The sequence below is a fragment of the Pseudomonas sp. FSL W5-0203 genome (assembly GCF_001896155.1).
In the GTDB taxonomy this organism is placed as follows: domain Bacteria; phylum Pseudomonadota; class Gammaproteobacteria; order Pseudomonadales; family Pseudomonadaceae; genus Aquipseudomonas; species Aquipseudomonas paracarnis.
In genome coordinates this window covers 1-45,519 of the sequence record NZ_MPOR01000043.1, presented here as the reverse complement: position 1 = coordinate 45,519, position 45,519 = coordinate 1, and the positions used below count along the sequence as shown (strand labels likewise).

General features: G+C 60.8%; 41 protein-coding genes. 15 read left to right on the top strand and 26 right to left on the bottom strand.

Features of this window, described 5'->3' with window-relative positions:
- Positions 1 to 204: 204 nt before the first annotated feature.
- The 4 genes from BOP96_RS25285 to BOP96_RS25270 form a co-directional block, all read right to left on the bottom strand.
- Complete coding sequence (locus tag BOP96_RS25285) at positions 205 to 1,656, bottom strand: efflux transporter outer membrane subunit (RefSeq protein WP_032901662.1); 1,452 nt, start codon at positions 1,654 to 1,656, stop codon at positions 205 to 207.
- Positions 1,653 to 4,829 (bottom strand): efflux RND transporter permease subunit, encoded by a 3,177-nt coding sequence (locus BOP96_RS25280; protein WP_073454314.1) that lies wholly within the window; start codon positions 4,827 to 4,829, stop codon positions 1,653 to 1,655. Before BOP96_RS25280 ends, BOP96_RS25285 begins: the two co-directional genes overlap by 4 nt.
- Complete coding sequence (locus tag BOP96_RS25275; RefSeq protein ID WP_014718755.1) at positions 4,826 to 5,992, bottom strand: efflux RND transporter periplasmic adaptor subunit; 1,167 nt, start codon at positions 5,990 to 5,992, stop codon at positions 4,826 to 4,828. The genes BOP96_RS25280 and BOP96_RS25275 overlap by 4 nt, the downstream gene beginning before the upstream one ends.
- Positions 5,993 to 6,306: 314 nt before the next feature.
- Positions 6,307 to 6,744: a DUF3995 domain-containing protein gene (locus BOP96_RS25270; RefSeq protein ID WP_014718756.1), complete on the bottom strand. Its 438-nt coding sequence runs from the start codon at positions 6,742 to 6,744 to the stop codon at positions 6,307 to 6,309.
- Positions 6,745 to 6,837: 93 nt separating this feature from the next.
- On the opposite strand from BOP96_RS25270, the gene BOP96_RS25265 reads away from it, so the two are divergent.
- On the top strand, positions 6,838 to 7,227 hold the full coding sequence (locus BOP96_RS25265) for a DUF2946 domain-containing protein (RefSeq protein WP_014718757.1): 390 nt from the start codon (positions 6,838 to 6,840) through the stop codon (positions 7,225 to 7,227).
- Between the two features lie 92 nt (positions 7,228 to 7,319).
- Complete coding sequence (locus BOP96_RS25260; RefSeq protein WP_073454312.1) at positions 7,320 to 9,446, top strand: TonB-dependent receptor; 2,127 nt, start codon at positions 7,320 to 7,322, stop codon at positions 9,444 to 9,446.
- A 157-nt stretch (positions 9,447 to 9,603) separates the two neighbouring features.
- Here the strand turns inward: BOP96_RS25260 and BOP96_RS25255 are convergent, their stop codons facing one another.
- Together BOP96_RS25255 and BOP96_RS25250 are read right to left on the bottom strand one after the other, a co-directional pair.
- On the bottom strand, positions 9,604 to 10,611 hold the full coding sequence (locus tag BOP96_RS25255; RefSeq protein WP_014718759.1) for an ABC transporter substrate-binding protein: 1,008 nt from the start codon (positions 10,609 to 10,611) through the stop codon (positions 9,604 to 9,606).
- Between the two features lie 131 nt (positions 10,612 to 10,742).
- Positions 10,743 to 11,192, bottom strand: coding sequence for a hypothetical protein (locus BOP96_RS25250; RefSeq protein ID WP_175563015.1), 450 nt, complete (start codon positions 11,190 to 11,192; stop codon positions 10,743 to 10,745).
- A gap of 395 nt (positions 11,193 to 11,587) precedes the next feature.
- Between BOP96_RS25250 and BOP96_RS25245 the strand changes: the two genes are divergently transcribed.
- The 3 genes from BOP96_RS25245 (at position 11,588) to BOP96_RS25235 (ending at position 12,516) form a co-directional block, all read left to right on the top strand.
- A complete protein-coding gene (locus BOP96_RS25245; RefSeq protein ID WP_032872432.1) occupies positions 11,588 to 11,863 on the top strand; it encodes a hypothetical protein in 276 nt (91 codons plus the stop codon).
- A 110-nt stretch (positions 11,864 to 11,973) separates the two neighbouring features.
- Positions 11,974 to 12,204, top strand: a complete 231-nt coding sequence (locus tag BOP96_RS25240; RefSeq protein ID WP_014718762.1) for a hypothetical protein — start codon at positions 11,974 to 11,976, stop codon at positions 12,202 to 12,204.
- A gap of 69 nt (positions 12,205 to 12,273) precedes the next feature.
- A complete protein-coding gene (locus tag BOP96_RS25235; RefSeq protein WP_014718763.1) occupies positions 12,274 to 12,516 on the top strand; it encodes a DUF2789 domain-containing protein in 243 nt (80 codons plus the stop codon).
- Between the two features lies 1 nt (position 12,517).
- On the opposite strand, the gene BOP96_RS25230 is transcribed toward BOP96_RS25235, so the two are convergent.
- The 13 genes from BOP96_RS25230 to BOP96_RS25175 form a co-directional block, all read right to left on the bottom strand.
- Positions 12,518 to 12,721 carry a hypothetical protein gene (locus BOP96_RS25230; RefSeq protein WP_014718764.1) on the bottom strand — a complete coding sequence of 68 codons (204 nt, stop codon included), beginning with the start codon at positions 12,719 to 12,721 and terminating at the stop codon, positions 12,518 to 12,520.
- A 158-nt stretch (positions 12,722 to 12,879) separates the two neighbouring features.
- Positions 12,880 to 13,284, bottom strand: a complete 405-nt coding sequence (locus tag BOP96_RS25225; RefSeq protein WP_003191666.1) for a TraR/DksA family transcriptional regulator — start codon at positions 13,282 to 13,284, stop codon at positions 12,880 to 12,882.
- A gap of 407 nt (positions 13,285 to 13,691) precedes the next feature.
- The gene (locus tag BOP96_RS25220) at positions 13,692 to 14,714 is read right to left on the bottom strand and encodes an ABC transporter permease (RefSeq protein ID WP_003191668.1); all 1,023 of its coding nucleotides are present in this window, start codon (positions 14,712 to 14,714) and stop codon (positions 13,692 to 13,694) included.
- Between the two features lie 26 nt (positions 14,715 to 14,740).
- The gene (locus BOP96_RS25215) at positions 14,741 to 16,294 is read right to left on the bottom strand and encodes a sugar ABC transporter ATP-binding protein (RefSeq protein ID WP_014718765.1); all 1,554 of its coding nucleotides are present in this window, start codon (positions 16,292 to 16,294) and stop codon (positions 14,741 to 14,743) included.
- 65 nt (positions 16,295 to 16,359) lie between these two features.
- Positions 16,360 to 17,295 carry a sugar ABC transporter substrate-binding protein gene (locus BOP96_RS25210; protein WP_014718766.1) on the bottom strand — a complete coding sequence of 312 codons (936 nt, stop codon included), beginning with the start codon at positions 17,293 to 17,295 and terminating at the stop codon, positions 16,360 to 16,362.
- 49 nt (positions 17,296 to 17,344) lie between these two features.
- Positions 17,345 to 17,521 (bottom strand): hypothetical protein, encoded by a 177-nt coding sequence (locus BOP96_RS30195; RefSeq protein WP_003191673.1) that lies wholly within the window; start codon positions 17,519 to 17,521, stop codon positions 17,345 to 17,347.
- A gap of 126 nt (positions 17,522 to 17,647) precedes the next feature.
- Complete coding sequence (locus BOP96_RS25205) at positions 17,648 to 18,676, bottom strand: Gfo/Idh/MocA family protein (RefSeq protein WP_032901667.1); 1,029 nt, start codon at positions 18,674 to 18,676, stop codon at positions 17,648 to 17,650.
- 69 nt (positions 18,677 to 18,745) lie between these two features.
- Positions 18,746 to 19,756, bottom strand: coding sequence for a Gfo/Idh/MocA family protein (locus BOP96_RS25200; protein ID WP_014718768.1), 1,011 nt, complete (start codon positions 19,754 to 19,756; stop codon positions 18,746 to 18,748).
- A 19-nt stretch (positions 19,757 to 19,775) separates the two neighbouring features.
- Complete coding sequence (gene iolD / locus BOP96_RS25195; protein WP_014718769.1) at positions 19,776 to 21,707, bottom strand: 3D-(3,5/4)-trihydroxycyclohexane-1,2-dione acylhydrolase (decyclizing); 1,932 nt, start codon at positions 21,705 to 21,707, stop codon at positions 19,776 to 19,778.
- Between the two features lie 149 nt (positions 21,708 to 21,856).
- Positions 21,857 to 22,678 carry a TIM barrel protein gene (locus BOP96_RS25190; protein WP_073454308.1) on the bottom strand — a complete coding sequence of 274 codons (822 nt, stop codon included), beginning with the start codon at positions 22,676 to 22,678 and terminating at the stop codon, positions 21,857 to 21,859.
- 26 nt (positions 22,679 to 22,704) lie between these two features.
- Entirely contained in the window at positions 22,705 to 23,493 is a 789-nt protein-coding gene (iolB, locus tag BOP96_RS25185) for a 5-deoxy-glucuronate isomerase (protein WP_014718771.1), read from the bottom strand.
- Positions 23,494 to 23,496: 3 nt separating this feature from the next.
- Entirely contained in the window at positions 23,497 to 24,384 is an 888-nt protein-coding gene (gene iolE, locus BOP96_RS25180; RefSeq protein ID WP_019817189.1) for a myo-inosose-2 dehydratase, read from the bottom strand.
- Between the two features lie 148 nt (positions 24,385 to 24,532).
- A complete protein-coding gene (locus BOP96_RS25175; RefSeq protein ID WP_073454306.1) occupies positions 24,533 to 26,470 on the bottom strand; it encodes a bifunctional 5-dehydro-2-deoxygluconokinase/5-dehydro-2-deoxyphosphogluconate aldolase in 1,938 nt (645 codons plus the stop codon).
- A 284-nt stretch (positions 26,471 to 26,754) separates the two neighbouring features.
- On the opposite strand from BOP96_RS25175, the gene BOP96_RS25170 reads away from it, so the two are divergent.
- Positions 26,755 to 27,663 carry a MurR/RpiR family transcriptional regulator gene (locus BOP96_RS25170; protein WP_073454304.1) on the top strand — a complete coding sequence of 303 codons (909 nt, stop codon included), beginning with the start codon at positions 26,755 to 26,757 and terminating at the stop codon, positions 27,661 to 27,663.
- A gap of 199 nt (positions 27,664 to 27,862) precedes the next feature.
- Here the strand turns inward: BOP96_RS25170 and BOP96_RS25165 are convergent, their stop codons facing one another.
- Complete coding sequence (locus tag BOP96_RS25165; protein ID WP_014718774.1) at positions 27,863 to 28,768, bottom strand: hypothetical protein; 906 nt, start codon at positions 28,766 to 28,768, stop codon at positions 27,863 to 27,865.
- Positions 28,769 to 29,143: 375 nt separating this feature from the next.
- Here BOP96_RS25165 and BOP96_RS25160 point away from each other — a divergent pair, with 375 nt between their 5' ends.
- Entirely contained in the window at positions 29,144 to 29,827 is a 684-nt protein-coding gene (locus BOP96_RS25160; protein WP_003191687.1) for a response regulator transcription factor, read from the top strand.
- A complete protein-coding gene (locus BOP96_RS25155; protein ID WP_014718775.1) occupies positions 29,805 to 31,196 on the top strand; it encodes a sensor histidine kinase in 1,392 nt (463 codons plus the stop codon). The genes BOP96_RS25160 and BOP96_RS25155 overlap by 23 nt, the downstream gene beginning before the upstream one ends.
- Before the next feature lie 7 nt (positions 31,197 to 31,203).
- On the opposite strand, the gene BOP96_RS25150 is transcribed toward BOP96_RS25155, so the two are convergent.
- Positions 31,204 to 32,805: a L,D-transpeptidase family protein gene (locus BOP96_RS25150; protein WP_020301790.1), complete on the bottom strand. Its 1,602-nt coding sequence runs from the start codon at positions 32,803 to 32,805 to the stop codon at positions 31,204 to 31,206.
- A gap of 39 nt (positions 32,806 to 32,844) precedes the next feature.
- Between BOP96_RS25150 and BOP96_RS25145 the strand changes: the two genes are divergently transcribed.
- Entirely contained in the window at positions 32,845 to 33,573 is a 729-nt protein-coding gene (locus BOP96_RS25145; RefSeq protein WP_019817186.1) for a murein L,D-transpeptidase catalytic domain family protein, read from the top strand.
- A gap of 30 nt (positions 33,574 to 33,603) precedes the next feature.
- Positions 33,604 to 34,350, top strand: coding sequence for a creatininase family protein (locus BOP96_RS25140; RefSeq protein WP_014718778.1), 747 nt, complete (start codon positions 33,604 to 33,606; stop codon positions 34,348 to 34,350).
- A 281-nt stretch (positions 34,351 to 34,631) separates the two neighbouring features.
- On the opposite strand, the gene BOP96_RS25135 is transcribed toward BOP96_RS25140, so the two are convergent.
- Together BOP96_RS25135 and BOP96_RS25130 are read right to left on the bottom strand one after the other, a co-directional pair.
- A complete protein-coding gene (locus tag BOP96_RS25135; protein ID WP_014718779.1) occupies positions 34,632 to 34,973 on the bottom strand; it encodes a hypothetical protein in 342 nt (113 codons plus the stop codon).
- A 45-nt stretch (positions 34,974 to 35,018) separates the two neighbouring features.
- On the bottom strand, positions 35,019 to 35,663 hold the full coding sequence (locus tag BOP96_RS25130; RefSeq protein WP_019817185.1) for a hypothetical protein: 645 nt from the start codon (positions 35,661 to 35,663) through the stop codon (positions 35,019 to 35,021).
- A gap of 139 nt (positions 35,664 to 35,802) precedes the next feature.
- On the opposite strand from BOP96_RS25130, the gene BOP96_RS25125 reads away from it, so the two are divergent.
- On the top strand, positions 35,803 to 36,087 hold the full coding sequence (locus BOP96_RS25125) for a hypothetical protein (RefSeq protein WP_014718781.1): 285 nt from the start codon (positions 35,803 to 35,805) through the stop codon (positions 36,085 to 36,087).
- Here the strand turns inward: BOP96_RS25125 and yfcF are convergent.
- A complete protein-coding gene (yfcF, locus tag BOP96_RS25120; protein ID WP_019817184.1) occupies positions 36,046 to 36,678 on the bottom strand; it encodes a glutathione transferase in 633 nt (210 codons plus the stop codon). The two genes, BOP96_RS25125 and yfcF, sit on opposite strands and share 42 nt — an antisense overlap.
- 146 nt (positions 36,679 to 36,824) lie before the next feature.
- Here yfcF and BOP96_RS25115 point away from each other — a divergent pair, with 146 nt between their 5' ends.
- Entirely contained in the window at positions 36,825 to 38,264 is a 1,440-nt protein-coding gene (locus tag BOP96_RS25115; protein WP_014718783.1) for a hypothetical protein, read from the top strand.
- On the opposite strand, the gene BOP96_RS25110 is transcribed toward BOP96_RS25115, so the two are convergent.
- A complete protein-coding gene (locus BOP96_RS25110) occupies positions 38,261 to 38,803 on the bottom strand; it encodes a DUF924 family protein (protein WP_019817183.1) in 543 nt (180 codons plus the stop codon). The genes BOP96_RS25115 and BOP96_RS25110 overlap by 4 nt on opposite strands.
- 71 nt (positions 38,804 to 38,874) lie before the next feature.
- Here BOP96_RS25110 and BOP96_RS25105 point away from each other — a divergent pair, with 71 nt between their 5' ends.
- A complete protein-coding gene (locus BOP96_RS25105) occupies positions 38,875 to 40,029 on the top strand; it encodes a DUF1624 domain-containing protein (RefSeq protein WP_032872428.1) in 1,155 nt (384 codons plus the stop codon).
- Between the two features lie 249 nt (positions 40,030 to 40,278).
- Here the strand turns inward: BOP96_RS25105 and metE are convergent, their stop codons facing one another.
- The gene (gene metE, locus BOP96_RS25100; RefSeq protein WP_073454302.1) at positions 40,279 to 42,567 is read right to left on the bottom strand and encodes a 5-methyltetrahydropteroyltriglutamate--homocysteine S-methyltransferase; all 2,289 of its coding nucleotides are present in this window, start codon (positions 42,565 to 42,567) and stop codon (positions 40,279 to 40,281) included.
- A 344-nt stretch (positions 42,568 to 42,911) separates the two neighbouring features.
- Between metE and BOP96_RS25095 the strand changes: the two genes are divergently transcribed.
- Entirely contained in the window at positions 42,912 to 44,009 is a 1,098-nt protein-coding gene (locus BOP96_RS25095; protein WP_019817180.1) for a carboxynorspermidine decarboxylase, read from the top strand.
- Positions 44,010 to 44,037: 28 nt separating this feature from the next.
- On the top strand, positions 44,038 to 45,282 hold the full coding sequence (locus tag BOP96_RS25090) for a saccharopine dehydrogenase family protein (protein WP_019817179.1): 1,245 nt from the start codon (positions 44,038 to 44,040) through the stop codon (positions 45,280 to 45,282).
- Positions 45,283 to 45,519 lie beyond the last annotated feature (237 nt).

The window sequence follows — 45,519 nt, the reverse complement described above, 5'->3', positions numbered from 1 at the left end:
CTTTTCAAAAGTGAGCCGCTGTAAAAGCGGAACCCTAAGTGGCCGTTACCGCAGGAATGGATATGTACTCGGTATAACTGTATCGACTGTCAGGCCGCTATCGCAGGCAAGCCAGCTCCCACAGTTGGATCGTTGGGGTGTCGGGTAGATAGGCGTCGGCTGGCGGGCCGCCTTCGCAGGCAAGCCAGCGCCCACAGGTCCACGTTAGCGCAACACCGTGGCCCCCTTGCACGCCTGCCCCGCCCTCTCACAGATCTCCCACCCACCACCCAGCGCCTTATAGATCCCCACCACCGCCAAGCGCTGTTCCGTGCGCGCCGCCGTCAATGCCCGGCGGCTGGTGAAGTCCGCGCGTTCGGCCTCAAGCACATCCAGGTACACACCCTCACCTTGCGCAAACCGCTCGCGCGCAAAGCTGGCTGCCTCACGGTTGGCGGCCGCCTCCAACAACCGCAAGCCCAGGGCGTTGCCGGCCGTACGGTTGGCCTGGAACGCATCATCGGTTTCCTGCAGGGCTCGCAACACGGTCTGGTCATAAGCGATCAATGCCGCCTGGGTGCGTGCCTCGCTGGCGGCAATCCGCGCTCGTACGCGCCCGGTGTCCAGCAACGACCAGCGAATCACCGGCGCGATAAAGTTCGACTGCATGCCCGCATCGCCCAGGGCGCTGAGACTTCCGGCCAGTAAACCGATGGAACCCTGCACCTGGATGTCCGGATACAAGCCAGCGGTTTCCACACCAATCTGCGCGGTCGCAGCCGCCAGCGTGCGTTCGGCCGCGGCAATATCGGCGCGACGCGCCAGCAGGCCGGCCGGGTCTCCCACCTGCAACGTGCGCAGGTTCAAGGTTTCACGCCCAGGCCGGGCCAGCGGTGGCTTGAACCCCTGGGGCGCTTGCCCCAGCAGCACCGCCAGCGCGTTGGTTGACTTGGCGCGACGTCGCTCCAGGTCAGGCGCTACCGCCTCGACATTGCGCAACAAGGCCTCGGCCCGCAGCCGGTCGAATTCGGTGGCGGCGCCGACGCTGACCATCTGCCCCACCAGGCCCAGGCTGTCGCGCTGGCTCTGACTGATATCCGCGACCACCGCCTGTTCGGCTTCGATCCCTTGTAACTCGAACCAGGTTGCCGCGACCGTCGCCGCGACGCTCGCTTGCACGCTGCGCAGCAATGCCTGACGCGACCCCGCCTGGGCCTGGGCCGCCTCCACCGAGCGACGCACGCGGCCAAACAAGTCGATTTCCCAGGCTGCATCCACCGCCGCGCGGGTAGTTTCAATAGAGCGCTGCTCGCCGAAGGGAGTCTCGACCTCGCTACGCTGGCGGTGCTCGTAGCCCAGGGCAGCGCCGCCGCTGGGCAGGAAGCCTTGGCGGCTTTCGCGCAGCAACGCCTTGGCTTCGTCCAGGCGCGCGGCAGCGATGCCGATGTCGTGGTTGGCCGCCAGTGCCTGTTGGATCAATTGGCTCAGTGCCGGCTCGTCGAACACTTGCCACCACTGCACCTCTACCTCACCCGGACCAAGCCCGGCGATGGGCGCGCCGAAGCTCGTCGCCCGCTGCGCAGCAGGCAGCACCGGCGCGGAGTAATCAGGCCCAACCGAGCCGCAACCGGCCAGCAGGGTCAACGACAACAGAAAAGCTGGATACGCCTGTTTCATGATGCGCTCTCCTTTAGCTGCACCTTCGGACTCGCCCCCTGGCGCTGCACGCGCAGCGCCAGGCTGCGCATCACCACATAGAACACGGGCGTCAGGAACAGACCGAACAGCGTCACGCCCAACATCCCGGCAAACACCGCAACCCCCATGGCATGGCGCATCTCGGCGCCTGCCCCACTGGCAAATACCAGCGGGACTACGCCGGCGATAAACGCCAGGGACGTCATCAGGATCGGGCGCAGGCGCAATTGACAGGCGTGGATCACCGCTTCCAATGGGCTGGCGCCTTCGGCTTCGAGGCTGCGGGCAAACTCGACGATCAGGATGGCGTTCTTGGCCGCCAAGCCCACCAGCACCACCAACCCGATCTGCACGAACACGTTGTTGTCGCCCTCCACCAGCCACACGCCGAGGATTGCGCTGAGCAGGCACATGGGCACGATCAGCAACACCGCCAACGGCAGCAGCCAACTGTTGTACTGCGCGGCGAGGATCAGATACGCCAGCAATACACACAGCGGGAAAATAAACAGGGCCGATGACCCGGCGAGCTTTTGCTGGTAGGTCAGGTCTGTCCATTCATAGGTCACGCCCTCGGGCAGTACCTCCTGGGCCAGGCGTTCCATGAGCGCAACCGCCTGCCCTGAGCTGACCCCAGGCATCGCGCCGCCAGAGATATCCGCCGAGGGATAGCCGTTGTAGTGGATCACCCGGTCAGGCCCGGAGCTCGGCGTGACCGTGACAAACGCTGATAACGGCAGCATGTCCCCGACGGCATTGCGCACCTGCAGACGGCCGATGGCTTCGGCTTGCATGCGATGGTCCGCATCGGCCTGGGCCGTGACTTTGTAGGTGCGGCCAAACCGGTTGAAGTCATTGACGTACAGCGACCCCAGATAGACCTGCAGCGACTCGAACACATCCGCCAGGCGCACGCCCTGGCTCTTGACCTGGGTGCGGTCGATGTCGACATTCAGTTGCGGCGCATTGACGTCCAGGCTGGTCATCAGCCCGGCCACTTGGCCTGACTCAGTGGCTTTGGTCATCAGGACCTGGGTCTGCTGCACCAGCGCCTCAAGCCCGACGCCGCCACGGTCCTCGACCTGCAGCTTGAAGCCCCCGGTCACCCCGAGCCCCGGCACCGGTGGCGGCGGGAACACGCCGAGGAAGCCGTCGGGGATGCTCGCAAACTTGGCTTGCAGACGCCCGGCGATGGCGACCGCCGCCATATCCGGCGAGGTGCGCTCTTTGAACGGATCAAGCATCACAAACATCACCGCCGCATTCGGGACGTTGACGAAGCCGTTGACCGACAGCCCCGGGAACGCCACGACGCTCTCGACCCCCGGCTCATCCAGGGCGATTTTCGACATTTGCCGCACCACCGCATCGGTACGCTCCAACGAGGCCGCGTTCGGCAGTTGGGCGATGCCGACCAGGTAGTATTTGTCTTGCATCGGCACGAAGCCGGCCGGTACCGCGTTGAAGCCGAACCAGGTCAACGCGAGCAAACCGCCGTAAGCCAACAGCGCCACGCCGCGACGGCCGACGACCTTGCGCACGGTATTGCCATAGGCTTGTGGCGCTCGCTGAAACGGCCGGCCCAGCACCTCAAGCAGCCGCGTGGCGCGACCACGCAGGCTGCGCGGGTCATGCACCAAGGCCGCATCCCGTTGCCGCAGCAACAGGCCGGCCAGCGCCGGGCTGAGGGTCAACGAGTTGACCGCCGAGAGGATGGTGGAAATCGCGATGGTCAGCGCAAATTGCCGATAGAACTCGCCTTGCAGGCCACTGAGAAACGCGGTGGGAATGAACACGGCCGCCAGCACCGAGGTGATCGCAATGATAGGGCCGGTGACCTCGCCCATCGCCCGTCGCGCAGCCTGCATCGGCTCCTCGCCGTTCTCGATATGCCGCTCGACGTTCTCCACCACCACGATGGCATCGTCGACCACGATGCCAATCGACAGCACCAGGCCAAACAGCGATAAGGTATTGAGGGAGAAGCCCATCAGGTGCATGACCGCAAAGGTGCCAATGATCGACACCGGCACGGCCATCAAAGGAATCAGCGACGCACGCCAGTTGCGCAGGAACACCACCACCACGATCACCACCAGCAGGATCGCTTCCATCAGCGTGATGGCCACCGACTCCAGCGAAGCGCGCACAAACACGGTGGGGTCATAGGCAATCCGCGACACCAGCCCCTCGGGGAAGTTGGTTTGCAGACGCTGCATGGTCTCGCGCACCGACTGCGCCACATCGAGGGCATTGGCCCCTGGGCTCTGGATGATCTGCAAGGCCACCGCCGGCTCGCCGTCCAACAGGCTGCGCAGCGCGTAGGCATCGGCGCCCATCTCGATACGGGCCACATCACGCAGGCGCGTGACCTGGCCGTTATCGCCGGTGCGGATGATGATATCGCCGAACTGCTCTTCGTCCGTCAGGCGCCCGAGGGTATTAACCGTGACTTGGAACGCCGCAGTAGAGTCCGGCGCCTGGCCGACCGAGCCGGCGGCCACTTGCACGTTCTGCTCGCGCACGGCAGCAATCACATCACCGGCGGTCAAGCCTCGGGCGGCGATCAGGTCCGGGTCGAGCCACAGGCGCATGCTGTATTCACCCGCGCCCCACACCAGCACATCGTTGATCCCCGGCAGGCGCGACAACTCATCGCGCACCTGCAGGTAGGCATAGTTGGAGATATAGAGCGGATCATAACGTTGGTCGGGGGACAGCAGGTGGACCACCATGAGGATGTCCGGCGAGGTCTTCTGCGTGACCACGCCCAGGCGCTGCACCTCTTCGGGCAAGCGCGGCAAAGCTCGCGAAACACGGTTCTGCACCTGGATCTGCGCCATGTCCGCGTTGGTGCCCTGGGCGAAGGTCGCGGTCAGGATCATGCGGCCATCGGTGGCCGACTGCGAGGTCATGTAAAGCATGCCCTCGACCCCGGTGATCACCTGTTCCAGCGGCGCTGCCACCGTCTCGGCAATCACCTGCGGGTTGGCCCCCGGATACGACGCGGTCACTTGCACCGTGGGCGGCGTGACGGCCGGGTATTCGCTCAACGGCAAATGGAAGAAGGCCACGATGCCGCCGATCATCATCAACACCGAGAGGACAATGGCGAAGATCGGTCGGTCAATGAAAAAGCGTGGGAAGCTCATTGCACGCCCCCCACCGCCAGCGGCGCCTCAAGCGGCTTGCCCTCGATGCTGGCGGCCAGCGGTGTCACCTGCATGCCGGGGCGCACCAGCCCTTTGACGACAATGCGCTCGCCCGGTTGCAGCCCCTGTTCGATGACCCGCAGGCCGTCGACCACTGGGCCCAGTTCCACCGGGCGGTATTCGGTTTTATCACCCTCACCGACTACCAGCACATAGCGACGGCCCTGGTCGGTGCCGATGGAATGGTCGGCAATCAACACCCGGGGTTGCGCCGCGCCGGTGTCCAGCTTGACCTTGGCGAACAGCCCCGGCGTCAAGCGCCCATCCGGGTTTTCCACCACCGCACGCACGCGCACCGTGCCGGTCTTGCGGTCAGCCGAGTTGGCCAGAAAATCCACGCGACCGGCCCGTGCATAGGTGGTGTCGTTGAGCATCGCCACCATGACCTTGGCGGCTTGTTCGCCCTTGGCCCCGGCGTGTTGCCGCGTCGCTGCCAACGAATGCAGGTAGGTGCGTTCATCCACATCGAAATACACATGCAAGGGGTCGATGGAAACAATCGTGGTCAGCGCTGTTTCCCCACGGGTGACATAGTTGCCTTCCGTCACCAGGGCGCGGTCGATACGCCCGCTGATAGGTGCGGTGACGCGGGTGTAACTCAGGTCCAGTTGGGCCGTATCCAGCGCAGCCCTGGCGGCCTCCACCTGCGCTCTGCCGGCGTTCAACGAAGCAACGGCGGTGTCGAGACGATCACGTGCCACCACCTTCTTGGCATATAACTGCTCGGCACGGCCATGCTCGGCCTGGGCCAGCAACGCATTGGCCTCGGCCTCGCGCAGACGTGCCTTGGCTGCGTTCACTGCCGCCTGGAACATACGCGGATCGATCACAAACAATGGACTGCCCTTGGCCACGAACTGCCCTTCAGGCACGCTGACACTTTGCAGATAGCCACTGACTCGCGGGCGTAATTGAACCTGGTCGATCGCGGTCAACGAACCGGTGTACTCCACAAACGGCGTCACCGCACGCGCCACCACCTGGGCTACCGGCACGCCAGGGGGCTTGGCGGCCGCGGCTGGCGGTGAATTGTCTGAGCATCCGCCCAGCGTCAACGCTACGGCCAACACCCCGGTGATCAGGCTGACTGGTTTGGTGTACATCGTTCACCCTCCTTGGAATTTTCAAGACAAACCGACACGTAGGTTTTTATCCGGCTTGCCATACTGGGAAGGTCAAGCGCTATAAAACCGGGGGTGTGTTTTGTCTGGGAAATACTTGGAGGTGAATCAAATGGCGGCCAGCGTGGCTTGGTGGCGCTCGGGGTTACCTGTCGAACGCGGCTGAAGGTGGGAGCTGGCTTGCCTGCGAAGGGATCGACCCGGTTTGGTTGATAGACCGAGGTGCCTGCATCGCAGGCAAACCAGCTCCCACCTTTGGATTGCGCGGTGTCAGCCTGGTATCTGTGGGCTCAGGCTCAGGTCCAGGCGACTACCAGCAAGCCGGCGCCCAACACCAGGCACAACGGCGAATAGAAGTAGGTGTCCAGACGAGCGAACCGCGACCCGCCGACCTTCTTGAAGAACCCCACCAGCTCCGAATCCCCTATCGCTCGGGCAAACATCAGCACGGCAATCGCGCTGATGCCCCACTGCAACGCCCCATGGGACACCGGCGAGAAATACAGCCCGGCGCGCAGGCACACAAGCAAGGCAATCGCCACCAGCCCCATCGCCACCAGAAAAGTGCCCAGCGCCGACGGTTTGAACGCCGGCCTGGGCCCGCTGGCAAACTCTCCGGGCAGTTGCGGGATAGCGGCCAGGCTGCCGAGCTTGCCACCCGCAGCCCAATACAGATGCACCATGCTGATGAAGGTAAATACCCCGACGATCCACCGCGCAATCACAAAGCTCATGGTCGGCGCTCCACAAAAATGTGCGAATGAGGATAGCCGCCCTGAGTTTTTTTGCAGGCATTTCGTCGGTCGCTGATGATAAAGTGCCGCCCCATGAAACTTGCCCGTGCCGACCGTTCACTCATTGCCTGGATGCTCTACTGCTGCGTCCTGTTCAATGTGTTCGCCTGCAGTATTGGTCATGGGCAAAGGGTGGGGATGCAGCTCAACGGCATCAGCGGCCAGTTCTGTACGGTCGACCCACGTACCCAGGCGCCGCTGCCCAGCAACTCGACGGACGAGAACCTGCCAACGCTGTCGAAGGCGTTTGGTTGCCCGCTGTGTTCTACCGGCGGCATGGGCCCGGCGCTCAACTCCCACCTGAATGTGGCGGTCCTGCCGCAACCCCATGCACCGCCTGCTGCGGTGGTGCTTGCCGCTGACATCCCTGCCCGCTTCACCTGGCCTGCGGCTAATCCGCGCGCGCCACCTGCCCTTGCCTGATCCCTGCGCTTACTGATCTGCATCGCCCCGTTTCCGTCAGGAGTACGGGTAGCAGTGCGTTGTTTTCGAGCCAAGTTTTCAGGATTCCAACCATGAAACATTTACCCCTGCTGGCGGGCCTGTTCGGCTGCCTGCCTGTTTGCGCCTCGGCCCTTGAGTTGGCCCCGACCACCATTGACGGCGAGCAAAGTGCCGAGCCTGGGCTGGCCCTGGACCAATCCAGCGGCATGGCCTCGCGCCTGGGCCTGAGCGTGCGGGAAACCCCGGCGTCAGTGGCCATCGCCAACCGCAACGATATCGAGCGCCACGGCGCCAAGACCTTCCGCGATGCGGCCAATACCCTTCCCGGTGTCAACGCCAGCGCCCCGCCCGGTTTTGGCGGTTTTGTCTCGTACCGAGGGTTTACCAGTAGCCAGATCACCCAGATGTTCAACGGCATCAATGTCGCCACGGGCCTGGCGCGGCCGGTGGATGCGTGGATCTATGACCGCGTCGAACTGGTAGGCGGCCCCTCCTCCTTGATCAACGGCGCAGGCTCAGTGGGTGGCTCGCTGAACTACGTGACCAAGCTGGCAAACCGCGAGGAACAGGCCATCGAAGGCCAACTGAGCTATGGCAGCTACGACACCGCCGGTCTGGCGTTCGGCCTCAACCATGCGCTGACCGAACCCGGTGCCGAGGTGCAGCATTACGCCCGCCTGGATGTGAGCCGCAACACCAACCACAGCTACATCGACCGCGACCAGCGCGATGCCTGGAGCGTGGCGTTTTCCCTGCTCAGCGACCTCACCCCCAACCTGTCCCACACCCTGGCCCTGGAATATCAGGACGAACATGAAGACAGCCCGTATTGGGGTACGCCGGTGCTCAACCCCAAGGCCGGTGAACTGAAGATCGACAAGCACAACCGCTTCAATAACTACAACGTTGCCGACGGCCGTTATGAGCAACGCACGATCTGGGCACGTTCAATCATCGACTACCGGATCAACGACAGCACCACACTGAAAAATACCCTCTATCACCTCGACAGCCAGCGCGACTATCGCAACCTGGAGACCTACCAGTACAACGCCGACAACAGCGCGGTGAACCGCTCAACGGCCTATCAGGTGCGGCATCAGGGCGAGCAGAACGGCAACCAGTTCGAACTGCGCCATGACACGAGCGTGTTCGGCCTTGCCACCACTTGGTCGGGTGGTTTTGAGTACAAGGTCAACAGCACCACCAACAGCCCCTTGAACGTGCCGGGCAAAAGTACCGTGGACCCTAACCACTACGACCCAGGGCACTTCTATGATATTCCCGGTACCCAGCCAGGTTTCGTCAAGGACAAGACCAACCAAGTAACCACCAAGGCACTGTTCGTGGAAAACCGTCTGGGACTGACGGATAAGCTCTCGCTGCTGACCGGCCTGCGCTATGACGCCATCGACCTGGACGTGACCAACCACAGCACCATCACCGCCACCAACCCACGGCACTTCAAGCGCAGTTGGGAGCCGCTAACGGGCCGGGTGGGCCTGACCTATCAGTTCATCCCGTCCGCCAACGTCTATGTGCAATACAGCACCGCCGTCGAACAGCCCAATACCACCACCCAAGTGTTCGACGTGTCCACGGGCAAGCAATGGGAAATCGGCAGCAAGTTCGATTACCTGGAAGGTCGGGGCTCCGCCACGGTCGCCGCCTACAAGATCGAACGCAAGGACTTTGCCGTCACCGACCCGCTGGACCCGACCAACAGCATCCCGGTGGGCGCGCAGTCGTCCAAGGGCATCGAACTGGCCAGCTCGTTGCGCATCACGCCGAAGCTATTGGCCGAAGGCAACTTCGCCTGGGTAGACGCGCAGTACGATGAGTTCAACGAGAAAATCGCCAGCGGCTCGGTGGTGTCGCGTAAGGGCAATACGCCGACCAACGTGCCCAAGCGCGTGGGTAGCCTATGGCTGACCTACGATTTTGCCGAGGATTGGCAAGGTGGGGTGGATGCGCGGTATGTCGCCCAGGTGTACGCGGACAATGCCAATACCCAGACCGTACCGGCCTATACGCTGTTCGGCACCTTCCTGCGCTATAAGCTGGATGCGAACACCTCGGTAACCGGGCGCGTGCGTAACCTGACTAACGAGGTGTACGCGGAGTTTGCCCATGTGTCGCCGGCGTATTATCTGGGGTCACCGAGGACCTTTGAGCTGGCCGTACACACCAAGTTCTAACGCTGCAACGACCGTTGACTTGAAATGCAATTGAATGTGGGAGCTGGCTTGCCTGCGATAGCGGTGGGTCAGCATAAAAATATGTTGTCTGACACTCAGTCATCTCAGGCAAGCCAGCTCCCACATCTTGATCTTCGCTCGATACAAAGACCGCCGGTTACTGGAGGCTCGCCTCGATCTTCTGCGCCACATCTTCCGTCAACCAGGCCTTCCATACCTGCGGATGTTCCTTGAGAAACGCCTGGGCCACCTCCCGAGGCGGCGTGTGGTGCTCGCTCATCGTCGCCAAGGCTTTGTTAAGCGGCTCGATGGGAAACTCGACCTTCTCGAAGAACTGGGCAATCTGTGGATGTTCCTGCTGGAACGGCGTCGACACGCCAATGCTCAGCTTGGAAGCCAATGAGCGTGTCGGCTTCGGGTTCGGGTTGTCTGCGTCAGTCAGGGTCTTCCACGCATCTGCATCAAATGGCGGTTCTTCCAGCTGGATCAATTTATAGCGCCCCATCAACGGGGTCGGCGACCAGTAATAGAACAGCACGGGCTTGCCCCGGCGAATCGACGAGGCAATCTCCGCATCCAGCGCCGCCCCCGAACCGCTGCGGAAGTTCACGTAGCTGTCGTCCAGCCCATAAGCCTTGAGCTTCTGTTTGTTGACCACCTCGGAGGTCCAGCCGATGGGGCTGTTGAGAAAGCGCCCCTTGCCTGGGGACTCCGGGTCTTTGAACACGTCCTTGTAGCGCGCCAGGTCCTGTACGCTTTTCAAATCTGGTGCCAGGGGTTTGAGTCCTTTGGAGGGGTCACCCTTGACCACGTATTCCGGCACCCACCAGCCTTCGGTAGCGCCTTTGACGATATCGCCCAGGCCCGCCACCTTGCCTTCGGCTTGCGCCTTGACCCACACAGGGCTGCGGCCTGCCCACTCCTCGCCGATCACCTGGATATCATTCTTGGCCAGGGCGGTTTCCAGGGTGATGGTGGTGCCAGGCAACGTGTCGGTGGGCAGGTCATAGCCCTTCTCGACGATAAAACGCAGTACTTCTGTGATCAGGCTGCCGCTTTCCCAGTTCAGGTCGGCAAAATGCACCGGCGCCTGGGCGGCCGATACCGGCAATGACAGACTCAGGGTCGTCAGGCCCATCGCCAGCAGTGACTTCAATCCTTTCATGCCTTTGCACCTCGCGTTTTCGCAGTCATGGCGAACGGCTTTGCTGCAAATGCGCGAAGCCTCTGAATAGTTAAGTCAACTCAACTGTAGTAGAGGTTCCAAAAGACAAAGAGGCACAACATGTTCAGCGCCTACTCGCTGGCCTTGAAGGTCACCAGCTCACCCTTGCGCCATTTGGCGACTTTGCCCGTCACGGCTTTCAGGGTTTTGGTCAACCCTTCTTGCAATTGATCGTGGGCAGCGAATACCAGCATCACGCTGTGGCCTTCCTTGAACACGATACCCTGGCCTTCGTTCGACGACACAAAGGCATAGTCGCCGATGCCGTACACAGTCAACTTGATATCGCGAAACCTCAATTCGAACTTTCCACCTTCACGGCTGGGCAACACCGCCGCGCGAAAATGGTCACCCACTTTGAGTTCCAGACGTGGCTTGTCATCCACGACCAGCGCCGTTTCGGTATCGATCTCGGCGATATAAATACCTTCCGGCGTCTGTTCAGTGACGTAGACAAACCGGGATTGAAACTGCTTGACCAACTTTGCGCGCAAATCACCCAGCACGAATAACGCGTGCATATCCAGATTACTGACTGCCAAGGAAACGCCCCCACATCAAAAAAGCACTGGCCGCCAAAGCGAACAGCACAAAAAAATGGCCGTTACGACACGATACAGAGTCATTAAAAAACTGAAGAGAACTCGTAAGGCTAGTACAAACCTCAACGGCGGACCTCATGCGGAGTCAACCGTGATACAGCAAATCACAGGTTCAACGACCCGAGAATACGGGTCTGCCGACTTCAGAGAATAACCCAATTAAAAATGCAGTTTTCCGACATCCCAACACAAAAAAACATCTGGGCATGGAACCAGTCACGAACTACCGACGACAATACTAGAACAGCAACCAGGGTGAAAACCACCCGAAACATCGCAGACAAGCTAACCGGATCGATCGACAGGAGCTGAGCATGCAACGACGTCAACACGACGCTACGTCTTTCCACACTCGTTCACCATGTCCCGACGAACAGCAATACTACTGCCTGCTGAACCTGAATGGGTACTCCAATTCAGTGCTTTACCAAGTTGTACCCGCAGGAAAGAACTTTTTTCATATTCTTGAAGTGCCCAGCGGCAAGATCAAGGGGTTTCGCAGCGATCACATCAAAGCCTGCGAACTGGCCAAGTCCCTTGAAGCCAAGCTATACGCCTCAGGCGGCGGAATCGTTTCGTCGCCTGGATGACTTTACCGCGCCACTGCCCCTCAACAACTGCCATACTGGCCTGTCCATGGAAGTTTGCCCCCCGCGGGTCAGGTTTCATCAACGCAGTTACCTTGAAGGGAAAGCCATACGTGACGGAATTTGATATTGGCGAATTTATTATCCACGGCGATGCGAGAGAAGTAGACGGTGAGTTTCAAGCGGTCATCATCATGCGAGCCAAACCACCGCTGAACAAGGTCACCGCGCACCAAGTGGAAAAAGACCGCTGGTTCAAAACCGCCGACGCAGCAGCCGTCGCTGGCAAAGAGGCGGCCAAGGCACTGAAAGCCGCCGTGGATTGCGGCGCGCTCAATTCCTGACAATCCGATAGAACTCTGGCGTCCCCCAAGCCCTCACATGCATGACGATAAACCCGCATGGAGAACGTTATGGACACCACGACCCCAACCCTTGAAACCCTGTTCGAACAACTGGGCCTGGATTCCAGCCAGGAAGCCATCGAACGTTTCACCGCCGAACATCGCCTGCCCGATGAGGTAAAACTCATCGACGCGCCATTCTGGAGCGAACAGCAGGCGAACTTCCTCAGGGAACAATTGCACGTCGACGCAGAGTGGGCGCCCGCAGTGGATGACCTCAATGCGCTGCTGCATGAACGTCCCCACGGTTGATTCAATGCAGGCTGTCTGACTCTTCACTGCGTAACAGCGCTTGCCAGGCAGCCTGGCATTCCTGCGCCTCGTCCCGGCTGGCGAACGCGGTGCCGCGTTGCTCACCGTTGAGCAACACCACCCAGCAGGCGCGCTGGCCCAGGGCACGAAGGGTTTCAGGCACGCCACTGCCGATCATCACGGCCACATCGACTTTGTTTTGCATGGAGCTTCTCCGCAGCATTAGTTAGCTGGCTAACAATGTTGGCCATGCTACGGTTTTATTCCAGTTGGAAAAAGCTATCTGCGGAATAGCTTCATTGCATAAACAGCAACAATGTAGAGACGGGGACGGCCAGCTCGAGTGCCGCCCCATTCATCAGATCAAGCTTGACGCTGGTGCTTGTCGATCTGCTCGTGGCGCTCTTGCGCTTCGATGCAGTACTTGGTGGTGGGGCTGATCAGCAGGCGCTTGAGGCCGATAGGCTCGCCGCTGTCGTCACACCAGCCAAAGGAATCTTCCTTGATGCGTTCCAGGGCACGCTCAAGTTGCGGCAGCATGCGCTGGTCGCGGTCAATGGCGTTCACCAGCCAGGTGCGCTCTTCTTCGACAGAAGCCGCGTCAGCCGGGTCGGCCGGGGTGTCCAGGCTTTCAATGGCGATACGGTTCTGCTCAATGCGCTCGTGGTGTTCCACCTTCATGTCTTGCAGCAACTTCTCGAAAAAAGCGTGCTGTTCGGCATTCATGTAGTCATCCGCCGGCATGGCCAGCAACTTTTCCTTTGTCATTGATTTCTCTATAAAAAATACGTGCATTAAGGCGAATAAGGGAGCGTTCCGCAAGGCCTGTGCAGGTCTCGGAAGGGCGCCGTCCATTTCAAGCGCCACCCGGCACTCAATTTACGAGGGGCGGCAGTCTAAGGCCGACTTGAGGGCGCAGCAACTGAAAAGACAGGCATTTTTTCCCGATTAACCCCCAAAGGCACCAGGACGGGCTTGGCGAATGGTCATCGGAGTGCGTTTATAGCAAGAAATTCAGTGTTGTGGAGCTATATAGAAGACAAACGGTTGAAAGTGCCTCATCCCCTGTAGGAGCGAGCTTGCTCGCAAAGAACTCAAGGACACCGCGTTCAGTCAGAAAGCCCGCGTTATCTTTGCAGCTTTTGCGAGCAAGCTCGCTCCTACAGGGCAGGAACTCAGCGCTTGAGCTTGCGCTTGTTGCGGTATTGGTCGATCACCACCGCCACCACAATGATCAGGCCCTTGATGATGTCCTGGATATACGCATCCACCCCGACAAAGGTAAACCCGCTGGCCATCACCCCGAGGATCAACGCGCCGATCACCGTGCCGGTGATGCGCCCTACTCCACCGGCCAGGCTGGTACCGCCGATCACTGCGGCGGCAATCGCGTCCAGCTCGTAGGACATGCCCATGCCGGCTTGCCCCGTCGCTGCACGTGCCGAGGCAACCACACCGGCCAGGCCCGCCAGGAGACCGGCGATGCTATAGACGATGATCAAGTGACGCTTGACGTTGATCCCCGAAGTGCGCGCCGCTTGCATGTTGCCGCCGATGGCATAGGTGTACTTGCCGTACTTGGTGTAACGCAGGGCAATGTGGAAGATCACCGCCACCACCAGGAAGATAATCACCGGCATCGCGCCATGGCCGATCGCCGTGTAGGAGTCCGAGAGCATGCTCACCGGCTGACCTTCGGTGTAATAGCGCGCCAGGCCACGGGCCGAGACCATCATGCCCAGGGTTGCGATAAACGGCGGAATGCCGGTGACCGCAATAATGCTGCCGTTGATCGCGCCCGCTAAAAGCCCCACGCCCAAGCCCATCGCCACCGGGATCCACACCGGCAAATCGGTGAGGGACGGAAACACCGCCCGGGAAAAGTCGGAGGTCTGCGCCAGGCTGGCGGCGATCATCGCTGACAAGGCCAGCACCGAGCCGGACGACAAATCGATGCCCGTGGTAATGATCACCTGGGTCACACCGATGGCCAGCAGGCCGATGATCGACACCTGCAGGATCATCAGCACCAGACGCTGGGAGTTCATTAGAAAGCTCTGGTCGCGCACGATCCAGCCAAACAGTTCAAACACCAGGCCGATACCGATCAGCACCAGGAAGATACTCAGCTCGGTGGGCATGCGTCGACGGTTCTTGACCGGTGCGGTTGCCGGCTTGTTGTCTGTTATTGCGTTCATAACCCATCACCTTCTTATTCTGTAGATCAGTGGACTGCGGTCATCCCGGAAGCCAACTGCATGACTTTTTCCTGGGTCGCCTCGGCGCGGTCCAGGGTGCCCATCAGTTCACCTTCGTGCATTACCATCACCCGGTCGCTCATGCCGAGCACTTCGGGCAGTTCGGAAGAAATCATGATCACCGCCATGCCCTCGCTGGCGAGGAAGGCGATCAAGCGATAGATCTCAGCCTTGGCGCCCACATCGATACCACGCGTCGGCTCATCGAGGATCAGCAAGCGTGGGTTGGTCATCAGCCAGCGCGCCAGCAAGGCCTTTTGCTGGTTGCCACCGGACAAGGTGTCGATGCATTGCTCCAGGGACGGGGTTTTCACCCGCAGCTTCTTGCACATGTCTTCACACAGGGCACGCAAGGCCTTCTGCTGGATAAAACCGTTACCCGAATAGTGCGGCAACACCGCCATCTCCATGTTCTCCAGCACCGACAGGCACGGGAACAGGCCGCTGAGCTTGCGGTCCTCGGTCAACAGCGCAAAGCCTTTCTCAATGGCCATATGCGGGTCGGTAATGCGCACCGCCTTGCCGTCCAGGGTGATTTGCCCGCTGGAACTTGGAGTGATACCAAAAATGGTTTCCGCCACATTGGTGCGCCCGGAGCCCATCAGCCCGGCGATCCCGAGGATCTCCCCGGCGTGCAGGTCGAACGATACGTCCTTGAATACGCCGTCCAGGCTCAGGTCGCGCACCGACAGTAACAGCTCGCCAATAGGCGTTTCGCGCACCGGGAACAGCTGGCTCAATTCACGCCCGACCATCATCGAGATGAGGCTGTCGCTGTTCATGCTGTCGGCCCGTTGCAAGCCGATGTATTGGCCGTCGCGGAACACCGCCACTTCATCGGCGATGGCGAACACTTCGTTCATCTTGTGGGTGATGTAGACGATGCCTTTGCCCTGGGACTTGAGGTCGGCAATGATCGAAAACAGGTGGGCCACTTCCTTGTCGGTAATGGCCGAGGTGGGTTCATCCATGATCAGGATGTCGGAGTCGTAGGACACTGCCTTGGCAATCTCGACCATCTGCCGTTCGGCAATGCTCAGGTTGCCGACCTGTTCTTCCGGGTCGAGGTTGATGCGCAGGCGCGCCAGCAACTCGGCGGTGCAACGGTGCATTTCGCGGTGGTTGACCATGTGCAGGCTGTTGAGCTGTTCGCGGCCGATCCAGATGTTCTCGGCGATGCTCATATGGGGCATCAGGTTGAGTTCCTGGTGGATCATCGCGATCCCGGCCTTTTGCGCGGCCAGCGGCGTTTCAAAGGTGATCGGCTTGCCACGCAGGCGAATCTCGCCGGCGTCGGGCTGGTAGATGCCGGCAATGATCTTCATCAGCGTCGACTTACCCGCGCCGTTCTCGCCCATCAACGCCAGCACCGTGCCGGGGCGCACCCGCAGTTGCACATCGTCCAGGGCCACGACACCGGGAAAGCCTTTGCTAATGTTGAGGATTTCCAGCAGGTAGGGTTCGTCCAGAGCCAGCGCCGGTTGAGCGGCGGGCTGCGACGTGGCGGCTTGAGCAAGCATAGGGAGGTACTCCATCTGCAGGACGGCCGTAACCGCCCTGCCGGCTTATTGTTGTGGTGTCAGGGCTACTTGAAGTCTTTGACGTTGTCCGGGGTGATCAACTGGAACGGGATCACCACGTTCTGCTCGACCGGCTCGTTCTTGGCCATCTTGCGCGCCGCCTCTACCGACCCCACCGCCTGGCCTTTGGCATCCTGGAACGCCGACACGGTCATGTCGCCCTTGGTGATCGCGTTCAAGCCATCGGGCGTGCCGTCGACACCGGCAATCAACACGCTGCCTTTTTCCTTGCCGGCCGATCTCAGGGCCATGGACGCACCGATCGCCATCTCATCGTTGTTGGCCAGCACCGCATTGAACTCCCGGCCCTGGGTCAGCCAGTCGTTGACCAGGGTCATGCCCCTGTCACGCAGCCAAATGCCGGTTTGTTCCTGCTCGATCTTGATGTCCGGGTACTTGGCCAGCACTTCCTTCACGCCCTTGGTGCGGTTGGTGGTGGAGTTGTTCGCCAGGTCGCCCAAAAGAATCACGATCTTGCCCTTGCCGCCGAGCTTTTCGGCGATGTACTGCATTTGCAGGCGGCCGGCCTCGACGTCATCGGAGGTCACGGCCACCACGTCCTTGGGCAAGTCTTTCTGGTCAGGACGGCGGTTGACGAACACCAGCGGGATACCCGCCTTGGTGGCGGCACTGATGATGTTCTTGGTCGACGCGGTATCGACCGGGTTGACGATAATCGCGTCGACCTTCTGGCTGATGAAGTTCTCGACCTGGCTCAACTGCTTGACCACATCGGCGCGGGCATCTTCGAACTGCAGTTGCACGCCATCGCCTTTTGGATAGGACTTGGCTTGCTTGTCCATGTCCTCGCGCAGGTAAGTGAGGAAGGTGTCATCGAACGCGGACATCGTCACGCCCACCTTGAGGTCGGCGGCGCCGGCAACGCCACTGGCCAGCAGCATGGACAGGGCCAGGGCGGTAAAACGGATCGGGGTCTTCATGAACGGTCTGTCTCCACTTTCTTGTTGGTTTTTTTCGACGTTGCGTTGATCAGGACTCGGCTGTCAGTCGCACCACCGGCGCGCCAGGAATGCAGCACACCAGCGCGCCCTGGTTTTCGACGCACAGCACATTCAGGAAGGAGAAGTAGAACGGCCGGGCGCGGGGCAGTCCGCGTGGCGCTTGGAGGGGGCGTAAAACTCGCAGTACAGCGTTGAAGATTTTCATCTGACGGTACCTGGTTGTTTTTGATCTTGTTTTTGTTGAGTCGCCCGTAGGTTCCGGGACGTACTTTATGCAACCTGGAAAAGACTGTATTAGAAAATAATTTCCATATCAACTTATTTTAGAATTTTATTCTATTTTTGTCGAGACCACCTGCTGGCGCTCAGCGCTCAACCGTGCGGCATCCAATATACGGGTGGTTTCCAGGGCGTCATAGGCGTTGACCGGCAGCGGCCCCTGCCCCACCACGGCCGCTTGCAACTGCCGATAGAATTGGGGCCAGCAGCCCTTCTCCGACGGCACCCGCTCACGCTCCGACCCTTGTTCGAACCAGCCCCAGCGTCGGTGCTCCTCAGCGCCCCAGTGGTCACCTTCGGTTTTCGGCGACTTGCCGGCCAGCAGCACTTCTTCTTGGCCGTCCAGGCCGTCGATGGTGTAGCAACCCAGGCTGCCACTGACGCGAAATCGCGGCGCCTGGCTGTTCTGCAACGCGTTGCCCCACAGGTGCGATATCACGCCGTTGGCATGAGTGAGGGAGACAAAGAAGCCGTGGTCCACGGTGGGATGTTCTGGTGTGTAGTGCAATTGGGCGAACACCCGCTCCACCGGTCCGAACAGTTGCAACGCCTGGTCCACCAGATGGCTGCCCAGGTCGCGCAGCCATCCTCCACCGCTGGCATTGCCCACAGCTTGCGGGCTGTAGCGCTCCACGCGGGATTCAAAGCGGGTGATGGTGCCCAAGGCGCCAGCGTCGATCAGTTTGCGCAGGGTCAGGTAATCCGAATCCCAGCGCCGATTCTGATAAACACTGAGCAACGAGCCCTGACGCTCGGCAGCGGTAATCAGGGCCTGGGCTTGTTCGGCGTTGGCGGCAAAGGGCTTGTCGCTGACCACCGCCACCCCGTGCTCGATGGCTTCCAGCACCAAGGCCGGGCGACCTTTGAGGGTGGTGGAAATCACCAGGGCATCGACGCCGGCTTCGACGATCTGGCCGATGGAGTCGAAGGCTTTGACACCTGGAAGATCAGTACTCAATTGCTGGCGACGTTCGGGTGAACGCGTCACCACGCCGACAAAGGTGGCGCCAGGCAGGGTGGCGATCAGCGGCGCATGAAAAAAGCGCCCACCGTGGCCGTAGCCCACTAGTCCGATTCGCATGCTCAACTCCAGAATTGATTTGGGAACCCAAGCCAGCTCCCACAGTGTTAACCACATTTCTTCAGTGAGTTAGCCGTAGAAGTGTGGGCGATCTGGCAGGCTGACTTTCACAATCTGCCCACTGCCCTGGGCTTCAATACACGCATCTGCCGCCACCGCCGCCGCAAACCCATCCCAGGCCGACGGCCCGCCGACCTGCCCGGCCAGCACGCTGTCGATAAATGCCTGCAACTCCACGTCATAGGCACCGATAAACCTATCCTTCCAATCCATCAGGATCGCGTTGGACAGCTTCGCGTCGCTGCGCAGTTGCACCTGAGATGGCTCCGGCAACTTGGCGATACCGCTCTCCCCCACCACCTCACACTGGATGTCGTAGCCGTATTGGCAGTTCACAAACACTTCCACGTCGATACGCGTGCCTTTGGCAGTTTCCAGCAGCACGATCTGTGGGTCGCGCAGGTGCGCCAACGCCTTGCTCGTCTTGCGCGGGAACACCACCTGCACGGACACGTAGTCGTCGTTGAGCAGCCAACGCAGCACGTCCAGCTCATGGATCAGGGTATCGGTGATCGCCATGCCGGTGTTGTAGTTCTCGCCCACCGTGGGGTTACGGTGCGCGCAGTGCAGCATTAACGGCTCGCCAATCTGGCCGCTGTCGATCACCGCCTTGAGGGCGCGGTAGCCTTGATCATAAGGGCGCATGAAGCCCACCTGGACCAGACGCTTACCGTGTGCCACTTCGGCCTCGACAATGTTGCGGCAGCCCTCGGCCGTCACCGCCAGCGGTTTTTCACAGAACACCGGTTTGCCGGCGGCGATGGCGGCCAGTACGAACTCTTCGTGGCTGGGGCCCCACGAGGTCACGAGGATCGCTTCGACCTCCGGCGAATTGATCAGCGTATGACCATCCGGATACACCTCGGCATCCAGTTTCAAGTCCGCCACCACCTGGGCCGCCTGCTCAAGGTTGATATCAGTGACCGCCACCACCTGGCTGTTGAGCAGGGTCTGGCTGCAACGACGAATATGGTCCCGGCCAATGGCGCCCGTACCAATCACTCCAAGCTTCAAAGACATGCAAACACTCCTCTTGTTGTTAGTACTGCCGGGCCTTGGCCAGGTGTTCATTGAGTTTTTTTGCCGCTGCATTCGTGCGTTCACTGGTGGACACTTGCGCCACACCCACCCGCCACCACGACAGGTAGCCGTGGATCATGGTCTTGGGCAGCACCTTGATATCGATCAGGGTCGAGACGGTTTGCGTGCGCGCATCGGCCAGGGCCGCTTCCAGCTGCTCTACCGTGCTGACCTTGTAGGTCTTGCAGCCATAGGCCGCCGCACTCATGGCGAAATCCACCGGCACCAGGCCGCCGTCGAGCTTGCCGCTCTCGGGGTTACGAAAGCGGAACTCCGTACCGAAGCTGTCCATGCCGTTGCCGATCTGCAGGTTGTTGATGCAACCGAACGCCATGTTGTCCAACAGCACCACGTTGATCTTGCGGCGCTCCTGGATCGAGGTGGCCAGCTCCGAGTGCAGCATCATGTAGGAGCCATCGCCAACCAGGGCGTACACCTCCTTGCTTGGCTCGGCCAGCTTCACGCCCAGGGCAGCGTTGATCTCGTAGCCCATGCATGAATAGCCATATTCGACGTGGTAGGTGTTGACGCCCTTGCTGCGCCAGGCACGCTGCAAATCGCCGGGCAGGCTGCCGGCGGCAGCCACGATGATTGCGTCATCGGCCAGGCGTGCATTGAGCACGCCGAGCACCGCGCTTTGGGTCAGGCACGAACCGGTCAGCTCGATGAATTCCCGCAGGACGGCACGGTCCAGGTGGTCGTCGACTTCGGGGACAAACTCATCGCCCTGGTAGTGCACCTGATGCACGCGGTCCACTTCGGCGTCGAGTTGCGCCTTCGCGTCAGCGACCTGTCCGCCCCAGCCCGAACGGTAATCGCCCAGGGCATCGGCCAATGCTTCAAGCGCAACTTTCGCATCGGCCAGCACTTGCACACCGTCCAGCTTCAACGCATCGCAGGGGCTGATATTGAGGTTGAGAAACTTCACCTCGGGGTGCTTGAACAGCGATTTTGACGAGGTGGTGAAGTCGGTATAACGAGTGCCGATGCCAATAATCAGGTCGGCCTCAGGCGCCAGCAGGTTAGCCGCCAGGCAGCCGGTTTCGCCGATGCCGCCGACGTTCAACGGATGGCTGGAAACCACGACGCTCTTGCCCGCCTGAGTTTCCGCGAAAGGAATATCGAAACGCTCGGCAAAGGCTTGCAGTGCCTGGTTGGCGCCGGAGTACTTGACCCCGCCGCCGCAAATGATCAGCGGCTTGCGCTTGCCGCGAAACGCAGCCAGCGCGTCACCGATCATGGCGCTGGTGGCCGGGCGTCGGTCGATGCGGTGCACGCGTTTTTGCAGGAAATAGTCGGGGTAGTCCCAGGCTTCGGCTTGTACATCCTGGGGCAAGGCCAGGGTCACCGCGCCGGTTTCAGCCGGGTCGGTCAGCACGCGCATGGCATGGATCGCCGCGGTCATCAGTTGCTCCGGGCGGTTGATGCGGTCCCAGTATTTGCTTACGGAGCGGAAGGCGTCGTTGGTACTGATGCTCAGGTCGTGGAATTGCTCGATCTGCTGCAACACCGGGTCGGGCTGGCGGCTGGCATAGACATCACCGGGCAGCAACAGCAACGGGATGCGGTTAGCGGTGGCGGTGGCTGCGGCGGTGAGCATATTGGCCGCGCCCGGCCCGACCGAGGCCGTGCATGCATAGATCTTGCGGCGCAGGTGCTGCTTGGCAAACCCGATGGCGGCATGGGCCATGCCTTGTTCGTTGCGGCCCTGGTGCACCACCAAGTCGCCGCTGTCCTGCTCCAGGGCCTGGCCGAGGCCCAACACATTGCCATGCCCGAAAATAGTGAATACCCCGGCGACGAACTTACTCTGTACGCCATCGACCTCGATGTATTGATTATCCAGAAACTTCACCAGGGCCTGGGCCATGGTCAATCTTGTTGTGGTCATCACTTGCACCTTGTGTGACTGCAATTGAAGTGTTCAACACCGATCCACTGTGGGAGCTGGCTTGCCTGCGATAACGGTCTATCAGTTGCACATGTATTGCCTGACACACCGCTATCGCAGGCAAGCCAGCTCCCACATTTTTGATCGCGTTATGGCAAGGGCTTTTGCAAATACGCCATGCTGCTGCCCAACGCCTGCTGGATATCCGCCAACCCGTGCACGCTTTCGGCAAACGGTTCGAACGACAGATAGCCGCTGTAGCCAGTGCTGAGCAAGGTGTCGATCTGCGCCGCATTCCCGAGGATATCGTCCTCGCCCACCAGCACGCGGTGGCCGTCGCGGATCGAGTCCAGCGGCGCCTCGCGGTCTTCCACCCCGGAGATGTGCACCAGCCCGGTCAGTTCCGGGAAGAACTCATGCTCGCCGGCCAGGTGATGGTGAAAGGTGTCGTGCACCACACGAAACACATCCAGGCCACCGATGGCCTTGATGGCATCCACTGCCACGCGCTTGCGGCGCAGGGCGGATACGGTGAAGCCCAGGGGCTCGATGAAACCCAGAATCCCGTACTCGCGCAGGATCAACGCCAGCTCGCTCAACGCCGTGCGCAAACCGGCGGCGCGCTGCGCGTCGTTGCGCGTATCACCAGGCTGATTGAACGGGCACATCACCAGGCCCTGGGCCCCGCACTCACGGGCGTAGGTGGCCAGTTCGATTGCCTGGGCACGGCGTTCGTCGTTCCACACATCAAAGGGGTACAGCGCGTTGATCGACAACACCTTGATGCCCTGCGCGGCGCACAACTCACGCACGCGGCTGGCGGACATGCCGTATTCGATCTCGCGGTTCTTGAGGTCGTTGCGGATCTCGATGGCATCGCACTGAAGGGCTTTGGCCAACTGGATAAAATCCGCCAGGGGCAAATCAGGCGCGACCATACGGTTAAGGGCAAAACGTAGCGGCGACTTCATTGTTGTTGTTCTCCGTCCAAAACCGTTTAAAGGTCCAGCAGCCAGCTGTGCTGCGGGTCGTTATGGAAATGCCAGGCGCGCTTGGGGCCGGCCATGACGTTGAGGTAATAAGACTCGTAGCCGTAAGGCACGCTGACCGGGTGATACCCCTTGGGCACCACCACCAGGTCGCTGTTTTCCACGGCCATGGCCTGGTCGATGCTGCGATCATCCGTGTACACACGCTGGAACACGAAGCCCTGGGGCGGATTGACCTGGTGGTAGTAGGTCTCTTCCAGAAAGCTCTGGTGCGGCAGGTCGTCAGTGTCGTGCTTGTGCGGCGGGTAGCTGGAGGAATGCCCCGACGGCGTGCGCACTTCCACCACCAGCAGCGAATGGGCCGGCTCGCTGTCAGGCAGGATATCGCACACGTAACGGGTATTGGCGCCTTTGCCGCGCACACTGCGCTTGCACTGCTCGGGGCGGATCAAGCGCGGGGCAAAACCCGTAGCACCCGGCGCTGCGCAGACGGCAATCTGCACATCGTTCAGGGCCGTGACTCGGGCGTCAGTGCCCGGCGGCAAATAGGCGGCGAACGGTGACTTGTCTTCGAACACCGACTGGCGATCCCCCAGGTTCTGCCAATTGAAGCCCTCGCCTTCAATATTCACCCGACCGCTGAGCAGCACCAGGCACAGTTCCTGATCGCCCGCACTGACCGGCAGGGTTTCGCCCAGGCTCAGGCGGTAGGCGGCAAAGCCCACATATTCCAGGCGCCCGGCTTCCAGCGCCACCATGGTTTGCCCGCGTTTGCTGCTTTTGACCAACAAGCTCATCACTCAAGTCCTCTGGTTGAGAAGCGCACGCAGGGTGTCGTAACCCTTCTTGGCGTAGATATAGCTGGGCGCCACGGCCGGGTCCTGCTCGGCTTCCACCACCAGCCAGCCCTTGTAGTTCGCCGCGAGCAACACATCCAGCAACGGTGCGAAGTCGATATCACCATCGCCGGGCACGGTAAAAGTGCCGTTGACGATGCAGTCCGGGAAGCTCCACATCTGGTTACGCGCCAGTTGCACCACGGGTTTGCGTACATCCTTGAAATGCACATGGCAGACGCGGTCGATATGCTTGCGCAGCACCTCGATGGGTTCGCCGCCGCCCATGTAGCAGTGGCCCGAATCGAACAGCAAGCCGACTTCCGGGCCCGTGCGTTTCATCAACTGGTCGATGTCCTCGGGGGATTCGACGTACGCGCCCATATGGTGGTGATAGGCCAGGCGCACGCCCTGGGACAGGGTGAAACGCGCCAGCTCGGTAAGCTTGTCGGCGTAAGCCTGCCAGGCCTGTTCACTGTGAAAACGCGGGCGCTCGATCAGGCGGATGCGCGAGCCCTGGATCGAGTCAGCCACTTCGCCGTATACCAGTACCGAGGCGCCGTTGTGTTTGAGTAGTTCGACATGGGCGGCAATCGCCTCGATTTCTTCAGCCACCGAACGGTGGGCCAGACGGCTGGAGTACCAACCGGACACCAGCGCCAGGTCATAAGGACGCAGCACGTCAGCGACGCCCTTGGCATCCTTGGGGAATTTGCCGTTGAGTTCAAAACCTTCGTAGCCGATGTCCTTGCCTTCGCTCAGGGCCGTGCTCAGCGGGGTCTCACCGCCGAGGGCCGGGAGGTCGTCGTTGCTCCAGGAGATCGGGTTGATGCCAATTCGGATTGCGGGCATGGCTGCACCTTTTGTTTTTATCTTCAGAATTCACTGGGATCTGCTTTGTGTGGGAGCTGGCTTGCCTGCGATAGCGGTGTGTCAGGCAGTACATTTGCAACGGATAGATTGCTATCGCAGGCAAGCCAGCTCCCACATTTGATCGTATTTACTGTCGGGCGCTGAGCCAGGCATTGATGAGCTGTTCGAAGGTCGCCTGCACCTGCTGGATCAGCGTTTCATCATCAATCTCCCCCGCCATCCACGCCCGGCTCGGCTCGTGGAAGATCGTGCGGCCCACGGCAAACCCACGGCAGGTGCTGCTCTGGCTGGCTTGCTTGAAGCCATCGGCGAGAAACTCGGGGGAAGCATTCAGGCCCAGCAACACCACGCCACGGCAGTAGGGGTCGCGTTCCTGGATCAGTTCGTCGAGCTTTTTCCAGTCTTCGGCCGATTGGGTTTCGATCTTCCACCAGGCCGGGTAAATGCCAAGGTTGTACAGGCGTTTAAGGCTGCGGTAGAGCACGTCCGGGTAGGTGGACGGGTGATCCTTGGGTGGGATGACTTCCAGCAGCAGTTCGTGGCCACTGACCAGCGACGCCTCGTACACCGCCTTGAGTTGCGCTTCCTGTTCCAGGCGCAGCATCGGCTCGTCATCGGGGTGAAACTGCACCAGGCACTTGATGATGTGTTCCTGGGGCCAGGCAATCAGGTTGCTGCCAATTGAACGCCCGTGCTCGAACGCCAGGGGCCGCGAGTTCTGCACTTCCACCGGGCGGGCGATCCACCAGCCGCGCCCCGTGGCCGCGTTGAGTGCATCCTGACCAAAGCGTTGGTCGGCGAGCAGGCCCACATCCGCCTCGACGCCCTGCTCACTGAGTTTGCGCTCTACGCGTTCGATGGCCTGGATAAACAACTGCTTGATGTCGCTGATACGCTCAGGGGCCTGGCCGCCTTTTTGCGCCAACTCCACCAATTGCCAGCGGTGGTCGAAGGCAAAGACGAACAGTTGCTTCCAGACTTTGCGCGGCACCGTGACACGGTGCAGGCGTTGCAGGGTCACGTCCTGGTCCGGCCGGGTGATGGGCACGGGGCTGTTGAACAGGTAATCGAGTTCGGCGGGGGTCGGCATCGCTGGCGCACAGGCGTGGCGCGATACCACCAGGCCGCCACAGGCATTGGCCAACTGGCTGCAACGCTCATCGCTGGCGTCATTGATCCAGCCGCTGAGAAAGCCCGACATAAAAGCATCGCCTGCGCCCAGCACGTTGAGCACTTCAACCCGCACGCCAGGATAGATGGCCCCGTCTTCCAGGCGCGCCGGGATTGCGCCGTGGATCACCGTGCAGCCCTGGGGGCCGAGCTTGACCACCAGGGTGGCCGGGGTCAGTTCACGCACGGTGCGCAGGGCGGTGAGCAGGTCTTCACCGCCGCCGGCAATCAGGAATTCCTCTTCGGTGCCGACGATCAGGTCGAAACGCGGCAGGATCTTCTGCACATGCTGGCTGACATTCTGGTCGGCGACGAAACGGGTTTCGCCATCGGCCTTGCCGGCCAGGCCCCACAACACGGGGCGGTAGTCGATGTCCAGCACGCGCTTGACGTTGTGCCTGGCCGCGTAATCCAGGGCCTGGAGGCTGGCCTTGTACACGCCGTCGGTGGAGAAATGCGTGCCGGTGATCAACAACGCTTTGCTGGAGGCGATAAAGGCTTCGCTGATGTCTTCGGCGCGCAGGGCCATGTCGGCGCAGTTTTCGCGGTAGAACACCAGGGGGAAGGTTTCGCGGTCCTTGAGGCCCAGCAGCACCAGGGCGGTGAGGCGCTCAGGGTCGACCTTGATGCCACTGACATCACAGCCTTCGCGGGCCAGGGATTCCACCAGGAAACGGCCCATGTGGTCATCGCCGACCCGGCTCAGCATCGCCGACTTCAGCCCCAGCCTGGCGGTGCCGAAAGCGATGTTGGCGGAAGATCCGCCCAGATACTTGGCGAAGCTGGACACATCCTCAAGCCGCGCACCGACTTGCTGCGCATAGAGATCGACGCCCAGACGCCCGAGGCAAATCAGATCCAATTGACGCCCACTGGCAAAACGAGTCTGGCCCATGCTGGCTCCTGTTATTTTTATCAGCCTGCGCTGTGCCGCCGTGGCGACGGCAAACGCTCTTTGTGGGAGCAGACTAGAACGTCCGGTGGCAGCAATCAATATTTATTCCATAATTATTTTTAGTGGAATATTTTTTCCAATACCTCAGGATAGCGGCACGCCAGCGCCCATGCATCGTTTCAGCAGGCCACGCGGGCCGTGATGCCGGGGTATTTTTTTGCGCCTACCCTGTAGACTTGCGCCACCTATCAGCGCATCAGACGAACACGCCAGAAGGATTGCCCATGTCCCGCACCGATCCCGAGACCACCCTGGAAGAAACTGTCGCCAGCCCTCCGATCAATGCCGAACGCCTGTTGCAGCTGATCACCGACGAATACGAGAGCCTGCCGCGCCAGCTCAAGCGTATCGCCAGCTACATGAGCCAGCAGAGCGACCGGATCATGGTCGACCGCATCAGCGACATCGCCCGGGAATGCGAAGTGCACCCCTCGGCCATTGTGCGGTTTTCCCAGCGCTTCGGCTTCAGCGGGTTCAGTGAGATGCAGGCGCTGTTTCGCGAGGCGTATACCCACAAGACCACGCCGGTACAGAACTACCAGCAGCGCATCCGCAGCATGATCGCCAACAAGTCCCAGAAGGCCAGTGGCGGCGACCTGGCGCGCGAGTGCGTCAACGCCACCCTCTCGGGCATCGAACGCTTGGGGCTGGAGTTGGACGATGCGGCCTTCGAGAAAGCCGTGGACCTGGTGGTCAATGCCGACAACATCTACGTGGTCGGCGTGCGCCGCTCCTTTGCGGTGGCCGACTACCTGGTCTACAACCTGCAGCACACAAACAAGCGCATCCACCTGGTCTCGGGGCTAGGCGGCAGTTATCGCGAGCAGATGCGCAGCGTGCGCGCCAATGACCTGGTGATAGCCATCAGCTTCACGCCCTACGGCAAAGAGACCCAGCACTGCCTGCGCATCGCGCAGCATCACCAGGCCAAGACCCTGATCATCACCGACAGCAACCTGTCGCCCCTGGCCAAGCGCGCGAATGCGGTGCTGTTGGTCAATGAAGGCTCCTCGTTTGCTTTCCGCTCGCTGAGCGCCACGCTGTGCCTGTGCCAGGCGTTGTTCATTGCGGTGGCGTATCGGTTGGAATTGAAGGTGGATGAGATTCATGAGCAGGTTGGGTTCGACGACTGACCCGCCACCTGTAGGAGCGAGCTTGCTCGCGCAAAACGCAAGAACGCCGCGGCCATTTTGAATGAACGCGGCGCCCGGCAGTTCTTCGCGAGCAAGCTCGCTCATACAATTAGTGCATGAAAATCGCGATCAGAATGATCACCGGAATCGGCACGCCGAGGAACCACAGCAGTAATGAGCGCATCATGTTCTCCTTGAATTAACGAACGTAGTTTTCGGTTTCGACGTACACCACGGCATCCCGGCGGCGACCGCCAAAGGTAGCGGCGAAGCTGGCGAAGAACGCACCGATGAGCAAGGCCACGAAAGTCCACAGGGATGTGTAGGCCGCCACTTTCGCTGCGGTTTCAGCAGCTTGCTTGGCTTTGAGCTTGGCGTCTTCGACGGCTTTGCGCGCATCGCCATACACCTTGTCGATACGGGCTTCGGCATCGGCCTGGCTCAGGTTGGTGCGCTGGCTGATCAGTTGGGCCAGGTAGGCGCGATCTTCCGCTGCCAGTTGGCCGTCGTTGCTCAACGTACGCGTCAGGATACGACCGACCACGGCGTGGGCTGCATCATCGCTGACCGCCGCTGGGCGATCATCGCGAAACAGGCTGTCGACGTAGTAACCGAAGTCACCACTGTCGGCACCCTTTGCCGCGCTGCCCGCAGCTTGGGTGAGGCCGCTGGCGGCACCCGATGCCACGCTGGCGCCAGCTTTCACGCCGCCGCTGACCACACTGCTGACCGAACCGACCACCAACATCGCCGTGATCAATGTGGCCACTGCCCACGCCAGGAAGCCATGGGCGGTGTCGCGAAAGTACACCTCGTCGCCGTGCATATTGGCCCACTTCACCCGTAACCGACCGGCGATGTAACCGCCCAGGCCCGACGCAACGATCTGGGTGAACGCCAGCCAGACAATTGTGGAAATGCCAAGGCCCTTGGCGCTGATACCGCTGTCAGCCCAAGGCGACACCGCCGAAAAGCCCAGGCCGAAGCCCAGCAACACCAGGATCAATGACAATGCAGCCGCCGCAGCGGCACCGGCGAAAATCGCCCCCCAGGAAACCCCGGAGAGCGTGCTTGACTCTTGCAGCGTGGATGAGGATGTGATCATTGTTGTTTTGCTCCAGGCACGAAAAATGATGTTACAAGTATCAAAACGGACAGTGCAGGCAGCGTGCCAGCTGCGTTTGAAATTAAATTCCTTTAATTTCAATGATTTATTTAAATTGAACTTAGCCAGATCATGCAGGTTGCAATAAACGGCGATATTAGGCGGGCGTAATGCACTCCCCTGTGGGAGCTGGCTTGCCTGCGATAGCGGCATGGCAGCCAACGAATATGCCAGCAGGTAAGCCGCCATCGCAGGCAAGCCAGCTCCCACAGTGCGATGTCGGCTTGAAGAAGATGAAGTTTTATTTAGGAAACATTCAGCAACTTCTTGGCAAAATGTCGCCACTTCTAGTGTGAACGCTCACCAGGTAATCCTATGACCCGCATTTTGACCATCGAGGATGACGCCGTAACGGCCCGCGAGATTGTCGCCGAGCTGAGTAGCCATGGACTGGACGTAGATTGGGTGGACAACGGCCGCGAGGGCCTGGTCCGTGCCGTAAGTGGTGATTACGACCTGATCACCCTCGACCGCATGCTGCCTGAGCTGGATGGCCTGGCCATCGTCACCACGTTGCGCACCATTGGGGTGTCTACGCCGATCCTGATGATCAGCGCCCTCTCCGATGTCGACGAGCGCGTGCGCGGCCTGCGTGCCGGCGGCGATGACTACCTGACCAAGCCGTTCGCCTCGGATGAAATGGCCGCCCGTGTCGAGGTGCTGCTGCGGCGTAAAAGCACGGTCCAGGAATTCGAAACCGCCCTGCGCGTGGCCGACCTGGAACTGAACCTGATCAGCCGCGAAGCCAGCCGCGCCGATCAACCGCTGACCCTGCTGCCCACTGAATACAAACTACTGGAATTCCTGATGCGCAACACCGGGCAGATCCTGTCGCGGATGATGATTTTCGAGGAAGTCTGGGGCTATCACTTCGACCCCGGCACCAACCTGATCGACGTGCACATCGGCCGTCTGCGCAAGAAAATCGACCCACCGGGCCTCACGCCGCTGATCCGCACGGTACGAGGCTCGGGATATGTCATTGCTGAACCCCTCTAAAGGCTGGCGCTCTTCCAGCAGCCGTTTGCTGGCGCTGTACAGTTCGTTATTCGTGGCGTGGAGTTGCATCCTCATGGGGGTGCTGTACTACGAGGTCTCAGGCTACCTCAGCGACTTGTCGCGCCATTCCCTGTTGCAGCGCCAGCATCTTTTCCAGCGTTTCGACGGCGAAGAACTGGTGGAAGCGCTGACCACCAGCATGACCTTCGACATGAAGGGCGTGGACGCCTATGGCCTGTTCGATGAGCAATTTCGCCCCTTGAGCGGGCCGATCCGCGCCGTGCCACCCGACTTGCCGCTGGATGGCAAGATCTACGCCCTGACCAATTGCGTGCAATCCGATGATCCCAAGCTGCCCAAGGACAGCTGCGACGCCGTGGCCACCCACACCGAAGACGGCCGCTGGCTGGTGTTGGTGCGCGCCAACGGCTCGTTGTTCGGGGTAACGCGGATTATCTGGCACGCCCTACTGTGGGCGCTGTCCTTGACCATCATCCCCGGCGCTGCCGGCTGGCACCTGCTGCGCCGTCGCCCGCTGCGGCGTATTCGCGGGATCCAGGCCAGCGCCGAGGCCATCGTCGCCGGCGACCTCACGCACCGGTTGCCGCTGTCCAACCGGCGCGACGAGCTGGACATGCTTGCCGCCATCGTCAATGCCATGCTCGACCGCATCGAAAAACTGATGAACGAGGTCAAGGGCGTGTGCGACAACATCGCCCACGACCTGCGCACCCCGCTCACCCGCTTGCGCGCCCAGCTTTACCGCATCAAGCAACAAGCCGAGGAAGACTCGGCCCACGCGGTAAAGCTCGATGACGCCATCGCCGAAACCGACACGCTGATGGCGCGTTTTCGCGGGCTGCTGCGCATCTCGGAACTGGAAGACCACCAGCGCCGCTCGGGCTTCCTGGTGCTGGACCCGCTGCCGTTGCTGCGCGAGCTGCATGACTTCTATCTGCCCCTGGCCGAAGAAGGCGAACTGGAGCTGGTGTTACAAGCGCCTGATTCACTGCCGTGGATTACCGGTGACCGTGCGCTGCTATTCGAAGCCCTGGCCAACCTGCTGAGTAACTCGATCAAGTTCACCCCGCCCAAGGGCAAGGTGATCCTGCGAGCAGTCAACGACCTGGGCAGTACGCGCATCGAAGTGCTCGACTCCGGGCCAGGCATTCCGGCTGCCGAGCGCGCGTCGGTGTTCCAGCGTTTCTATCGGGTCGATGAGAGTGATCAGCAAGGCGGCTTTGGGCTGGGCCTGTCGATTGTGGCGGCGATCATCAACTTGCATGGGTTCAAGCTGGAGGTGGGCACCAGTGAGTTGGGCGGCGCCCGCCTGGTGCTGGAATGCCGCCAGCAACTGATGCCGGAATAAGCGCGCCCTAGAGCACGCTGCCCATGGCCTTGATCAACACCGGGTCACGCGCATAAATATCCGGCGCGTACACCAACTCGCCCTGACGATCCACTTCTACCGTCCAATACCCCAACAGCACCGGTACCGGCGTGGCCAGCCTGAACTCATGGGTTTCGCCGGTCGCCAGCAGCTCATCGGTGCGGGTGCGTTCGGCGGGCGTTACCAGCAGGTCGCGCAATAACAACGGTTGCTCGACCCGCACGCATCCCGAACTGAACGCCCGTGGGCCTTTGGTGAACAAGGGCTGGCTGGGGGTGTCATGCAGGTACACCGAATACGGATTGGGAAAGCGCATCACAATCTTGCCCAGCGGGTTACGCGGGCCGGCCTGCTGGCGCAGCAGGATATTGCCGGGGCGTGCCCAGTCGACCTGGTCGGGCGTCAAGGGATGACCTTCGGCGTCGAGCACTTGCAGGTTTTGCTGACGCAGGTATTCAGGGTTGAGGCGGATGGCGGGCAGCTTGTCCTCGCGCATGATGGTGGGCGGGATGGTCCAGGTGGGGTTGAGGGTCAGCCGGGTGATGCGCGACTTGAGCAATGGCGTCTGGCGTTCGGCCCGGCCCACTTGAAGGCGGGTTTGCCACACCGGGATGCCACTCTGATACACGCTCAGTTGCGCAGCGGCCACATTGACCACGACGCCTTCAGGCTCCAGGTCCTGGGCTAGCCAGCGGAAGCGTTCCAGGTTGATGCGCAGTTGTTCACGACGCATCGCCGGGCTGATATTGAGTTCAGCCACGGTGCCGGCGCCGACCACGCCGTCGGCCTGCAACGAGTGGCTGAGCTGGAAGGCTTTCACCGCCTTGACCAATTCGCCCTGGTATTGCTTGCCGTTGCCGCTGGGCAACTGGGCCAGGTAGCCACCGCTGTGCAGGCGCCGCGCCAACTCCGGCACCCGGGCGTCGTTCATGCCCGGGCGCAGCAACGCGCCCTCGGCGACCGGGTCCCAATGGGGCAGCGGCTGCTGGCGCACGCCGGCATAGGCATTGCGCAGGCTGCGGTACAAATCGGCGCTGGGCCGCGCATGATCGAAGGCTTGGGCCATGTCTTGCAGGCCGGTGGCGGCGAACGCCAGTACTTGGGTATTCGGATCGCCACTGGGTGGCTGGGAGTGCCAGAGGGGCTCAAAGCGCGATTGCTGCAGGCGCCCGTAATGCAAATCCTGCAGGGCTTGCAGGTACTGCTGGCTGTTGGCGATATCGCTGCACAGCACGTTGGCCGTGGCATCCGCCGCGGGCAAGCTATAGTGGGTGGGGTCCAGGCCATCGTCGGCAAGCATCAGCAACTGGCTGTGCAAGGCATGCCGGCGTTCGTCAGCCGACCATAGCGGGGCATCGCCCTGCTGCTGGTAAAAGGCTTGTAGGCGCGCCAGCGCGGCGGCATCGATACGCGGCGCAAGGTGCGGGCAGACACTGGTCAACTGCGCCAACGCCTGTTGCAGTGGCGCCAGCGCGACCGGTGCAGGGGTGGTGACGGGCAATGGCTCCACCGGCAGCGTTTCGGCTGTAGCGACCAATGGTGCAACGAGCAGGCAAATGCTCAAGTAACATGCGTGTTTTTTGAACAATTGACTTAGCTCCACTCCACAGCGGGGACTCGACTGTAGATGCTGACTTTTATACGCCTGCTCAGGCTAACCAGCCTGGGCTTGATCACTGGGTGCCTGGCTTTATTGAGCAATGTTGCGCTCGCCGCCAATGGCACCTCTCCTTCCCTGTATAGCAGCCTGGCGCGCTCGGCTCCAGAACTCAATCCCACCGTGCTGAAAAGCGCCCTGAGCGCCGTGCAGTGCGCGGTCAATAACGGCGAGGAGCGTTCCGATCGCCTTGCGGTTATTGACTACTCCCAGCCCTCGACCGCCCGTCGCCTATGGATCTTCGACCTGCGCAAAAAGACCTTGGTTCTACGCGACCTGGTGGCTCACGGTGCCAAGTCCGGGGAAAACTTCGCTACCCAGTTCTCCAATCTCGAGGGCAGCCACCAGTCGAGCCTGGGCTTGTTCCGCACCCAGGAAAGCTACCTGGGCGCCCATGGCTACTCGCTACGCATGGACGGTCTGGAACCCGGCTTCAATGACCAGGCCCGCGACCGCGCCATCGTGATTCATGCTGCCGACTACGTCAGCCCATTGTGGAGCAAGCGCGAAGGCCGTATCGGCCGCAGCCAGGGTTGCCCGGCCGTGCGTCCGCAAGTCGCCCGCCAAGTGGTGGACAAGCTCAAGGACGGGCAGTTCATGTTTTCGTGGTACCCCGACCAGCGCTGGCTGAAGTCATCGACCTACCTCAATTGCAAACCCCAACAGGTGGCGAGTAGTCGTACAATCCGTGGCGGATAGCCTGTCCCCACTGATAAAAGAGAACGTCGCATGCTTCTACACACCTCCACCTGGATCGAAATCGGGCAGTTCCTGGAACGCAGCCGCACGGTGGTGATTCCCATCGGTTCCAACGAGCAACATGGCCCCACCGGCCTGCTGGGCACTGACTGGATGTGCCCGGAGATCATCGCCCACCACGCCCAGAAGCACGCCGACATCCTGGTCGGCCCGACCTTCAATATCGGCATGGCCCAACACCACCTGGGCTTTCCCGGCACCATCTCCCTGCGCCCTTCCACCTTTATCGCCGCGATTGGCGACTGGGTGCGCTCGCTGGCCGGGCATGGTTTCGAAAAGATCCTGTTCCTGAACGGTCACGGCGGCAACATCGCCACGATTGAAGCGGCGTTCTCCGAGCTGTACGCCGAAGCCAGCTTCGCCCGCCGCCCGGCCGGGTTTGCGCTGAAACTGGTGAACTGGTGGGACCTGGAAGGCGTCACTGACCTGGCCCAGCGTCAATTCCCGGTGGGGCATGGCAGCCACGCCACGCCATCGGAAATTGCCGTGACGCAGTGGGCGTATCCGGATGCGATCAAGTCTGCCGAGTACTCACCGCAAATCGCCAACACTGGTCCGATCCGTGAAGCCCTGGACTTCCGTGCGCGCTTCCCTGACGGCCGCATGGGCTCGGACCCGGCGTTGGCTACTGTGGAGAAAGGCGGTGAGTTGGTGGCGTTGGCGGCGCAGGGATTGGTCAAGACTGTCGATAGCTTCAGCAACGAAGCCAAACCCTGATCCAAATGGGGCCAATACCCTGTAGGAGCGAGCTTGCTCGCGAAAGAAGTCAACGATTACGCGCGCTCCCGAATAAACGCGGCGCCTATGAGTTTTTCGCGAGCAAGCTCGCTCCTATGTATTGCCCACAGAATCAGCGCCTAGCGCAGATCCCCTGTGGGAGCGGGCTTGCCCGCGAAGGCGGCGTGTCAGTCACTGAATATTTAACTGAACCACCGCTTTCGCAGGCAAGCCAGCTCCCACATTGGTTACAGGGTGGGTTGCGTTATGTGTGTGCGGGTTTATTTGCAATCCTGCGCGGCCTGCTCCAGCCGCGATGGCTTGATCGCCGAAGCCAACGGCTTGCGCTCATACAGGAACACTTTGGTGCCGTCCTGGGACTTGTAGGCCTCCAGCACATCATCGGCGGCAATCTTGCTGGTCAACAGCACCTTGGCGTGGCGCGAGTTCTGGGTGACGGTCGAAGTGATGCCGTGCTTTTCCAGCTTGGGCAATACGCATTGCACATAGCCATCGGGGGTCTTGTTGGTTTGCAGGGTCAGCGATGGGGCGTTGGGCGCCGTGATACAACCGGTCAGCAGCAACGAAGCACAAGCCAGGGCCGAGGCGAAGAAAGAGCGCATAAACATTCCTGAAAATAACCAAATAGGGTTCACAACCATCGCGGATCAACCTGCGCGAATCAGGGCCTTGAGCGACGCATCGAACTGCTTCAGGGCATCTTGCTGTACATCGCGTTGTTGCTCGATCAGTGCAGCAATCTCCGGCGCCGCCTTGTCGTGCACCCACACTGACGGCACGTGCTTATCCACCGAGCCTTCGGCCTTGGCGATAAATTGCAGGTTCGCGTCGTAGAAGCGTGCGACAAAGCGTGCTTCGACCCGGTCATTACGCTGGGTGAGCAATTGGTTATGGGTATCGAGCACCACCACCACATCCGGGTGCGCCTGCACCAACTCATCCAGGCTGCTATAGACCGTCACCGAGAGAAAAGTGCCCTGCAACGAGTGCATCAACCAGTCGATCGCCAGTTCCGGGTCGGAGCTGTTGACGAACGCCTCGCGAATCCGCCCATCCAGGGCATCCTTGGCGCCGTTCTGCGCCATGGCGTGGTAGCGTTCGAGGTAGCTGAGGTTGTCGCGGGTGTTTTCACTGAACAATACCCCCACCGACTGGGCACGCTGCAGGGAGTCTACGCTACCCACCAGTGGCAGCAAATGGTCTGTACGCACTTCATCGGCCATCGCCGGGGTGGTCATGACCGCGGTGCCCAGCATCAGGGCCATCAAAGCCAACTGGATAATCGTCCTCATCGCGCATTTTTCCTTGGGCTGCGTCTCGATGTGCAGATTCTGCGCGTTTGGCGAAAAAACAGAACTTGTGATCCTTGATGGTGACTATCATTTGAACCGATAGTGTCAGGCCGCCCATAAAATCTATAAGGACCCCGCCATGAAGCCCTACCAGAAAATCTTCGATCGTATCCGCGAGGCGGTACTGCCAGAGTTTCGCGAGCGAGTCGCCGACTACCTGGTTGAGTACGAAACCGTGTTGCTGAACTCACACGCCGACGCCGCGAAAAGCAGCGCCAGCGCCGAGCAATTGCGCGGTTATTTGCGCGGTTTGAACACCATGCGCGTGCTGGGCATGGCCGACTGGGAAGACCTCGACCGGCGTGTTGCCCAGCAGGCACAACTAGAGCGCGGGCCGTCGCAGCTCGACCCACTCGCGCACTGACGGCCGCTGCCACTGGCGTTGCGCGTAGGCCACCAGCTGCGCTGGCATGGCGTCACCGTTGAGGATCAGGCGATTGAGCATCACCGCCAGGTCCACATCGGCAATCGACCACTGGCCGCACAGGTACTCGCGGTTATCCGCCAGCAAGGCTTGCGCCGCGCTGATCAACTTGGTCGCGGCGGCTTGAGCCTCTGCTGACAACGGCAGCCTCTTCTGCCCGCAGAACACCACCAGGGTCGAGCGCTCCTGGCGAATCGGCAGCAAGTCGCTGCGCAACCACGCTTGAACCTGTCGCGCCCTCGCCCGCTGTTGCACATCCGCCGGGTACACGCGGGTTTCGGGGTAGGCCTGGTCCAGGTACTCGGTGATGGCCGAAGACTCAGACAATGCAAAATCACCGTCTACCAAGGTCGGCACTCGCTGGGTCAGGGAGCGTTGGGCGTAATCTGCCGCCTGGGTTTGCCCGGCATCGAGGTCCAGGGTGAGGGTCTCGAACGCCAGGCCTTTTTCGCGCAAGGCGACAAACACCGACATGGCATAGGGGCTGGTAAACAGCGAATCAACGTAGAGGTGCAGCGGGCCTTGGCTCATGGGCAATCTCCTGGGGTAAGGCGTCACGCTACGAGATGCCGGCCGATAAAGACAATGCAGGGTTTTTATGGGGGCATTCCTGGCGGGAATAGCGCGGCTAGTGGCAATATTATGGCTACCGCTGATTTTCAAGGAAGGAACAGCACATGAAACAAGCAGTTGTGGTTATCCACGGCATCGGCGAGCAGCGCCCAATGGACACCTTGCGCGGCTTTGTCGAAGCGATGATCCCCACGGACACCCCCGATGGCAAACCTTTGTACTGGAGCAAGCCGGATCGGCTATCGCGCAACTTCGACCTGCGCGTACTGAAGGCCTCGGGCCGTACCTCGACGGATTTCTATGAGTACTACTGGGCCCACAAGATGCAGGGCACCAAGTTCGGCCATCTGCTGGGCTGGCTGTGGGACATCTTCAAGCGCCCGCGTCGCGACATTCCCGAGGCCATCGTGCCGATCTGGCGCAGCACGCGCTGGACGGTGCTGGTGTTATTGCTGCTGGTTGCCAGCGGTACATTGGCCACGGCCTGGGGCCAATTGCCCCCCAGCGACAACCCCTTCGCGCTGATCCCCCTGCTGCTCGTGGCCATGGGACTGGGGCTGCGCTATTCGGCGCTGGCGTACCTGGGAGACGCCGCACGCTACCTCAGCCCCAACCCGCAGAACGTGAGGGTGCGCGAGCAGATCCGTGCCGACGGTGTAGACCTGCTGCGTGCCCTGCACAACCAGGGCGACTACGAGCGCATCATCGTCGTGGGTCACAGCCTGGGCAGCGTGATTGCCTATGACATCGTCGGCTACCTCTGGCATGAATACCACGACCAACTGACCCAACTGACCCCCAGCAACCGTGAGCTGGCGGCCCGTTATGCCAACCGCGAACCGCTGCAACCGGTGGTCAAGGATGCCCTGCCCGCCGCCGGCGCCTTGCTGGACGGCAGCCTGAGCAGCCTGTTGAATTTTCGTCAGCAACAGACCGAAGCTTTTGCCGAACAGCGCGGCCTGGGCAACCCCTGGCGCATCACCGACCTGGTCACGGTCGGCAGCCCAATGGCCCACGCCAGCCTGTTGCTGGGCCGCAGCGTCAGTGACTTCCAGCAGCGTATGGAACGCCGCGAAGCCCCGGCCTGCCCGCCCACCGAAGACACCCAAGGCTACGGCTACAACGCCCGCCAACCGCTGATGCTCGGCCAAAAGCCCTTCACCCCGCACTACCTGCACCACGCCGCAGCCTTTGCCGTCACGCGCTGGACCAACCTGTACTTCCCTGCCCCCTTCGGCCTGTTCGGCGACATCGTCGGCGGCCCGGTCAAGCCCGTGATGGGCGGCGGCGTGCTGGACTTGCCGGTGACCGTGGGCAATGGCAAAGGCTGGCTGGCCAAATCCTGGTTGAGCCACACTCACTATTGGAGCGAACGCGGCGGTACGCAGGGTTACCTCAGCGCACTGGGCAAGGATGAACAGGCGATCAACCAGGGCCCGCGTCCTTCGGCCACTGAAGCGTTGCGATGGGCGATTGACCTCAAGGGTGTGCGGCGGTTTCGCCGTGTTGGCGCCCAGCGAAGCCTGGCGCCAGAGCACGCCTAACCGGCGAAGCCACCGGCCTTGAGGAAGGCGCGTTCTTCGTCGGTGCTCGTCCTGCCCAACACCCCATTACGATGGGGAAACCGCCCGAACCGCTCGATGATGTCGGCATGCTCCTTGGCCCAGTGGTAGGTGCTGGCATCCAACTGCTGGTTCAGGGCCAGGGAGCGTTGCTGGTCCTGGGGGTCTTCCGAATGTTCAAAAGGCAAATAGCAGAACGCACGCAACTGAGGTTCAACCTGTTGATCCAATCCTGCGTCCACCATCTTTCGCGCATACAACCGCGCCAGCGGGTCGGTGGCGAACATATGCGCCGTGCCGCGAAAGGCGTTGCGCGGGTACTGGTCCAGCAGGATCAGTAACGCCAGCGCGCCATCCGCCGTGGTCAACCAGTCTTCGAGTTCACGCCGCGCCGCCTGCATATGAGTGGCGTGGAAGCTGTCGCGAAAGGTCGCATCGAACTCGTCGTCCTTGGCGAACCAACGCTTGGGCCCCGCCTGTTTCCAGAACGCGATTACGGCTTCGGCCGAGTGTGGGGTCATGCTTGTCATCAGCGCCTCGCTTAATGTTATAGAATAACGTCAATATTTTGCCTGCGTGTGACCCTTAACTTATGACTGACGCTATGACTTTACGCAAACGCCTGCTGTCCATCGACGCCCTGCGCGGCCTGGTGATCCTGTTTATGTTGCTGGACCACGTGCGTGAAACCTTCTTGCTGCACCGCCAGGTCAGCGACCCCATGAGCATAGACAGCACCGAGCCTGCGTTGTTTTTCAGCCGCACCCTGGCCCACTTGTGCGCGCCGGTGTTTGTGCTGCTCACCGGATTGTCGGCTTGGCTGTACGGCCAGAAATATCAGGGCCGTCGCGACGTGTCGGCATTCTTGTTCAAGCGCGGGCTGTTCCTGGTGGTGCTGGAATTCACCCTGGTCAACTTCGCGTGGACCTTCCAACTGCCACCCAGCGTGATCTATATGCAAGTCATCTGGGCCATCGGCATCAGCATGATCGCCCTCGCCGCTTTGGTTTGGCTACCGCGTGCCTGGCTGATCGGCTTGGCGCTGGTGATTATCGCCGGGCACAACCTGCTCGATGGGCTGCACTTCGCAGCGGGTTCGATGTTGCATGTGCCGTGGACGATCCTGCATGAACGCAACTGGATTGAAGTCTCTGAAAACCTACGCCTGCGCACCACCTACCCGGTGCTGCCATGGATCGGTGTGATTGCCCTGGGTTACGGCCTCGGGCCATGGTTTGCCAATGCCACGCTGCCGGCTGTGCGTCAGCGTTATTTACTGGTCGCAGGGGTGGGCGCGTTGGTGGGCTTTGGGTTGCTGCGCGCGCTCAACGGCTATGGCGAGCAGCCTTGGCAGGCGTATGACAGCAGCGTGCTGACGCTGATGAGCTTTTTCAATATCACCAAGTACCCGCCTTCGCTGTTGTTCCTGGCGTTGACTCTGGGGATTGGCTTGCTGTTGCTGCTGGCGTTTGAACGCGCGGGGCATAAGCGCTGGATCGGCGTGCTGGCGGTGTTCGGCGCGGCGCCGATGTTCTTTTATCTGTTGCACCTTTATGTACTGAAAATCCTCTATGTGGCCTGCGTTGCGCTGTTTGGCCTCAACCATGGCAATTACTTTGGCTTCGACGGTATCGGTGCGGTGTGGCTGGCAGCGCTGCTGTTGCCGATTGCCCTGTACTTGCCGGTACGTTGGTTCGCCGGCCTGAAAGCACGGCGGCGGGACCTGGCGTGGCTCAAATACCTCTGACCTGATGCAGGCTAATTGTGCGGGGCGGTGTGTCAGCTACTAAATATTCAACTGAACCACCGCTTTCGCAGGCAAGCCAGCTCCCACACTGGTTACGCATCGCCCACATAATCAGCGCCTGCCACAGATCCCCTGTGGGAGCGGGCTTGCTCGCGAATACGGTGTGTCAGCCACTGCTGCTGTGACTGGAAGACCGCATTCGCGAGCAAGCCCGCTCCCACAGTTTTTAACCGCGCCCGGGCTCAGGAATCAGGCCAGTTCAGCACGCAGTTGGCGAGCGGCGGTGACCATATGAATGAGCGCCGCCTCGGTCTCCGGCCAGCCCCGCGTCTTCAAGCCGCAATCGGGGTTCACCCATAAGCGCTCTGCCGGAATCCGCTTGGCGGCCTTGCGCAGCAAGTTGGCCATTTCCGAGGCATCCGGCACCCGCGGGGAGTGAATGTCGTAGACCCCCGGGCCGATCTCATTCGGGTAGGCGAAGGCTTCGAACGCGTCGAGCAGCTCCATGTCCGAGCGGGAGGTTTCGATGGTGATCACGTCGGCATCCATGGCGGCGATGGACTCGATCACATCGTTGAACTCGCTGTAGCACATGTGAGTGTGGATCTGGGTTTCATCGCTCACGCCACTCGCACACAAACGAAACACTTCAGTCGCCCAGTCGAGGTAGGGTTGCCACTGCGCCTGGCGCAACGGCAAGCCCTCACGAAAAGCCGCTTCGTCGATCTGCACGATCTTGATGCCGGCGGCTTCCAGATCGACCACTTCGTCACGAATCGCCAGGGCCAGTTGCCGGGCTTGCACTTCTGGGCTCACGTCTTCCCGTGGGAACGACCACATCAACATGGTCACCGGGCCCGTCAGCATGCCCTTCATCACCTTGTCGGTAAGACCTTGGGCATAGCGAATCCACTCCACGGTCATGGCGTTCGGGCGGCTCAGGTCGCCGACAATCACTGCGGGTTTCACGCAACGCGAACCGTAACTCTGCACCCAACCGAACCGGGTAAACACGTAGCCATCCAGTTGTTCGGCGAAGTACTCGACCATGTCGTTACGCTCGGCTTCACCGTGCACCAACACGTCCAGGCCGAGGTTTTCCTGCACCTCGACAGCGTGCTTGATCTCACTGTGCATGGCATCGACGTATTCGGCGTGGCTCAACTTGCCGGCCTTGTACGATTGGCGCGCCAGGCGGATCGACGCGGTCTGTGGGAACGAGCCGATGGTGGTGGTCGGGAACAGCGGCAGGTTAAGGCCGGCCCGTTGCTTTTCGATGCGCTGGGCAAACGGCGACTGGCGCTGGCTGTCCTGCGCCGTGATGGCGGCCACACGAGCTTGAACGGCAGGTTTGTGAATGCGTGACGATGCGGCGCGAGCTGCCTGCACCGCGCGGCTCTCAGCCAGGGCGGTGAGTACGCCAGGGGCTTCGGGCTGATCAACGGCCTTGGCCAGTAGCGCCACTTCCGCACACTTCTGCACGGCGAAGGCCAGCCAGCTTTTCAATTCGGCATCCAACTGGTCTTCCCGTTCCAGGTCCACCGGGCTGTGCAGCAGCGAGCAGGACGGCGCGACCCACAGGCGATCGCCCAACTTCTCATGGGCATGCTGCAAGATGGCCAGGGCTTTTTCCAGGTCGCAACGCCACACGTTTCGGCCGTTGACCACGCCCAGGGACAGCACCTTGTACGCTGGCAGACGGTCGAGGATGGTCGGGTACTGGTCCGGTGCACGCACCAGGTCGATATGCAGGCCATCCACCGGAAGATTGGCAGCCAGGCCAAGGTTTTCTTCCAGGCCGCCGAAGTAAGTGGCCACCAATTTTTTCAGCGGGTCGCGCTGGATCAGGTTATAGGCGCGCTCAAAAGCGTTCTTCCAGTCCTGGGGCAGATCGAGCGCCAGGATTGGCTCGTCGATCTGCACCCATTCCACGCCCAATTCGGCCAGGCGTTGGAATATCTGGCCATACAGCGGCAGCAGTCGCTCGAGCAGGTCGAGCCTGTCGAAGTCAGCGCCCTTGGCCTTGCCCAGCCACAAATAGGTCAGCGGGCCGATCACCACGGGCTTGACGCTGTGCCCCAGGTCGAGGGCTTCCTGGACCTCTTCGAAGAGTTGATCCCACGCCAGGTGGAATTGCTGATCGACGCTGAACTCCGGCACCAGGTAGTGATAGTTGGTGTCGAACCACTTAGTCATCTCCTGGGCATGGGCACCGCCGCAGCAGCTGTCACTGACGCCACGGGCCATGGCGAACAAGGTATGCAACGTGGCCTGGCCATCGACCGGGCGGAACCGCTCAGGGACCACACCGAACATCAACGAATGGGTCAGCACCTGGTCGTACCAGGCGAAATCACCGACCGGCAACAGTTCGATACCGGCTTGCTGTTGCAGCGCCCAGTGGGTGCTGCGCAAGTTACTGCCAACGGCGCGCAGGCCGGCTTCGTCGAGCTCACCCTTCCAGAACGCTTCCTGCGCTTTTTTCAGTTCACGATCGCGTCCAATGCGTGGAAACCCGAGGGAATGAGCGACTGCCATGACTTACAACTCCGATGGTCTAATTGATGGCGGTCATTGTCGGCAGAGGGATGTCTTGAGACAAACTCATTTTGCTCTAGATCATCACAAGATTCACTCATGTTTAGGTGGGCATGATATTAGCGGCGCTACTGTGGGTGTTTGTGGTGCCAGAGCCGGCGTCATCGCGGCCTCGCTGAGGCTCGAGCGCTCCCACAGGGGGCGGGGTGATTCTTATGAACGGTCATACTTACGCCCTATGCTTAACGTGGCACGCAAAATCCGCCGGCTAACCTTTCGATCTGTTCCAAGTGCGGGCACAATGCGTGTCCTTTTTTGGCAGGCACCGCCGCAGGCTCTCAAAAATGATCAAAACGCCGTACTACCTCATCGATAAACAGAAGCTTCTGGTCAACATGCAGAAGATTGCCTACGTGCGCGAACAGTCCGGCGCCAAGGCTCTGCTGGCGCTCAAGTGCTTTGCCACCTGGTCGGTATTCGACTTGATGCAGCAATACATGGACGGCACCACCTCGTCGTCGCTGTATGAGCTCAAGCTCGGCCGCCAGAAGTTCGAAGGTGAAGCGCATGCCTACAGCGTGGCCTGGGCCGACGATGAAATCGAAGAGATGCTGGAGAACTGCGACAAGATCATCTTCAACTCCATCAGCCAACTGCAGCGTTTTGCCGAACGCAGCGAAGGCAAGATCCGCGGCCTGCGTGTGAACCCGCAGGTGAGCAGCTCTGACTACCTGCTGGCCGACCCGGCGCGCCCGTTCAGCCGCCTGGGCGAGTGGGACCCGGTGAAGATCGATGGCGTGATCGATCAGATCTCCGGCTTCATGTTCCACAACAACTGCGAGAACGGCGACTTCAGCCTGTTCGACAAGATGCTCGGCACCATCGAAGAACGCTTCGGTGCGCTGCTGCACAAGGTCAAGTGGGTCAGCCTCGGCGGCGGCATCCATTTCACCGGTGAAGGCTATGCACTGGATGCATTCTGCGCACGGCTCAAAGCGTTCTCCGAGAAGTACGGCGTGCAGGTCTACCTGGAACCCGGCGAAGCGGCGATCACCAATAGCGCCTCCCTGGAAGTCACCGTGCTCGACACCCTCTACAACGGCAAGAATCTCGCCGTGGTCGACAGCTCCATCGAAGCCCACCTGCTGGACCTGCTGATCTATCGCCTCAACGCCAAGCTGGCGCCGAGCGAGGGTGAACACACCTACATGGTGTGCGGCAAATCCTGCCTGGCCGGGGACATCTTCGGCGAGTATCAATTTGATCGTCCGCTGGCCATCGGCGATCGGCTGTCGTTCATCGACACCGCAGGCTACACCATGGTCAAGAAAAACTGGTTCAACGGCCTGAAAATGCCGTCCATCGTAGTGAAACAACTCGACGGTACAGTCGAGGTGGTTCGTGAATTTGGTTACGACGACTACCTGTCCAGCCTGTCCTGAGCTGGCGGATAAAGGAGAGATAAAGCAATTGAAAAAGAACGTTCTTATCATTGGTGCAGGAGGTGTCGCCAAGGTGGTGGCCCACAAGTGCGCGCAGCACAACGACGAACTCGGTCGTATTGCTATCGCGTCGCGCAACATCTCCAAATGCCAGGCCATCATCGACAGCGTCAAGGCCAAGGGTAGCCTCAAGGTTCCCGCCGATATCCAGGCCTTCGCGCTGAACGCCCTGGACGTGGAAGCGACCAAGGCCCTGATCCGCGAGACCGATTCGCAGATCGTCATCAACGTCGGCTCCGCCTTCCTCAACATGTCGGTACTGCGTGCCTGCATCGACACGGGCGTGGCTTACCTCGATACCGCCATCCACGAAGAGCCGGGCAAGGTCTGCGAGACCCCGCCGTGGTACGGCAACTACGAGTGGAACCACCTGGAAGAATGCAAACAGAAGAACATCACCGCCATCCTTGGCGTGGGCTTCGACCCAGGTGTCGTCAACGCGTATGCCGCGCTGGCGCAGCAACAGCATTTCGACCGCATTGATTCGATCGACATTCTCGACGTCAATGCCGGCTCCCATGGCAAATACTTCGCCACCAATTTCGATCCGGAAATCAACTTCCGCGAATTTACCGGGCAGGTGTGGAGCTGGCAGAACAGCCAGTGGACCAGCAACACCATGTTCGAAGTCAAACGCACCGACGACCTGCCGGTAGTTGGCTCGCAGAACCTCTACCTCACCGGCCACGATGAAGTGCACTCGCTGTCGAAAAACCTCGACGTGCCCAACGTGCGTTTCTGGATGAGCTTCGGCGAACACTACATCAACGTGTTCACCGTGCTGAAAAACCTCGGCCTGCTCTCCGAACAGCCGGTCAAGACCGCCGAAGGCCTGGAAGTGGTGCCGTTGAAAGTGGTCAAGGCCGTGCTGCCCGACCCGTCTTCGCTCGCCCCGGGCTACACCGGCAAGACCTGCATCGGCGACCTGGTCAAAGGCACCAAGGATGGCCAACCGCGTGAGATGTTCATCTACAACGTGGCTGATCATGAAGAGGCCTATGCCGAGACTGACAGCCAGGGCATCTCCTACACCGCAGGCGTACCACCGGTAGCCGCTGCACTGCTGGTGGCGCGTGGCGAGTGGGATGTGAAGCACATGGCCAACGTCGAGGAACTGCCAGCTGAGCCGTTCCTCAAGGCGCTGGATGTGATGGGCTTGCCGACTCGGATCAAAGACGAGAACGGTGATCGGGCCTGGGATGCGACGGCCTGATAGGCCATAGCTGACCGAGCAAAAAATGCGCCCAAAGGGGCGCATTTTTTGTTTTGGCTCACCTACAATTCGAAGAACAATGAGGATCAAAATGTGGGAGCTGGCTTGCCTGCGATGGCGACCAGTCAGTCAATGATTCTTCAACTGAGCCACCGCTATCGCAGGCAAGCCAGCTCCCACACTGGTTGTGGGTTGCCCACAGAATTGGCGCCAGGCATAGATCCCTGTAGGAGCGGG

What these genes read in the sequence shown, in the direction of transcription:
- BOP96_RS25285 (WP_032901662.1), bottom strand. Translation starts at nt 1,656, where the DNA reads ATGAAACAGGCGTATCCAGCTTTTCTGTTGTCGTTGACCCTGCTGGCC.
- BOP96_RS25280 (WP_073454314.1), bottom strand. Translation starts at nt 4,829, where the DNA reads ATGAGCTTCCCACGCTTTTTCATTGACCGACCGATCTTCGCCATTGTC.
- BOP96_RS25275 (WP_014718755.1), bottom strand. Translation starts at nt 5,992, where the DNA reads ATGTACACCAAACCAGTCAGCCTGATCACCGGGGTGTTGGCCGTAGCG.
- BOP96_RS25270 (WP_014718756.1), bottom strand. Translation starts at nt 6,744, where the DNA reads ATGAGCTTTGTGATTGCGCGGTGGATCGTCGGGGTATTTACCTTCATC.
- BOP96_RS25265 (WP_014718757.1), top strand. Translation starts at nt 6,838, where the DNA reads ATGAAACTTGCCCGTGCCGACCGTTCACTCATTGCCTGGATGCTCTAC.
- BOP96_RS25260 (WP_073454312.1), top strand. Translation starts at nt 7,320, where the DNA reads ATGAAACATTTACCCCTGCTGGCGGGCCTGTTCGGCTGCCTGCCTGTT.
- BOP96_RS25255 (WP_014718759.1), bottom strand. Translation starts at nt 10,611, where the DNA reads ATGAAAGGATTGAAGTCACTGCTGGCGATGGGCCTGACGACCCTGAGT.
- BOP96_RS25250 (WP_175563015.1), bottom strand. Translation starts at nt 11,192, where the DNA reads ATGCACGCGTTATTCGTGCTGGGTGATTTGCGCGCAAAGTTGGTCAAG.
- BOP96_RS25245 (WP_032872432.1), top strand. Translation starts at nt 11,588, where the DNA reads ATGCAACGACGTCAACACGACGCTACGTCTTTCCACACTCGTTCACCA.
- BOP96_RS25235 (WP_014718763.1), top strand. Translation starts at nt 12,274, where the DNA reads ATGGACACCACGACCCCAACCCTTGAAACCCTGTTCGAACAACTGGGC.
- BOP96_RS25230 (WP_014718764.1), bottom strand. Translation starts at nt 12,721, where the DNA reads ATGCAAAACAAAGTCGATGTGGCCGTGATGATCGGCAGTGGCGTGCCT.
- BOP96_RS25225 (WP_003191666.1), bottom strand. Translation starts at nt 13,284, where the DNA reads ATGACAAAGGAAAAGTTGCTGGCCATGCCGGCGGATGACTACATGAAT.
- BOP96_RS25220 (WP_003191668.1), bottom strand. Translation starts at nt 14,714, where the DNA reads ATGAACGCAATAACAGACAACAAGCCGGCAACCGCACCGGTCAAGAAC.
- BOP96_RS25215 (WP_014718765.1), bottom strand. Translation starts at nt 16,294, where the DNA reads ATGCTTGCTCAAGCCGCCACGTCGCAGCCCGCCGCTCAACCGGCGCTG.
- BOP96_RS25210 (WP_014718766.1), bottom strand. Translation starts at nt 17,295, where the DNA reads ATGAAGACCCCGATCCGTTTTACCGCCCTGGCCCTGTCCATGCTGCTG.
- BOP96_RS30195 (WP_003191673.1), bottom strand. Translation starts at nt 17,521, where the DNA reads ATGAAAATCTTCAACGCTGTACTGCGAGTTTTACGCCCCCTCCAAGCG.
- BOP96_RS25205 (WP_032901667.1), bottom strand. Translation starts at nt 18,676, where the DNA reads ATGCGAATCGGACTAGTGGGCTACGGCCACGGTGGGCGCTTTTTTCAT.
- BOP96_RS25200 (WP_014718768.1), bottom strand. Translation starts at nt 19,756, where the DNA reads ATGTCTTTGAAGCTTGGAGTGATTGGTACGGGCGCCATTGGCCGGGAC.
- iolD (WP_014718769.1), bottom strand. Translation starts at nt 21,707, where the DNA reads ATGACCACAACAAGATTGACCATGGCCCAGGCCCTGGTGAAGTTTCTG.
- BOP96_RS25190 (WP_073454308.1), bottom strand. Translation starts at nt 22,678, where the DNA reads ATGAAGTCGCCGCTACGTTTTGCCCTTAACCGTATGGTCGCGCCTGAT.
- iolB (WP_014718771.1), bottom strand. Translation starts at nt 23,493, where the DNA reads ATGAGCTTGTTGGTCAAAAGCAGCAAACGCGGGCAAACCATGGTGGCG.
- iolE (WP_019817189.1), bottom strand. Translation starts at nt 24,384, where the DNA reads ATGCCCGCAATCCGAATTGGCATCAACCCGATCTCCTGGAGCAACGAC.
- BOP96_RS25175 (WP_073454306.1), bottom strand. Translation starts at nt 26,470, where the DNA reads ATGGGCCAGACTCGTTTTGCCAGTGGGCGTCAATTGGATCTGATTTGC.
- BOP96_RS25170 (WP_073454304.1), top strand. Translation starts at nt 26,755, where the DNA reads ATGTCCCGCACCGATCCCGAGACCACCCTGGAAGAAACTGTCGCCAGC.
- BOP96_RS25165 (WP_014718774.1), bottom strand. Translation starts at nt 28,768, where the DNA reads ATGATCACATCCTCATCCACGCTGCAAGAGTCAAGCACGCTCTCCGGG.
- BOP96_RS25160 (WP_003191687.1), top strand. Translation starts at nt 29,144, where the DNA reads ATGACCCGCATTTTGACCATCGAGGATGACGCCGTAACGGCCCGCGAG.
- BOP96_RS25155 (WP_014718775.1), top strand. Translation starts at nt 29,805, where the DNA reads ATGTCATTGCTGAACCCCTCTAAAGGCTGGCGCTCTTCCAGCAGCCGT.
- BOP96_RS25145 (WP_019817186.1), top strand. Translation starts at nt 32,845, where the DNA reads ATGCTGACTTTTATACGCCTGCTCAGGCTAACCAGCCTGGGCTTGATC.
- BOP96_RS25140 (WP_014718778.1), top strand. Translation starts at nt 33,604, where the DNA reads ATGCTTCTACACACCTCCACCTGGATCGAAATCGGGCAGTTCCTGGAA.
- BOP96_RS25135 (WP_014718779.1), bottom strand. Translation starts at nt 34,973, where the DNA reads ATGCGCTCTTTCTTCGCCTCGGCCCTGGCTTGTGCTTCGTTGCTGCTG.
- BOP96_RS25130 (WP_019817185.1), bottom strand. Translation starts at nt 35,663, where the DNA reads ATGAGGACGATTATCCAGTTGGCTTTGATGGCCCTGATGCTGGGCACC.
- BOP96_RS25125 (WP_014718781.1), top strand. Translation starts at nt 35,803, where the DNA reads ATGAAGCCCTACCAGAAAATCTTCGATCGTATCCGCGAGGCGGTACTG.
- yfcF (WP_019817184.1), bottom strand. Translation starts at nt 36,678, where the DNA reads ATGAGCCAAGGCCCGCTGCACCTCTACGTTGATTCGCTGTTTACCAGC.
- BOP96_RS25115 (WP_014718783.1), top strand. Translation starts at nt 36,825, where the DNA reads ATGAAACAAGCAGTTGTGGTTATCCACGGCATCGGCGAGCAGCGCCCA.
- BOP96_RS25110 (WP_019817183.1), bottom strand. Translation starts at nt 38,803, where the DNA reads ATGACCCCACACTCGGCCGAAGCCGTAATCGCGTTCTGGAAACAGGCG.
- BOP96_RS25105 (WP_032872428.1), top strand. Translation starts at nt 38,875, where the DNA reads ATGACTGACGCTATGACTTTACGCAAACGCCTGCTGTCCATCGACGCC.
- metE (WP_073454302.1), bottom strand. Translation starts at nt 42,567, where the DNA reads ATGGCAGTCGCTCATTCCCTCGGGTTTCCACGCATTGGACGCGATCGT.
- BOP96_RS25095 (WP_019817180.1), top strand. Translation starts at nt 42,912, where the DNA reads ATGATCAAAACGCCGTACTACCTCATCGATAAACAGAAGCTTCTGGTC.